Below are 56534 nucleotides of genomic sequence, written 5' to 3' on the forward strand. Positions count from 1 at the left end.
GATGATCACGTCGCGCCAGGACCACCATTTCTTCCGTAAGCAGCGCCTCGCCGACGAGGTCGCTGGCATACGCTGCCGAGCGCAAAGCGCCGAAAATGAAATCCACATCGCCCGCGCGCAGTTCGGTGGCCAGCAGGTCGAACGGGCTCTCGTTGGTGATGACCTGAATGCCCGGATGCTCGTCCATCAGCCGCACGATGGCTTCGGGCAAGATGCGTGTGCGGCCCAGGGGCAGGGCGCCGACATGCACCACGCCTTGCAAGGCACCCCGGATGGCAGTGATGTCGGTTTCGATATACCGCAGCTCGTTTAGCGCGCGGCGGATCGGGAACAGGATTTCATGGCTGGCACGGGTCGGCTGCAATCCGCGGGGCGTGCGCTCGAAGAGTGTTTGACCGCAACCACTTTCCAGCACTTTGAGGGTCGAGCTGATGGCAGGCTGGCTCAGGCCCAAGAGGCTGGCCACGGTCTGCATGTGGTGTGTTTCGCAGAGTTTGACGAACACTTGCAGGCGCCTGACCTGGAACAGATAGAGTGGCTCGACCACCTGTTTTTCCCCTGAACCCAATAGCTTCGGCACGGTTTCCAGTTCTGTCAGTACGCGCCGAGCCCGGGGCAATAAGCGTTCGCCAAAGTCGGTCAATCGCATACCGTTGGCGTGCCGCTCGAACAGCGGCACATTCAGCCGGGCCTCCAGTTCGGAAATCGCCCGGGTCACCACCGATTGAGCCCGATACAAGGCCACAGACGCCTTGGAAACGCTCCCATGATCGGCCACCCGGACGAAGGCCCGCACATGCATCAGGCTGGGAAGTTCACTGGATTCCATGGGGCTCAGGCTCTGCAGGTTGGCGGTTCAGCCGGACTATGCCTCTGGGCTAATGGAGTGGCAATAAAAAAAACGCATACCTCGAACACTCGAACGCATTACTCCGGTGGCGGGTCACGGTGCGATGCTCTTTCGAAACGCAGGAGGAGCACCCGCAATGATCGAGTCACCTAAAAACGCGCTGGTCGTCAGCGCACATTCTGCCGATTTCGTCTGGCGTGCCGGCGGTGCCATCGCGCTGCATGCGCAACAGGGCTACAACGTGCACATCGTCTGCCTGTCGTTCGGCGAGCGCGGCGAATCCGCCAAGCTGTGGCGCAAAGGCGAGATGAGCGAAGACACAGTCAAAGCTGCTCGTCGCGAAGAGGCCCAGGCCGCCGCCGATATTCTGGGCGCCAGCGTCGAGTTCTTCGACATCGGCGATTACCCGATGCGCGCCGACAAGGAAACCCTGTTCCGTTTGGCCGATGTATTTCGTCGAGTCCAGCCAGAATTCGTCCTCAGCCACTCGCTGAGAGATCCTTACAACTACGACCATCCGCTGGCCATGAACCTGACGCAAGAGGCACGCATCATCGCCCAGGCCGAAGGCTACAAACCGGGTGAGAAAATCGTCGGTGCGCCGCCGGTGTACAGCTTCGAACCGCATCAGCCCGAACAATGCGAATGGCGCCCTGATGTGCTGCTGGACATCAGCGATGTCTGGGACAAGAAGTACGCGGCCATCCAGTGCATGGCCGGCCAGGAACATCTGTGGGAGTACTACACCCGTGTTGCCCTGCAGCGCGGCGTGCAAGCCAAACGCAACGTTGGTATCACTTCCACCCGCAACATCGTTTACGGCGAGGGCTACCAGAGCATTTTCCCGCGGGTCACGGAGAACCTGGCATGAGTGAACTCATTGGAAAAACCGGCATCGTCGTGTGCAACATCCCCAGGGCCGAGGCTGCCCTGGTCGATGAGCTGAAGCGCTTCGGTGTAGCGACGATTCATGAAGCACAGGGACGCAAAGGTCTGCTGGCGTCTTCTATCACGCCAATTCAGCAGGGGACGGCCACTAGCGGCACGGCAGTCACTGTGTTGGTCGCGCCGGGCGATAACTGGATGTTCCATGTTGCCGTGGAGCAATGCCGCCCCGGCGATATCCTTGTGGTAGCCCCCAGTTCACCCTGCTCCGATGGCTACTTCGGCGATCTGTTGGCGACTTCACTCAAGGCCCACGGGGTGCGTGCTCTGGTGATTGACGCGGGCGTGCGTGACACCCACTCCCTACGCGAGATGGGGTTTCCGGTCTGGTCTCGGGCAATCAGTGCCCAGGGCACGATCAAGGAAACCCTCGGCTCGGTCAACCTGCCGCTGGTGTGTGGCGGTCAGTTGGTCCATCCGGGCGATGTGGTGGTAGCCGATGATGACGGTGTGGTCGTTGTGCGTCGCAGCGAAGTCCCGCAAGTCGTCGAAGCCAGCCGCGCACGCGCCGATCTGGAAGGGCAGAAAGCCCTGCGCCTGGCCAAGGGGGATTTGGGCCTCGACATTTACAACATGCGCTCGCGTCTGGCTGAAAAGGGTTTGCGCTATGTCGACAGTCTCGACGAGCTCGGAGACTGACATGGAGCAGACACGTATTCCCTGCCTGTTAATGCGCGGGGGCACCTCGAAAGGGGCCTACTTCCTTGCCAGCGACTTGCCTGAGCAACCGGCGCTTCGAGATCGGGTGTTGCTGGCGGTCATGGGCTCGCCGGACGAGCGTCAGATCGATGGCATTGGTGGCGGTGACTCGCTGACCAGCAAGGTCGCAATCATCAAACCTTCCGCGCGCACCGGGGCCGATATCGATTACCTGTTCGCGCAAGTTCTGGTCGAAGAACCGCGGGTCGATTACGGTCAGAACTGCGGCAATATCCTGGCCGGCGTAGGCCCGTTTGCCATAGAACGTGGACTGGTGACAGTGAAGGGCGATGTCACTCCTGTGCGGATTTTCATGGAAAACACCGGGCAGATCGCGGTGGCTCATGTACCCACGCCCAATGGCGTCGTCCGCTATTCGGGTGATACACGGATCGATGGGGTGCCAGGACATGCTGCGCCTTTGATCGTCGAGTTCGAGGATGTCGCCGGCTCCAGTTGCGGTGCGCTGCTGCCGACCGGCAACGCGCACGATATTTTCGATGGCGTCGAAGTGACCTGCGTCGACAACGGCATGCCGGTCGTTCTAATCCGTGCTGAAGAACTCGGCTGCAGCGGCTACGAGACCCCTGAACAACTGGATGCCGACAGGGAACTCAAGGCCCGACTTGAATCGATCCGCTTGCAAGCCGGACCACGCATGAATCTGGGCGATGTGAGCCAACGCAACGTGCCAAAAATGTGTTTGATTGCACGCGCACAAGCAGGTGGGGCACTCAGCACACGGACCTTTATTCCGCATCGTTGCCACACCAGCATCGGTGTATTCGGGGCTGTCAGTGTGGCGGCTGCCTGCTTGATCAAGGGAAGCGTAACGACGAACCTGGCCTGTGTCGGTGAGGGCGAAGTGAAACGGCTGTCGGTTGAGCATCCGACGGGCGAATTTACCGTGGAGCTGCATCTACAAGATGGTCAACTCACGGGTTGTGGGCTGATTCGCACGGCCCGGTTGCTGTTCGATGGAGTTGTGTGCGTGCCGAATAGTCTCTGGGGGTGATAAACCGCACTAAGGATGTTGAATGCTCTTCATGACTCGTTTGCCTTCGACGGTGTATACCAGACATATCAATGGCGCTATTCGTTTTTTTGCAAGCGACGCACGCCGCAGTAAAAAATGTGCACCTTGAGGTGCACATTTTTACTTACATAGCGCGATGTCCCGTAGCAGGCTCAGCGGGGTTGCGTGGCTTTCTTAATGCGAGCCTCGCTGGCCGAGAAGATCCAGAGCAACATCAACAATCATGTCTTCCTGCCCGCCGACCATGCGCCGCCTACCCAATTCGACCAGGATGTCCAGAGTCTTGAGGCCGTATTTGGCGGCAGCGACTTCGGCGTGGCGCAGGAAGCTGGAGTAAACCCCGGCATAACCCAGAGCCAGGGTTTCGCGATCGACCCGTACCGGACGATCCTGTAAGGGGCGGACGATGTCGTCGGCGGCGTCCATCAAGGTGTAGAGATCGGTGCCGTGATTCCAGCCCAGACGTTCGGCGGCGGCGATGAATACCTCCAGCGGCGCGTTGCCGGCGCCGGCGCCCATACCGGCCAGGCTCGCGTCAATACGATCGCAACCTTCCTCGACGGCCGTGATGGAGTTGGCCACCCCTAGGCTGAGGTTGTGGTGGGCGTGCATGCCGGTCTCGGTTTCCGATTTGAGCACGGCCTTGAAGGCACGGAATCGCTCGCGCACATCCTGCATGTTCATCGCGCCACCGGAGTCGGCCATGTACACGCAAGTTGCGCCATAGCTCTCCATTAGCTTGGCCTGCGCGGCTAATTGCTCGGGGCCGATCATGTGGCTCATCATCAGAAAGCCGACCGTATCCATGCCCAGCTCGCGGGCGTATTGGATGTGTTGTTTGGACACGTCCGCCTCGGTGCAGTGAGTGGCGATCCGCACCACCCGGGCACCGGCATCGTAGGCGGCCTTGAGGTCATGTACGGTGCCGATGCCGGGCAGTAGCAAGGTGGTGATCTTGGCGTGGCTGATGACATCGGCGGCGGCTTCGATCCACTCAAGGTCGGTGTGCGCGGCGAAGCCGTAGTTGAAGCTGGAGCCTTGCAGGCCGTCGCCATGGGCGACCTCGATCGAATCGACCCTGGCCTTGTCCAGGGCGCGGGCGATGTCCTGCACATTCTGCAACGAGTACTGGTGGCGAATCGCATGGCTGCCGTCACGCAGCGTGACATCGGAAATGTAGAGTTTTTTCGCGGGATTGAAGGTCATGGTTATCTCCTCAGGCGTTGAGCATCGACTGAGCCATGCGCTCGGCTGCGGCCAAAGCAGCGGAGGTCATGATGTCGAGGTTGCCGGCGTAGGCTGGCAGGTAATGGGCGGCGCCTTCGACTTCGAGGAACACCGAAGTCTTGAGACCGGAGAATTGACCAAGGCCCGGAATGTTTAGCGGTGCGTCTTCAGGTATGACATCGAACTGCACCTTCTGCTTCAGCCGATAGCCCGGCACATATGCTTCTACCGCAGCAGACATTTCTTCGATGGATGCCTCCACTTCAGCTTGGTCGGCCGCTTCAGACAGCACGAACACCGTATCGCGCATCATCAGCGGCGGCTCGGCCGGGTTCATGATGATGATCGCTTTGCCTTTGGCCGCGCCGCCAATAACCTCAATGGCCTTTGACGTGGTTTCGGTGAACTCGTCGATATTGGCGCGAGTACCCGGGCCGGCGGATTTGCTGGCAATAGATGCGATGATTTCGGCGTAATGCACTTTGGCCACACGCGACACCGCTGCGACCATCGGGATAGTCGCCTGACCGCCACAGGTGACCATGTTGACGTTGAGCTGACCGAGGTTCTGTTCCAGGTTCACTACCGGCACGCAATACGGGCCAATGGCGGCTGGAGTCAGGTCGATCAGGCGGATACCGGGTTTGGCCGCGCGCAGCAAAGCGTCGTTGTGTACATGGGCACCAGCGGAGGTGGCATCGAAGACGAAATCGATATCGGCGAATTGTGCCATCGCGATCAGTCCTTTTACCCCCTCATGGGTGGTGGCGACTCCCATGCGCTGAGCACGGGCGAGGCCATCGGAAGCCGGGTCGATTCCGACCATGACCGCCATTTCCAGGTGTTTGGCGTTGCGTAGGATCTTGATCATTAGATCGGTGCCAATATTGCCGGAGCCGATAATGGCGACCTTGAGTTTGGTATTGCTCATGGGTGCAATCTCACAGGCTGGCCGGGCCTTGTCGGCCCGGCGGAGAAAGGAAGTCGGGATTAGACGAAGCGGCAGCTGACTTCGCCAAGACGGGTAAGACGCAGGTGCAAGCTGTCCCCGGTTACCACGGGCGTCATCGGCCCAAGCGCCCCGGAAAGCAACACATCACCAGCCTGCAATGGGCGACCCATTAGCGCCATGGTGCGCGCGAGCCACAGGCACGCATCCACGGGATTACCCAAGCAGGCGGCGCCAATCCCGATCGACGCCGTCGCGCCGTTTTTCTCCAGCAGCATCCCTTCGAGCCTGAGGTCCAGCGAGGACAGTCGAGTAGGCTGCTTGCCCAATACATACAGGGCCGATGAGGCGTTGTCGGCCACTGTATCCACCAGCGAGATATTCCAGTTATCGATCGCCGAGTCGACGATTTCCAGTGCCGGGATCACGTATTCCACCGCCCGAAGCAATTCGGCCAGTGTGGTATCGAAGTTCGGAAGATCGCGACCCAGAACAAAGGCGATCTCACCTTCGGCTTTGGGCTGGATCAGTTGGCTGGTACGAATCTCGCCACCATCGACGATTTCCATGTCGGAGAACAACATGCCGAAATCCGGTTGATCGACTCCCAGTTGCTGCTGCACGGCAGCGGAGGTCAGGCCGATTTTGCGGCCCACTAGACGACGTCCCTGGGTCAGCGCCAGTTGGGTATTGATCTCTTGTACGGCATAGGCGCCGGTCAGAGAGTCGATGCCGAAGGTCTCCGAGATCCGGGCACAGGGCTGACGCTGCTCGCGGGCAACAGACAGGGCAGCTGCGGCGGATTGCAGCTGCGGCAAAGAAAACTGATTCATGCGCTTTTCCTCAAGATGGCAGGGGGGCTGGCTACGACTTCCAGTCCCGGGCTCCACTGCAACTGGAATTTGAGTTCGGCGATTGCGCGATCCAGGTCGCCGGACTCAACCATGGCGAAGGTGAATTTGTCTGGACGTACTACGGCAATAGCACCTGCGGAAAAACCCGAGCGCTTGAACCAGTCGACCATTTCGCCATGCACATCCTCGACCTCTACCAGCTCGCTGGTATTGGCACGCTCGACGTTTGCACCTTGTGGGCGAGTGCCGAACTCGAAGAGGGTGGCGTAATGAGTGCTCTGGGCATCGAGCATTTTCCGGGATGCTGCCGACAGATGTGCACGCGGATCCACGTTAAAGCCAATAAGAGCGAAATCTTCTCCCAGCAAGTCATCGAGCAGTACCCGTTTGCCCTTGAAGGTACGCACTTCGGGTTGCGGGATCATCCGGCCCTCGGGGGAGCGTCGGTGCTTGCGTGGCATCCCTAGATAGCTGTCGGCAACATACGTAGGGGCCGGTTTGAAGCGTCCTTCGCGAACGTAACGTCCTAGAAACGGCGTCACTAGAACAGTTTTCACCAGCAGGTTGCGCAGCCGGCTGGTAATCGGATTAGACATCGAGACAAAGTCTTTCATCTGCACTGAGATGTCGATCATCGCTTTGGCATGATAAAAACGTTCGGTTCCGTAGGTATCGAGCAAGCGGTCGCTGGCCCTGCCCTTGATGACGGCATCGAGTTTCCAGGCCAGATTGTAGGCATCGCGCACCCCGGAACTCATGCCCTGGCCCATGAACTGTGGCGTCATATGGGCGGCATCTCCGGCGATGAAAACCCGACCCTTGCGCCAATCCTTGGCGACCAGGGCGTTGAAGGTGTAAACCAGCTTGCGCTTGACCACGAATTTGTCCGGATCGACATAGCGACTGATCAGGTTTCGCACGACTTGTGGGTCTTCCATTTGCTCCTTGGTCTGACCGGGCATCAGCATGAACTCGAAGCGATGGAAGCGACCGGGTTGAGGGCAGCAGACGGTAGGGCAATCGGGGTCGCAGATAAAACTGAAGTAGGGCAGATGGCGCAGGGCATCTTCGCCTTCTTTCATCTCCAGATCGACCACCAACCAGGGTTCGGGAAAGTTCTTGCCGCTCATCCCGATACCTAGGGTTTCGCGTACAGTACTGCGGCCGCCGTCGGCGCCGATCAGGTAGCGGCCACGAATGGTTTGCGGGTTCGGGTCGACGGAGGTTTCGCTGCGTGCGTCGCTGGTATCGCTGAAGCGAAAGCTGCTGGTGGCTTGGTGGGTCACGGTGACGCCTTGGTCATCCTGTTCGAACTGTGTCAGTTCGCGGCCACGGGCAATCTGCACTTTCGGGTAGCGCTTCAGCAGATCGCTCAAGGTGGTTTCCAGCCACGGTTGGTATAGGAAGTTGATGATCGGCCAGCCATAAGGGCGATCAAGGCGCCAATACTGGCCTAGCACCTGGCCATTGGCGAGAACCCACTGGGCAGGGGTGTCGGCTTGCATGTTGACGGACAGCTCATCGGCAACCCCCGCGGCCTGCATCACACGCATGCATTCATCATCGGTGTAGACGGCTCGGGCGTTGCCGTAGAACGTCGGCTCGCGCTCCAGCACCAACACTGACAGGCCACGTTTGCCTAGCAGATGCGCCAGGGTCGCGCCGGTCGGGCCGAGGCCGGAAATGATCACATCGACGGTTTGCGTATTGTCATTTTTGTTATTCATAGCGATATCTCTCTTACAGCGGTGAATACTCGGGTTTGAGCAGCGAGCGCACACCGCGGACAAGATTGCCCAGATTGGTAGTGAACTTGTGCCAGGCACTGTTTTTTTCCGGACGATGACCCCAGAGGCTGATGCCCTGATAGGAGGTGGTTTGCCACTGCGCTTCATCCACCACTAAAGCATTCCAGCCCAGCTCCACTTCAAAGCCGCTGGGGCTCATCACGTAGAACGACTGCTCACGGTCATTGGGGTGTTCGCCGATTTCGTGTGCCATCTCGAAGCCCAACTTTCGGCAGCGTAAAAAGGCATCGGTGAGGTCGCCGACCGAGCTTGTCAGCATGCTCATGTGCTGGACGCGGGTACGAATTGGGTCCATGGGCAGGCCGCGCAGGCGAGCGATGGCGATGGAATGGTGACGCTCATTGACCCGGAAGAAATCGATGTCCAGCGTCAGCCCAGCGATGTGTTCGACGATGTGGTCGCTGACGCGGGCATCAAAAATTTCCTGCCAGAAACGGCGCATTTGTTGCGGCTTACGCGAGGTGATTGCTAGATGCCCCATGCCGGCATCACCGGTGATGAACCCGGCGTTGAGCATGTTCAGAGGCTGGTCGGCGACCAGCGGCTCCCAGAACAGTTCGACAGCCATGCGCTTGGGGCCGACCACCCGCCAAAACCGTTTCACCCCTCGTTGGGCTGCCTCGTCCGGATCGCTGACCCGGGCTTCCATGCCCAGGCGCTGCAAGCGTTGCAGGACTACGTCCAGGGTTGCCTGATCGCGCAGTTGCCAGCCCACGGCGATGAAGTCTTCCTGTACGCCGCGCTGGACGATGATCCGCCGTTGGTGGTTATCCATGCGAAACGCCAGAGTCTGCTCATCGGCGCAGGCCAAGTGTAAACCGATGCCCTGCTGCAGCAACGAGCGCCATTGTTCCAGGTGATTGGACTCTATTAACGCGTACCCCATGCTGCTGGCGCCGAAAATGTCCGGGGACTGTCTGTCAGCCATTGCTTGATTCTCCATGGCGATCGGTCAGCGCTTAGCGCGGCTGCCAAGAAACGCCGCGGTCACTGCGTTGAACTCGTCCGCGCGCTCCCACTGCACCCAGTGCCCGGTTTTGCTGAACAGATAGAGATTGCAGTCAGGTAGGCGGCTGCGCAGTGCTTCGCCGCCGCTCGGGCGATTGACCTTGTCTTCGCTACCCCAGAGCACCAGGGTTGGTACCTGGCAGCTCTTCAGGCGTGGATCGCGAGTGAAATCCCAGCGGCGAAAGTTGGGGATGCCCTGGGGCCGTCGCAGGGGGGGGGCGGCGACCACTTGTGGATCGATACTGGCTTGGTAGCGCTCCTGGATCATTGCATCGCTGACCTTGCTGCCGTCATAGACTAGGTATTCGCGGATGAAGCGGGTGATCTTGGCAAGGCTGGGGCCTTCGCCCGTGTAGTAATCCAATAGAAGTTTGAGGCCGGGAGTGGGTAGGCTGCGGGTGGTATTGACGCCGCCGGGGCCCATCAGCACCAACGCCGACACCCGACCTGGCGCATCCAGGGCCATGCGCAGGGCACAGGCGCCGCCCAATGAATTGCCAACCAGGTGAGCGCTGCTGATGTTCAGGCTGTCGAGCAGGCCGAGCATGGCCCCGGCCAAGTCGCCGAACGGGTCCTTGCGGTCCACACCTTTGGTGGATTGGCCGTAGCCAGGCATGTCGGCGACGATCACCCGAAACTGCTGGGCAAGCGCCTCAATATTTCGCGAATAATTAGACAGGCCGGAAGCTCCGGCCCCCCCACCGTGCAGCATCAGCAGTGGATGCCCGCTGCCCATCTCACTGATGAAAATCTGCCGACGACCCACTTGCACTGTTCGAGAGGTCAAGGCAGGAAGAGGTTCTTTATTGTTCATTGTCAGCTCCTGGCGTAAGGCACTTGGCCCAGGCAGTGGGTTCGTGCTTTTACCGGATGCTATCACCAAAGCTCAATAATGAACAATGGTGCTCAATTTATTTTTGAACGATGCTTGCCCTCGTCCTTTGGATGGACATGCTCGAAGGTGAGATGAAGGCAACCATTGAAATCAAGAACCGGCTGTCAGGCCTCTCTTAAGTGCAAAGGCCTGTCGCCAGGGGAGGGGGTCAAGCGGGGAGTGAGGGCAATGTCTGAATGGCAATAGCTTGTGCTTCTTCATCCGGTACGCCCAATGCCCGGAGAACGAACTCGGCCATATCGGAGCCAGCGTCTCGCCAGGTTTTGTGGCCTTGAAGCACTAGTATGGTGGCAGTCAGTACACTACCGCCAATCATGGCCATCACAGACGGCAATTGCTCCTGGCGGAAGCGGTATTTATCGGACATCAGGCCGCCGAGGACGTCCTGCATTGGCGGTCCGCTCCACATTTGCTGCAAGGTGGCGTTGCTGGCGGCATAGCGCACAATGAAGCTGCCCCAGTAAGGCTCCTCGTGAGCCCGACGAATATAAAAACGAATTCCATTGGCAAGACGTTGGGCGGGCTGCATGTCAGAGTTTGCACTTCTGGCCACCCTGTCATTCATCTCGGCACTGAGTTGACTGGCGACATCCTCGAACAACGACTCAATCGACGCCAGGTTGTTATAGATCGTATTGCGGGCGACGCCAGCGATCTGGGCGAGTTCACTGACATTGACTTCTTCGACGCTCTTCTCAACGAAAAGCCGAATGGCGGCCTCGTGGATGCGTTTTTGCACGGGACTGAGCTTCAAGGGATGAACTCCTGAAAGGAATGAGTAGTGTATTGAACAGTTTTGTTCAAAACAAAGCAATGGATGGTTTGAACATTATTGACAAAATTGAACGCACATGATCAATATTGATCTATTATGTGTTTTCTTCAAGTCGTGCCGAGCGCTAGGTTTTACTCAGGAACTCGGTCGTTCGGTTGAAACCCAGTCACGAGGGCTCAGGGCGTCATGACCTACATCCGGCTTTTTTCTACGACACGACACTGTCGTCGACGCGCTACTTCTTGACGGCGCTAAAGGAGTTGCAATGTCAGATTCTGGAGGATTCGCCTAGGCACAACTCTTGCGGCGTACGCTGAACCGCTACCGAACAGGCAATACCCAATTCATTTGAAGCCATGTTCATCAACTTGATCCGGAGCGGACCGTCCGGTGTCTCAAGAAAAAAATAGAGCCGTACACATGAAAATAAGAAAGCAGTTTTGCGCGTTGGGGTTGTGCCTCCCCTCCACCTCTCTGAGAGGGCTCGGTAATGAGTGAAATTCCCGTTCTGATCAGCGGTGGCGGTCCTGTGGGGCTAGTTTTAGCCATTTTTCTGAGCCGGCTCGGCATACGCTCGCTTTTGGTCAACGACCGCAAGCAAACAACTACTCATCCCAAGCTGGATGTCGTGAACTGTCGATCCATGGAGCTGTTCCGCCAAGTGGGTTTGGCGCAAAAAATCCGTGCTGCAGGAAATCCTGGCGACGCTAACCAGTTCTGCTCAATCGGTGCCAGTGCAAACGGGCCGTTCTACACCCTCTTGTCAAATCAACACCTGATGTATCAGCCCGTGACCATTGGGAAACGATTGATAAAGACATGTACTGACGGATCGTTGCCCTTGGAGCCGATGCAACGAATCGCCCAACTCCATTTGGAACCTGTGCTGCTCGCCGAAGCGCAAGCGGATCCCAACATAGAGGTTAGGTTTGGCTGGCGCCTGGTGGATTTTGAACAGGATGCGTCAGGCGTCAACGCAGTAATCGAGTCCATTGATGGTGGCACGCCAGAACACATCAAGGCGCAATACATTGCGGGCTGTGACGGCGCCAAAAGTCGGGTTCGCACCAAGCTTGGGATTCCTTACGACGGCACACCAAATCTAGTTGGCGAGCTATTTATTGTGCACTTTCGTTCCGACGAGCTGGCCAAGCTTTATCCGAATAACGAACCCTATTGGCACACATGGATTGCCCGTCCGGGATACAGCGGTCTTTTGGTATCGCCAGACGCCAGTCGCAATGACTATATCCTTCATCGCCCATTCGCTCCGCGTCCCGGTGAGACCCTTGAGGGGCTGATTGATCAGGCTCTGGGCACCAAAGTCGCATACGAGGTCGTGCAATCGGGACCATGGCGCCCTCAATTCCTTGTAGCCGAGCGCTTTGGCGAGGGTCGAGCCTTTATTGTCGGAGACGCCACACACCAATACATGCCCACTGGTGGCCTAGGCATGAATACGGGGGTTGCCGAGGCACACAACCTAGCTTGGAAATTGGCTGCGCGTCTTCAGGGTTGGGGCGGTGAAGTGTTATTGGCGAGCTACGAAGCAGAACGTTTGCCCATAGGACGACGCAATCGGGATCACGTCAAGATTAACGCAGCCAACGTCTTCGAAGTTCAATTCGGCAAGCCAGACTATTTATTGGAAGAGTCGGAGCGTGGGGAACAAGCACGCCTGCAACTGGTGCAGGCATTTGAAAAAAAGATTGGTCGCCTTTACGAATCGCTGGGCGTCGAAATCGGTTATATCTACCGCGACTCCCCGGTGATAGTTCGTGACGATGCTCCTCCCTCCCATGAAGACACACGTAATTATCTACCCACCACATGCAGTGGGGCGCGCTTACCCAGTGCCATGATGGGAGACGGCTCGGCAGTATTCGATCAACTGTCATACGATACCTTCTCATTACTGGCCTGCAATGCTGACCCTCAAGAGTATATTGGCCTTCTGACGGCTATGCGCGAAGTTGGCATGCCTGTCAAAGTTGTTGAAGTTAATGCTCCTCACTTGGATAAGTTGTTTGAGCGTAAATTCCTTCTTGTTCGTCCGGATCAACATGTGTGCTGGAGAGGAGATTCTATCCCAACCAACTGTAGCGCATTAGTCGATGTGGTGCGTGGAGTATAAGAATGAAAATCATCGAGAGTCTAAAATTATATTTCCTGCTCATAGCCTCTACTTTTCTTGTTTGGAGAGCCAGCAAGAAAAACTCGCGCATTCAGCAATTGCTTAGAGAAAAACCTTTTGTCTTTCAAATACGAACATCGGACGGGGCCTCTGCCTATCTGGAGTTGCGAAAAATGCAATTGAAAATGCATCTGGGGCAACACCCGATGCCGGATTTTTCTCAGTCTTGGAAGCGGACGAAAGATGCAGTGATAGTCATGTTGAGCCGGGATGAAACTGAGTTGCTTAGAGCGCTTGAGGATGGAAAATGCGAACTTAGAGGAAGCTTCTTGGTTGGTATGTGGCTCAACGAAGCGATCAAGCTGGCCCGCGGTTTCTAACCAGTGGGTTATTAATGAAAATAACGGAGGGTATAATGTCAACAGCAGTGGAAAGCTCCCAGGTCATCATCTACGGTGGCGGGATGGCTGGCGCTATTCTTGCGAAAGAGTTGTCCTCGTTAGCCGACGTGACCTTGGTCGATCCCAACGATTATTTTGAAGTCCCCATGGCTGTGCCTCGAAGTCTGGTACGCCCTGATTTTGCTGAAAAGGCCATTGTTCCTTTCAGGCAGGCATTGCCCGGTGTCAGGCATTTGCGCGGTATGCTCACGCAACTTAACGAGGAGGAGGGGCTGGTCACGCTTGGCTCCGGCAAGCAAATCAGTGTCTTGGGCAATGTTAGCGTGCTGGCTACTGGAAGTAGCTTCAGCAACTCCCTAATGCGTGCTTCCGATTCCACATCAGTGGAGCGCAAAGCGTTCTACTCACGCTATAGCCAACGCATCTCCTTGGCCAAAAATATATTGATCGTTGGCGGCGGGCCTATCGGAATAGAAGTGGCTGGTGAAATTAGTGAAAACTACCCGCAGAAGTCCATTACGGTGCTAGAGGAAGGAGCCCGAATATTGGCGGGGACAACAGAGACTGCCAGCAAGGTTGCAGCTTCAGTGTTGGCGAAGCGCGGGATAATTATTCTGATAGGGGAAAAGCTGGTTGAGTCGGAGAGTTCTCCGCGTGATGTGTTTTCCGACGCGGGAATAGCAGTAACCAGCTCCGGTCGCAAGATAGCCTACAACTTGATTATCTGGTGTGTAGGTGGCAAGCCCAATACAGACTATATGCGAGTTAACTTTAGTTCTGTCTTGAATGAAAAAGGTCAGATCAAAGTCACACAGAACCTTAGAGTTCGAGGTAATACTAATCTATTTGCTTTGGGTGATATTACCGATCTTGATGAAAATAAAATGGCATGGCACATCACGGCCCAGGTAAAAAATGCCGCGTTCAATGTTCAACAAGTACTGGCAGGCAGAACAAGCGATAGGAACCTGAAGCCCCATAAGGCTCAAACGGGTAATCCCATGATGGCGGTCACCTTAGGCAGTAAAATGGGAGTGCTCTATCTGCCTGTTCTCGGCGTCGTTAAATGCCCAGCCATTACTCGCACGGCCAAGGCAAGCCACATGCTGGTGCCAAAGTATCGCAAGATTTTTGGGGTGTAAGAGGTGTTCTTCTGTACTAAAAATCAAGTTGGAGTTCTTCTTTAAATGGAATGATGCTCGGTGGTTTGAACTTATCAAGCCTCCGTGAATTCGATGTTTTATATCTTGTTATCCCGATTCGGCAGTAAAGCCGAGTTGGCACAATCTTCGTCGCGATCAAATATCAGAGAACAAAAAATGAAAGCTCTGGAATCATCACCGCAACTGAGGACGCCACAACCTGCTCGCCATCCCGCGCCGACGGTTAAAGCGCAAGCGCTGACGCATCTTATCTTCGAACGACCCGACCTTGACCAGACGGCTCACTTTCTCACCGACTTCGGTCTGACCGTCTGCTGTCGCAACAGCGAAACCCTGTATATGCGGGCAACCGATGCCAATCCGTACTGCTATCGAGCGCATCGTGGGCAGAAGGCACGCTTCATCGGTTTCGGTATCAAGGTTCAGACGCGCCAGGACCTTGAGAGGCTTTCAAACACTCCGGGTGCCAGCGCTGTTGAGCAGGTCAATCATCCTGGGCAAGGGCAAGGCGTGCGCCTGACTGACCCGAACGGTTTCATTATCGAGGCGGTTTACGCCCAACAAGCCGCTGATATCTTGCCGCATCGTGAACCGTTGGAGTGGAACCTCGCCGATAAGGTCAGGCGGGTCAACGCAACACAGCGTAGCCCCGCCGGGCCGCCAGAGGTGATCAGGCTTGGACATCTGGTCATTGAGGTGGCGGATTACCAAGAGACTTGTGCCTGGTACACACGGCATTTGGGCTTGATTCCCAGCGACATCCAGGTACTGCCCGACGGCTCGCCGATCGTCAGCTTCATGCGCCTTGATCTGGGAAACACGCCGACGGATCACCACACATTGGCTATTGCCCAGGGTTTCATGGCGACCTACAGCCATAGCGCCTTCGAAGTAGTGGACGCCGATGCGGTAGGCATTGGGCAGAACTTTTTGCGTGAACGAGGGTGGGAGCACGCCTGGGGTATTGGCCGGCACATCCTCGGTAGCCAGATCTTCGACTACTGGCAAGATCGTTGGGGAGATAAGCACGAGCATTATTGCGACGGTGACGTGTTCACCGCGGAACATCCCACCGGCATTCACCTTGTCAGCCCTGCGGCGATGGCGCAGTGGGGGCAGCGCATGCCAAGGAGTTTTACTCGACCAAAAATGAATCTGACCAACTTACGGGAATTGATCCGCAATCTACGTCGCAGCCCTGATCTGACGTTGCGCAAACTCTTAACCCTGAAGCGCCTCTTTGGTTGAGCAAAGCATGGCGCGTCCTCGTATTCGTCTTCTGGACTCTCTTCGATCATCCCGTTTTGCTCAAGGCTGGCATTTGCTGACGGTGGATCGGGTACGAGTGAACTGACCCGCCTTGAGAAGTAATCACAGCCCTCTACACCCAATCCTATAGGTCACCCGAAATTCAAGGAGTCTCCGCTATGGCCGCAGTCCATATCGTTCGCTTTGCTTATCAAAATGAAACCCTTTGGGGCGTATTACGTCAGGAGAGAATCACCGTTATTCCTGGGACGTTCGATACGACTGGCGATTTCATTCGTGGAACCACAGTCAATGAGCTGGCAACGCTCAAGGGGCGCGAAATTGCCGCTGACGAGGTGAAGCTCCTTTCGCCGGTGACCCGCAATCAGCAGTTTGTTTGCCAAGGAGCCAACTATCGCCAGCACATGATCGAGTCTGGCATGGACCCGGATGTGAAGAACTTCAACATGATTTTCACCAAAGCTGCCAGCTGCATTGTGGCGGCCGACAGTGAGTTGATCAAACCGGTGGGTGTACGTTTTCTCGATTATGAGATCGAACTAGGGCTGATCCTGAAGCGCGAGATCATGAGCAAGGTCATGGTGAGCGACAGCAACCTGCACGAGTTCATCGCGGGCCTGGTGATCGTCAACGATTATTCGGCACGGGACGTGCAGATTCCGCAGATGCAGTTTTATAAAGGCAAAAGCTTTCGGACTTTCGGACCCGTGGGGCCTTATCTATGCCTGCTTGATGCCGAGCACATTGGCTATTTGAAACAGCTTCAATTGCACCTGACGGTTAATGGACAAATCCGGCAGAAAGATATCACTGCGAACCTGGTATATGGTCCGGCCGAGACACTTACTGAGCTGTCGGGTGTACATGATTTCTCCCCCGGCGATCTCATCGCTACCGGCACGCCGGCAGGCTGTGCACTGTCGATTCCATCGCCGGGCAAACAGCGAATTGCCGCGTTGCTCCCCGAGAGAATCAAGTGGAAGGCCTTCATGAAAACCCAGGAAGGACGTAGCCAATATCTAAAGGCTGGTGATGTGGTCGAGGCCCGCATTAGTAGTGCTGATGGGGTCATTGATCTTGGTGTGCAGCGCAATCGTGTCGTGGAGCAACGTTAATGGCAGTCAGGGATATACGGGATATCGAAGTGCTGGAGTCGATGCCCCTCGAACAGCGTCAGATGCCTGGCAGTACCTATGCGGCGCTGCAGCGGTGTGCCGTCGCGCACTCCCATGAACCAGCGCTGTCATTCTTTCTTGACGCAAAACACTACGGTCAAACACATGACTGGAGTTATCACGAGCTGCTGGCCGACATCACCCGTGCGGCGAATGCTTTCCATGCTCTAGGCATAGGGCCTGATGATGTTCTTGCCTTCCTTCTGCCTAACCTGCCGGAAACTCATTTCACCATCTGGGGCGGGGAGGCAGCAGGAATCGTCATGGCGATCAATCCACTGCTCGAAGCACAGCAGATCGCGGACCTGCTGCGCGCCGCTAAGGTAAAGGTAGTTGTTGTTCTCGCACCGACGCCGGGAAGCGATGTTTGGAGCAAGCTCTCCAGTCAGTTGGACCATCTGCCGAGTATTCAAGACATCGTCTGGGTCGGTATGGAGCCCTATGTCAGTGGCGTGGCGGCTTGTGCCTTGCGCTGGATGGCGTGGCGGGAGCGTCGGCGCCATAATGGCAGGCGGTTTCACAATTTGCGTACGTTGATGCGCCGTCAACTAAGCGACCGTTTGATCAGTGGCAGAAGCATCCAACCTGAGGACAAATCGTCCTATTTCTGTACGGGAGGGACAACCGGCTTGCCCAAGATCGCCATGAGAACCCATGGCGCGGAGGTTTTTAATGCCTGGGCAATGGCCGCTAACTTAAGCCCTCGCCAATCTGGACAGGTAATGTTCTGTGGATTGCCGCTGTTCCACGTCAACGGCCAACTGGTTACAGGGCTGATGCCCTGGACCCAGGGTGACCACGTCATCCTGGGCACCCCTCAAGGCTATCGCGGAGAGGGGGTGATTGCCCGATTCTGGGAGTTGGTCGAGTACTTCCAGATCAACTTCTTTTCCGGGGTGCCAACCATCTATTCGACCCTGCTCCAGCAACCAGTGAACGGGCGCGCCATTTCGTCGTTGGAGTATGCGCTTTGTGGCGCGGCTCCTATGCCAGTTGAACTGTTTCGTGAGTTCGAGTCGCGAATCGGCATACGAATCCTCGAAGGTTATGGTTTGACCGAGGGCGCTTGTGTTTCTTCAACCAATCCACCGGATGGTGATCGGCGTGTAGGCTCCATTGGCCTGAGGCTGGCCTATCAGGCTATGCGTGCAGTAACGCTTAATGACCAGGGACATTACATTCGGGATGCACTGACCAACGAGGTCGGTGTGATCGCCATTAGTGGGCCTAACGTTTTTGCCGGTTATTTGGAGCCACGCCAAAACGAAGGCATATGGATTGAAATTGGCGGCCAACGCTGGCTAAACACCGGTGACCTGGGGCGTCAGGACGCCGATGGTTACTTCTGGCTCACTGGGCGCAAGAAGGAGTTGATCATCCGCGGCGGTCACAACATCGATCCCAAGCAAATCGAAGAAGCCTTACAGGCGCATCCGGCCATCGCGCTTGTCGCTGCCGTAGGTAGTCCTGATGCGCATGCCGGGGAAGTGCCGGTGGTCTACGTGCAACTGAACAAGGGGCAGAATGTAGCGCCTGAGGCTCTGCTTACGTTCGTTACCGAAAACATCAGCGAACGAGCTGCAATACCTAAACGAATTGAAATCCTGGAATCCCTCCCGCTGACTCCTGTTGGCAAGATTTTTAAGCCGGCATTGCAGCAACTGGAGATTGTATATGTTGTGCGACAGGAAGCGACCCAGCTAGGGCTCATCGATGTTTCGGTAACGGTGGTTCAGGATGCACGTCGTGGGCTACTGGCGCAGATCCAGGCAGGAGCAGGTCAAACCGCGCTCGATAAAGCGTTAGGTCGTTACAGTTTTCCTCGCGAGTGGCATTAGTTCTGTTAGCGGCGGCCACGCGCATACGGGTTGACGGTTTGCCTACCCTATGACCACAGAATGTGTACCCGCAGTCTTCCTGCGACTCGGCGTCAATGATGAATTTCTTAGCCAAACACCTCCTATCTCTTGGGGGTTGGTTATGAATTGACAATTAACTTACAAGGCGTAACGTACACCTTGTAAGTTAACTGTTTCAACACGACGGCGACAACGAGGTCGAGCATGAAGTTAGGAATGTGCGAGGGACGAATTGTGGGCTATAGCGAGGCTGCCGAGGGCTGGCTGCCTGTTGGAAAATCAGATCAAAGCTTGCTTGAGTTGCTTGCGGACCCGGGCGCATTGGCAGCTGTGCGCCTTGAGCTGACGACGCCTCAAAGTGCAACTCAGAGTACGGGGCCGACGGGGCTACCTTTCAAGCCGGAATCGCTACGTGCTTTCGCTCTGTGGGAATCGCATATGGTGAACGGCGCCCGAAGCATGGTCCGACGATTTGCACCTATGCCTTTGCGCATTTTGATTGGCTGCTACGAGTCGATTACTAAATCAACGTTCCCTGCACTCAAACCTAAGCCTAATTACTACCAGTATCCGCAGTATTACATGAGCAATCATCGCTCAGTCGTGCCGGATAGTGCTCCAGTTGACTGGCCTTCATTTAGTGAGGTCATCGACTTTGAGTTAGAAATTGGCGTGGTGCTCGCGCACAAAGTCCACAACTGCAGCCCCGAAGATGGCACGGCAGCCATTGGTGGATTTGTGGTGATGAATGATTGGAGCGCACGCGACACACAGTGGTGCGACACGAGGAAAGGAACATTTGGAGGGGTGGTAAAAGCCAAAACCTTCGCGGGGGCCATGAGTTCTGTGTTGGTTACCGCTGACGAAATCCTCCCAAAGTGGAAGCTGTTGCGAGGCCGCGTCCTGGTAAACGGCAAAGTCTGGTGCGAGGGCAGTACTCAGAACCCGCTCTTTGATTTGGGAGAAATGGTGGCCTATGCATCCATGGGAGAGACACTCTATCCTGGCGATGTATTGTCTACCGGAACCCTCCCTGGATGTTGCGGTTTGGAACTGGGACGGTTCCCGCAGCCTGGCGACACCGTTCAACTTGAGATTGATGATCTTGGTGTACTTACCAACACCATCGGGGCAAAGAAATGATCGACCCTACTACATCATCGCCCCGCGTTGTCCTAATTACAGGATGTGATACAGGTATTGGTCGAGCGCTCGCACAAGCATTCAAGCTACAGGGGCTACTGGTCGTCGCTACCGGGCTTAGCCTGGAGAGTATGGGCGATCTTGCCGAAAAGGGCATACGTACTTTCCCCCTCGATGTTACTCAGAAAACAGATATGGACGCGCTTCTTGAGCAGCTCAGACTGGCCGAAATCACCGTGGACATACTGGTTAATAACGCAGGTTATGGCGCAATGGGCCCCGTGGTTGAAATGCTTATAAGCGACGCCAAGCATCAGTATGAAGTAAACGTGTTCGGCCTGTTGTCGGTAACCCAGGCTTTCGCGCAAAGCATGATCACCCGTCGACGCGGCACCATCGTTAATATTGGAAGTACGTCCGGGATACTCACCAGTCCATTCGCAGGAGTGTATTGCTCAACCAAGGCGGCAGTGCATGCGCTCAATGATGCGATGCGAATGGAGCTCGCCCCCTTTGGCATCGATGTAGTTCGAGTCGAGCCCAACCAGATTCGTACTACATTCGGCGACACTGCCGCTTCCGGTTTGTTGGCGCGTTTTCCTGCAGAATCGCACTACCTTTCTGTTAAAGATGCAGCCATCGCCCGGGCTCAGAGCTCTCAGACAGCAGACGCGATGTCAGCTGAGGAGTTTGCCACCCGAGTCGCGAATGCAATACTTGCACCCAAACCACCTGTGAGGCTGCGGCTAGGTCGTCAGCTCTGGCCATATACGCTTTTCAAACCGTTCCTGCCTTCGCGGATAATTGATCGGTTGTTGATGAAGCGCTTTGCTCTCAATCGTCTGGGCAGAGACTGACTACTAGGAAATAGGACATGAGTGCCAAAGATCTAAACGTCGATAGTGGGGCAAGTCGTGTGAAACGCAGCCGCTTGTCCAGAGACGCTCGTGGGAAGCAACTACTTGACATCGCCGAAAGACTCTTTGTGACTAATGGTTATGAAGTAACGACACTCGAAGACATTGTCCGCGAGGCGGGTGTAACACGCCCAGTAATCTACGAGCACTATGGTTCAAAAGAGGGTGTGTTCTTGGCCTGTGCGCATAGAGCTCGGACCCAGTTCGAAGATGCTCTAATGGCGGATCTTGAAGATCTGACGGATCGTGCGCCACTGGAGGTGCTCACTAGAGCTGGGGACGTTTTCTTTAGCATGCTTGAGAAGGACCCTAAGCGTTGGTCCTTACTCTTTGGATTTACCATGGCGGAAACTGGGCCTCTGGCGGATGGACTCACGAATTTGCGGCTAGGCACTATCGAGAAAATCGCAGAGGCGCTTAAACGGATTCCGGCCGATGTCAGCCCAGAGTCTGCGCTAGCCTGCGCTCATGCGCTATCTGGTGTTGGCGAACAGCTAGGGCGTTGGTGGCAGCGAAATCCCGGGATAACAAGAGAAAGGGTCCTTGAATACTACAGTAACTTCATCCTCGGCGGCCTTGAACGGGTGCTCCGGATAGAGCAGGAGTCGGTCGTAGGGGATGGCTCAGCTTACCTTACGCAAATGCAAAAATAAGAAGGTTACGTCGGAAATACTGTGCGCCGTTTGGACGGTTACGAGGGGGCGTAATTTTTCCTCAAAGCTCAGTTTCCATGCGAGCCAGCGATCCTCGCATCCACAGTTCATGTACATGGTCGCAGAAAAAAGACCAGAATTATGCGGTCTGGTCTCTTTCTTCAAAAAATTAATGCTTAGAGTCTTAGAATCGATAGGTTAGTTGTGTAGTAAATCCCTGCGCGGTGTTCTGATAGGTTGCGTTATACGCCGGGCGGAACCCCGAGCTGTCAGACTCTGATACCGACGCATTGGATTCTCGAACGTAACCGTAGGCAAAGTCTAACGTTATGTCATCTGTCGGTGAGTACCCAGCCCCGATCGTCAGGCTCTTACGATTTCCAGTAGGTATGCGAACATTTCGATTTTCATTTTTGGAGGGGGATGGGTCATAAGCGAAACCAGCTCGAAGCTGCCAGTGCTTGTCGAGTTGATATGCTCCGCCGATGGCTACAGACAAAGTGTCATGCCAATTCATTTCCTCGCTAATGCTGGAAAGTTGGGAGCCGACAGCATTCTCTGGCATTTCGCTTATTACGTTCAATGACTTAAGCCGGCTCCATCGTGTCCATAGTGCTCCGATGTATCCAGTCCACTGATCGTTAAAGTGATGCGTTAGGGATGTGTCTACTATCTCAGGAAGAGTTAAATCAAGGCTCGAATCATATTGCCCATTGATAGAGAATATATTAGGCGCGCCGGTGATTTTGGTTTTTCCGGTGAGGTGATATGTCACTTTCGAGTGGTAGGTCAGGCCCCAGGTGGTGGAATCTCCGAGATCAATAAGGGCGCCAATATTGTAGCCGACTGCATCATCGGTCCCACTTATTGATATTCGTGTTTCAGTTCCATTGTTAAAAGCTCCTGTGGCCAAATAATTTTGTAGCTTTCCGTCTATGCGGTTAAATGTGGGACCACCACCTATAGAGATTCTATCAGTAAGGCGGATCGCCAAGGTCGGCTGGATGGTGACGACGCTGGTTTTACTGTAGGAACCATAATAGCGACCCTGAAAGCTGGACTCGTAGTCGTTAACTAGACCTGCAGGCACATAGAAACCCAAGCCAAATGTGTATCGATCATCGATCGGAGTTGCGAAATAACCAAAAGGAATAGCGCCTATTGGGACAGAGTCCCCTTTGCTTGTGCCGCTAGCTTCAGAATTTACATCATGAATACTAATTTTCGCATCGATTAACGCAAAGCCGCCGCTTACCTCGGTGCGCTTTAATTTGCTTAGTCCTGCTGGGTTTCCATACACTGTGCTTGCATCCAGCGCGGATGATGCCCGCCCGGCGAAGGCGGTTCCCGCAGAACTTGCACTCTGCTCGTTCAGCGCTAGTCCATTGGCGTGAGCGTTGCTCATTGACAGCGCGGTCATCGCAGCAACAGTGATTTTTATAATCTCTTCTCTTGTGATATGTGAGTTTTTTAATGCGCGGATGGCTAAGACTTTGGGTGTGGTGCTGTCTTTTGTTTTTGTTGTCATGGCAATGTCTTCTATTTTGTTATTAGTATTGTTATAAATTTCAGGCGTAGCTGTATCGGTCGAGTGAACTCTCCATTTTTAATTTAATATGGGTTGGCGTTAGTTGGATGTGCAGCTTTCGCTGAATTTCCATAGCAGTGTTGCGAGCTCGTGACTCTCAGCCACGACGGATGGTTTTTGTTGTTTGTTATTTTCGTAGTACAGGCCGGTCTCATTAACTAGCTGCTCTGTAGTTGCACAGTGAAGTATTGTTTTTGCTCCTTCTTTCGGAGTTTTAAGCAAGAATTTCAGTAGCCAATGCAGCGGTCGGGGTAGCGTGCGCCAGACTTCAGTACCAATAATCCCGGGATGTACTGCATACGTGGTGACGCCGGTTCCTTTCAACCGCCTGGTAAGTTCCAAGACAAACAGCAAGTTCGCCAGTTTGGCGACGCTGTACTCCTTCAGGCCGCCAGCAGATGAGGTGGGTTGGCGAACGGCGGAAAAGTCTATTTCGCGAGCATGGCGATGTGCTTTGCTGGATACGACAACAATACGCGCAGGGGTGGACTCCTTCAGGCGTTCAAGTAGTAGGGTAGTCAGTAGAAAATGGCCTACATGACAGGTGCCGAAGGCGAGTTCGAAGCCGCTACGAGTTTGCCCTTTCTGCCCTGCAAGCCCTGCGTTATTGATTAACAAGTGCAGCTTGAGATTTCTGGCCAGAAAGTTCTCTGCACACCTTCTGACTGACGCCAGATCTGCCAAATCGAGCTCGAGGAACTCTACTTGGGCGTTACCGTCACTCGCTTCTCGAATCTCCTGCAGTACCGGCTCCGTGCGAGTCCTGGAGCGGCAGGCGAGGAATACTTGATAGCCCTGCAGTGCTAACGCGTGTGCCGTGGCCTTGCCAATCCCGGAATTTGCACCGGTGATCAAGGCCACTGCCTTTTCTCGATTGGAACTATTCATGAGCAGACATCCAGGAAGCCGGCGGTGTTTATCCCTATCTCGCGGGCACATTCGATAGGTTGCACGGAGACATTCCTCGTCGGTGCAGTAAGCGGCATTCAAACCGTGGATGTCGCCAATCCCTGACGACAGCAGCGTGGTGAACTTGGCGTGGTTGATCACATCCGCCACCATTCAATATTTTTGTGAGATCCACCATCGCCATGGGCATTTCGATGAAATAGAGTTTTTTGACGTTCATATCCCTGCACCCGAGACGTTGGTTAATCGACTGCGCCATACGTTCGGCGGTAGCCAGTGTGGCGGAGGTCATAAATCGGTTTGTCCATGTTCACTGCCTTGCTCCTAGATTTTATCGCTGGAACACTGTGGTTAATTTTATGCTACACGTGATTCATTGTGAACGCCAGTGTTCAAATTTGACCAGTTTAGTGATGGCGGACAGACGGTTCCAAGAGAGGGGCGGGATGGGCGATGACGGGGGAAGGGTGGTACACGACAACCTCTAGGTCTTACGCGACGATCAGCCATGAGGTTGGTACTCCGTCAGCCGTGTATGAGGGGGCCGCTCAGGGGGGGGCGGTCGCCTGCAAGGACGTTCTGGTGGATGGACTAGTCGCCTGACTCCATATTCTGTCGCTTTGTTCCGTATAGGGCTGGGCGTTGATTGCATAGCATTGCGCTCATTCCCACACAGAGGAGGAACAAGAATGCAGAGGTCACCAAATCCCCAGTTGCGCTCAGACAAACCGCTCTGGACTCCCTTAATGATTGGGCGGATGAGCGTTGGGGGCCGCTTGTTTAAGTCCGCAACTAGCGAAACACGCGCCACCCTCGATGGCTTTGTTACCGATGAGGTTATTAGTTTCTACGAGCCGATGGCTCGAGCAGGTACGCCACTTATTGTGACAGGTAACATGTTTGTTTCCTGGCAAGGACATTCGGCCGGTCGTCAAATGGGCATCGATCATGACGATAAGCTTCCGGGGCTGCGCCGCTTGAACGCGGCCGTGCGTGAAAACGGTAAGGGTAAAGTGAGGTTGATTGCCCAGCTCAACCATGGTGGCCGGCAAACGGTACGCCCGAATGCTGGCAATAATCTGGTGGTTTCAGCTTCAGCCGTGTTTGAACCTGTCTTGGGTACTGCGCCTCGCTCACTGACACGAGAGGAGCTGTGGGCGGTAGTAGATAGTTTTGCTTCGGCAGCGGTTCGTGCCCGCGAGGCAGGCTTCGACGGTATACAGGTGCACGCCGCTCACGGTTACCTATTGAGTCAGTTTTTGACTCCGCATACCAACAGGAGAACCGATGACTACGGCGGAAATCTTGGAAACCGCATGCGTCTTTTGCTTGAGGTCGTGCGGGAAATCAGGATCCGTGTCGGGATGGATTATCCCTTATTGGTCAAGCTGAATGGCACGGATTCGTTATGGCCTCGCCGGGGCACTTCAACCCAGGAGTTTATCCTCGTAGCGGTTGCTCTTGAGCAGGCAGGCGTAGATGCTTTAGAAATATCTCGATGCCACTATGAGTCCCTGCCGGGGATGTTGTCGGGGCAGTACAAGGGTTTCGTCCGCACACAAATAAGTGATGGATCTGGTCGAGAATTTTCACCACTACGCAAACGACTGGGCTGGTGGCTGGGGCCGTCTATCGACTGGTTCAACGAACTGATCGCACCTCGCGGCGAGGGTTACAATCTGCCCCAAGCGCAGCTTATCAAGGAGGCGTTAAGAATTCCTGTGATCACGGTCGGTGGCTTCGTTACTCGCGAAGCAATGGAGGCTTCGCTACTTGAAAATCGCACTGACGCGGTTTCTTGCGCCCGAGCATTGATCGCGGATCCCTATCTTTTTCAGCATCTCTACCAACCTGATCCTCTCGCCCCAGTATGCAAGTTCTGCAACCAGTGCATTGCCCGACTCGGAGCTCATCCTGTTGACTGCTATAGCGAGCGTATCGGTCAGCGGCGACGGGAGATGCTAGCTCGAACTAGCCAATGGATTTTCTGAACTGACCGGGGGCCTTTCCGGCCCATTTAGTGAACGCTTTGGAGAAGCCATTGCGGTCTGCAAACCCAAGCTTGGTGGCGATGGTGTCTATATCCAGAGCTGGTGTGGCAAGCATCAACCTCGCCAGTTGGAAATGTGCGGCAGCGCGGATGCTATTGAACGAGTTTCCCGCCTCATGCAGCCTGCGTTGCAGGCTGCGAGGTTCAGTACCCAAGCGCGCGCAGACTTCGGACATGCTCAATGTCGGTGAATACAGAATCATGGTCTCAATGATTCTTCCCAAACTATTGCGGGCTTGTAGTCTGCGAAGGCGGCTTTCCAAGAGTAACAATGATTGAGCGTGCAGCATTGGAGAAGGGCTGCGTCGCGATCGATCTAATTCATTCAGGGGAAGGCTAATCCGATTGCACTCGACTCCAAATACGGGTTCGACACCAAACTGCTTCGCATAATCTTTCAATGGAAGCAGTGGCTGATGACGGAAGGATAGCCCTACATTGATTGGACTGTTGGCGACCTCGCGTAACAGGCGTACTGCTGCGACGAAGACGGTTTCAATGTAGCCAGGGTTGTCCAAGCGATTTCCATTGTGAAGGAGTTCCACCATCAGGTGCAGATGGTGATCGTCCATGTCCTGCCATCCTACGGTGTCTGGTTGAATCAGATAAGGTAACTGAGGAATGAGGGTTAGGGCATCACGAAGCGTTACACAGGTTGCCAGAAAGACTTCTACTTCCGGCGCTCGGTCGAACAGGAACAGCTCGCCGACAATGAAAGGGTAATGTGCGCTAGCTGAAAGCCGAGTCCCGGAGTCATAAAGGAGACGCAAGCTGTGAGCATCCCACAGAGTTTCTGAATGCGCCCGCTCAGAGGCTGCTATTCCGATCTCCTGGAGCTGCTTGTCTATATCAAATCCACAACGTGAGGCCACCTTGGCAAGGCGGGCCAGATCATGGGTGTTGACGTACTGCATGGTGCACCAGGTATCCGTTGGCATTGTCGGCGTCGGACTTATTGTGACGCGAAAATCCGTAGAGCCGGACTCGTCGCTTTATTAAGGTGTTCAAAGTTGAGCATATATGTTCTGTAGTTGCAACGGTGATCCATGTCGTATCTGACGAGGGGGCTACGTTACCGAAGCCCATCGTGCAAGGAGATCATCATCACCTCCGATGAAGGAAATTCGATATTCAGGTGCCCTTGCGCTGTGCGAAGGTTTTTTTTGATCGATCACGATCATGAGGAGGCAACGGTGCGTCCAGGACATCAGGCTCTGAATTCTTACCCACCCAGGAATAGACCATGCAAGAAGTCACTACGGGTTGCTATCCAGTCTGGTTACGCTCTGACCTCCCTCGGGAATATGCGCTGGCATATTGGCGCGGTCCGCACGGCCAAATCGCGAACAAGAATCCGGCCATTGATGAGTATCTACAGCACCACTTTTCCCTGACTGACCATGGCTTCTGGTCTGTCCCTGATGGGATAGGAGGGGCTGTGCCTTCAGATTGGCGCATGGATGGCATGACAGAAGTGCGGGTCAACAGCATATGGCGGGGGCTATACGTCCGATTGTTCTGCATGAAAGCAAACGTGCATGATGAAGAGAACGTGTTCGATCGAGTGTTGGCGAAAAACTCTAAAGGTAAGGGAAGTATCTGGTGGACCGGGCGCTACCAGCCGGATGTTGGATTTCGTTGTGCGGTATTTCTGCGTGCGCGCAGTGGGACTCACGGGCAGTTACGAGATTTCCTTCAGCATCGATTGGGGCCTGCGCTGCTGCAAGCGGGGGCACAGGAACTGCGCGCGCATGTGTTCATGAGTGGCTCGCGATACACCTGGTGGACTCCAGGGGTATGTCACGACGAGCCAGCTAACCGACGTTATGACGCCATGATTCTAATTGGAGCAAATAGTCGTGAAGCGCTCATTCAGTTGCTGAATTCCGAGGTGGTGTTAGATACGCACGAGGATCAGAAGCGTCATTGTGTAGCCATCCATGCCTATTCCGTCGACCGAACCTATCCGCTGACGGTGGATGGTAAGCCGCAACCGCAGACCTGGGATTGAATCCATGACACGATTGTATTTATCCAATCAGAAAGTGTTGTAATTATCCGTGCCGGTTCGGGTACCGGTTGTACTTGCACATTATGGTTTGCGTGGGCCGGACGTCCTCTGGCTCTTTCCAAACAGTTACCCGACCTGATCAAGAGGTTTGAAGATCGCCTACTGACTGATTGCTATCTGTGGCGCGACCATCTCATGACCTTGCTGGAATCCCTCTAAACTCGATGATTTTCGTCGATAGGCCGTAGAAGGTATTCCGAAGCATGATCTAGAATGATTCAATTCTTTTGCTCTTGATATCCTCCAAATATAAGTCCAGAATCGAGTCCATTCCTATTCTAGGAATAACAAAAAAACCTTAGATTTCAATGAGTCGGACGCCAGATGCGAGTCTCGTTTCCCGCTCCAAGATTCACAAAAAACGCCACTCAATGAGTGGCGTTTTTTTGTGCGTGACATTTACGTTCGGCGTTGAAAAGAGAGGCTTCGGCCCCGACTCTCACCGATACCTGAGTCCGAAACGCCAACCCCCGTGCCAAGGACTACACCCGGCCAGACTACAACGGCCTCGTCCTTTTCGTGAATACGAAAGGCGCCAAGTGCTGGCACTTCCGCTTTTCCTGGGCGGATAAGCAACCCGTATTTCTCTCGGTACGTATCCTGAAATTAGCTTAGGAGATGCTCGTACTCTGCGTGATGTTGCGAGGGCACTGGTCGCTAGGGACATCGATCCGCGTGTCCATCGGCAGCTGGAGCGTAATGCTAGGCGCCTGGCCGCGGAAAATGCCTAAGAAGCGGTTGTTCAGCATTGAAAGTGGTACGCAAAGTTGAGCATCGTGTTTCTGGTCGTGGGTCTCGATAGTCCGGTCGGACCCAGAACCTCGCGCTTCAATTGGCCGCCGAGTCGGCTGGCAGCGAGGGTGCTCAGGTTGCGATGTGGAGGCGGGCGCCTTACCTTCGCTGTTCATGGCCAGTTAAGCCGTTGGGTCAGGTCGGTGATCAGTCGTTGGGCAGATGCAGTTGCACTTCCATGGCGTCATGAAGGAGTCTGACGACCTCGATCACATCGTCATTTGCCACACGATAGAACACGATATGGCGTGGGCTTTTGACCGTCCCATGGGGGTGTTTGGCCTGCTGGCGTGAATAGATGAGGTGATAGCTGCGAAGGCCCGGTGCAAGCTCATCGCGGTCGTGGCTGCCAATGCGAAAAGGCGTGTCGGCAATCGCTTGCAGCGCCGCGAGGATCAGTGCCTGGTAGCGCTGGCGTGCTTGATCGCCAAACTGCATTTGGGAGAGCCTGAGGATGTCGACAATGTCGGCGCGCGCCGCGTTGGAAATCCGATACGGCGGCATGCTCAGTGTTTCTCGCTCGCGGGGAGGGTGGCCTCCAGGCTCAAGCCCTCGAGGTAGTGCTCCAGATCCCCTTCGTTCAACTGAGTGAAACGCCCGTGCTCAAGATCCATGATGCCGATCGAGGTCGCCTGGCGCAGGGCCTCAATTTTGGCGGTGTCTTCGGCGACGCGCTGTTCCAATAGACGCAAACCTTCTCGCATCACTTCGCTGGCATTCTGATAACGGCCGGACTGCACCAGGTCATGGATAACCTGTTCCTGGTGAGGGGTGAGCACAACGTTTCGCGTCGCCATGGTCGGCTCCAGTTCAGGGCAAACAGGTATTTTCGATTATTGGCATATTATGCCATTGCGCTTGCGAATGCATAACTGTGGGTTTGTATCTGACGAACTGTGTCGTACGGCGTCATCCTTCACGCCGAACAGCGCGTGATGGTTCCGGACTGCATGTGCACAGAGTCCAAAAAAGGGTGTTGTAGGCGGGACGTCGGGGGGACAGCTTGATTAGTGTGGGCCTTGGGCCCTCAGGTTGGCCAAGCCCTGTTTGATGTGTCCGGCGTTCTCACCGATCGTGTGAAGGGCGCCGCGGACGTTGTCGCCAGCCGCGGCATGGCCTTGGCTCTCAACCAATAAGGTCAGCTCCATTAGCGTAGCCTCCAGGACGAGTTGGTTGTGATGCAGTCGTTCAAGAACATCAGGGAGAGAGTATTCAGGGGAAGGCATCGCATCGACTCCATTCGAGGGAGTAGGGAGCTTAGCAGCGGGAATGGCTGACAACAAAAAGCCCGCAAATGGCGGGCTCTCTGTATGGGGTCAAATCCTTTTGTCCGTTCAATCTGCGCTCCGTTCTGTGAGCACTTCGTGAAAAGCATGTCGCTGGAACGAAAGAAACCGGCGCTTAGCCGGGCTCTCTGTCGATAGGGCCAAATCCTTTTGGCTGTCCGCATTGTGCTTGGTGGGTGTGACGAAGGCATGACAGGGCGGATACGAAAGCGCGGGCAAAAGCCCGCCTCATCGGCCACGACAGCGAACCCCCTGACCACGTTAATGCTGCACGATCCAGCGGTAAAAGCGTCCTCAGAAGCTTTGTTATGATCCCTTTCTCTGCCATCTGCAGCTGTGTGGCCTGTATCACCAGAGCGCCGGACCGCCGGAGCACACTGGATGACGATGCTTATCACCCAGTGTGTCGTCTTTTACAGAATGTTCAGCGGGTAGCTGATGATCACTCGATGCTCATCGCTGTCCCGTTGTGTGGACACTTCGGTGCGCAGTGAGGCGTGGCGAAGGGCAACGTTCAGGTCCTTCAGCGGCCCCTGCTGAATGACATAGCTCACCGTCAGGTTGCGCTCCCACTCGCTTTTGTCGCCTGTGGGGGTACGGATGTTCGAGCCGCTTTCGTACATGCCAAGGAAACTCAAACCCGGAACCCCGACCCTGGCGAAATCATATCCGTAGCGAACCTGCCAGGTGGTTTCTCCGGCGCGCTGGAATTTTCCGATCATCGACTCCGTCATGAAATAGGCGGTGGAGCCGTCACCTTGGTTCAACCAGACCGCGTCGCTGTCGCCGCTGACTTGCTGCAGGCCGGCGGCGAAGGTGTGGCCGTTCAGCAGGTAGGTGAATTGCGCGCTGCTCAGGCGACTGTCGACCTTGCCTTTGGTCACACCGTTGCCGTAGTAGCCAAAGGTGTAGAAATCCGGGTCATGGCCGTTGGCTCCATCGGAGCGGTTGTCGAAGTGACGCAAGTCGGTACGCAGGGTGCCGGGGCCGACCTGCCAGTCGTATTTGAGACCGAGGAAGTTCTGTTTGTAGAAGTCCTGCAAGTTGCCGTAGTAGTACTGCAAGGTCAGGTCTTTGGTCGCTTTGTAGTCCACGCCGCCGTAATAGAACTTGTTGACGAATTCGCCCGTCTGCGGGTTGTTTGCACCGGGAATGGACATGCCCATCTGGTTGCTTGAACCGCGGCCTTTGACATGCTCCAACTGGCCGAGGGTGAAGGTGACGTTCTCCAGGTCCTTGGACTGGAGCTGCCCGCCATTGAAGGTTTGTTGCAGCATGCGGTCGGTGGACATCACCACCGGCAACATCGGTACCAGCGTGCCGTACTTCAGTTCGGTGTTAGAGAACTTTGCCTTGGCCGTCAGGCCCAGGCTGCCGAACTCATCCACGGCGCGCCCGTCGCTGTCGGTCGGGAAGATGTTGCCGTTGAAGTTTTTGCTTTCGGGGTTGTAGTGCCGGCCCTTGCCGGAGTCCAGCCGAATACCGTACATGCCAATGGCGTCCACACCAAACCCCACCGTACCTTGGGTGTATCCGGACTGAAAGTTGGCGATGAAACCCTGGCCCCATTCCTGTGTGTAATTGGGGGCGGCCGCGCCGCTGCGGTTGTCGGCATTACTGAAAAAGTTGCGGGCCAGCACACTGAGCTTGCTGTCTTCTACCAGGCCGGCGGCGTAACCCTGTTGAGCGATGATCAGGCCGCAAATGCCGGCCACTACTTTAGGTGCGCGATTGAAAAGCTCCATCGGAGTCATCCCCATGAGTTGTCGAATGTTGTGAGAGGCAGTCAAAAGCGGCAGTAAAGTTTTTATTGTTTTTCAGGAGCAGCGGTGGCCGGCAAGACGTGCAGTCTCACGGGCGGCAGGCGGTACAGGATGAACAGCGCGAGCACGCCGAGGCCGGCGCAAAGCAGCAGGCCAACGCCCACCGACTGAGCCAACGCATCGCGTGCAAGGCTCAGCCATTGCGGGTGTTCGAGCAGGGCGGCATCGGGGCGCAGAAGGACCTGCGGGTCGGCGTACAAGGCCAGTCCATCAGCGTGCCCTTTGGCGATAAAAAGACGTTGCAGGTTGGCGCTGTAAAGCAAGTTGACCAGCACACCCATCGAAGCGGTTCCCAGCAGCCCACCCACCAGGCGCAACGATTGGGTCAGTGCGGTGGCGATCCCGAGGAACTGACGCTCGGCAAGGGTCTGGGTGAAGACCGTCAGGTTGAGCAGGATGAAGCCCAGGCCAAGACCTGCCAGCAGGATCAAGCCGAGCAACGCATTGAACGAAGCACCGCGTCCGGCGATGGCCAAGCCGAGGCATGCCAGCAGCAACGCGACAAAACCGCACAGCGGCAACAGGTTTGGATTACGCAAACGGGTGACGATGCGACTGTTGACGATGGCGCCCAGGGTGATGCTCAGCGCGAGTGGCGTAATCAACAGGCCGGCATCCTGCGGTGAGTAGCCATAGCTGCCTTGCAGCAATAAAGGCAGATAGAACAACAACGTAAACATGATCGCCCCGGCGGCCATCGACAGCAGAAATAGCAGGCGCATGCTCGGCAACCCGAGTAAAGCCGCCGGCAGCAGTGCGTGCTGGCAGCGTCGCTCCCAGCGCCATAAGGCCAGGGTTGCTCCGACGCAGCTGACTCCCAGCGCCGCACTCAGCATCAGACTGGAATGCCCCAACCACTCGACGAACAATTGCAGGCTGCCCAGTGCCATGGCGATCAACAACGCGCCGGGCCAGTCGAGGCTGATTTTCGCCCGTTGTTGCGGGCGGTAATAAGGCAGGTAGCGCCAAGCGAAAAACAGCGCCAGAAAACCCAACGGCAGATTGATGTAGAACACCGAGCGCCAACCGTAGGCGCCTGTCAGATAACCACCTAAACCCGGACCTATGGCATTGACCACGCTGAACAGGGCACTCAGCAGCATCTGCCAGCGCAGGCGTTGTCGGGTCTCAGGAAACAGTTCCGGAATGCAGGCGAACGCCGTGCCTATCAACATGCCTCCACCGACACCCTGCAAGGCGCGACCGATCACCAGCAACAGCATGTCTGTGGCCACGGCGCAGGCCAGCGACGCCAAGGTGAAGATGAGGGTGGCGGCGATCACAAAGGGCTTGCGCCCGTAGTAATCCCCCAACCGGCCGAAGATCGGGATGGTGACGATGGAGGCCAGCATGTAGCCGGTTGCGACCCAAGCGTAAAGCTCAAAGCCCTTGAGCTCGGCGACGATGCTGGGCAAGGCGTTACCGATCACCGTCTGGTCGAGTGCCGAGAGCATCAGCACCAGCGAGATGCCAAGCATCGCAAGCAAAGCCTGCCTGAAGCTCAGGGGAGGGAGGGTCGCCGCCGTCATCATCTGTTCCTCAGCTCAACGCCGCAACGGCAGCGGCAATCCGTGAGCAACCTTCGTCGAGGGTCTTGATGTCGGTGGCGATCGACATCCGGAAGAACGGCGCCAACCCGTACGCGGTACCGGCCACCACTGCCACACCCTGGCTTTCCAACAGGTACATGACCACGTCGTAATCGGTGTCCAGGCGTTTGGCTTGAATCGTCGATTTACCCAGCAAACCCGCGCAGTTCACATAGAGATAAAACGCCCCATCGGGTTTGCGGCAACTCAAACCGTCGATGGCGTTGAGTAGGTCCAGGCAACGATCACGGCGTTGCTGATACACCGCCACGCTTTCCTTGACGAAGGTCTGGTCGCCGTTGAGCGCTTCGATCGCTGCAGACTGGCTGATCGAGCAGGCATTGCTGGTCGATTGCGATTGCAGAGTTGCCATCGCGCTGATCAAATCGGCCGGGCCGGCGGCGTAGCCGATCCGCCAGCCCGTCATGGCATAAGTCTTGGATACGCCGTTGACTACCACGGTGCGTGCGGTCAGCGCCGGTTCGATGGCGAGGATGTGCGGGTTGTCCAGGCCTTCATAGCGGATGTGTTCGTAGATGTCGTCGGTCATCAGCAACACCTGCGGATAGTCGAGCAGCACATCTGCCAGGGCGCGCAGTTCGGCGGCGCTGTAGCTGGCACCGGTCGGGTTGCTCGGCGAATTGAGCAGCAGCCAGCGAGTGCGTTCGGTGATTGCGCCGCGCAATTGAGCCGGGGTCAGCTTGAAAGCGTTTTCTTCCGGGCAGGCGAGGGTTACGGGTTCACCTTCGCAGGCCAGCACCATGTCGGGGTACGACACCCAGTACGGCGCCGGAATCAGCACTTCATCGCCCGCGCCGAGGGTGGCGGCGAGGGCATTGAAAATCGCACTCTTCGCCCCGCTGGTGACCAGGATCTGATTCGCACCGTAGGTCAGGCCGTTTTCCCGTGTCAGCTTGTCGACAATCGCTTGGCGCAGCTCCGGGGTCCCGGCATTTTGCGTGTAACGCGTCTCGCCGCGTTCGATGGCGGCGTTGGCCGCTTGTCGAATGTGCACGGGTGTATCGAAGTCCGGCTCGCCGACAACCAGATTGATGATGGACTTGCCTTGTCGGCGCAGTTCGTTCGCACGGTCAGAAGCGGCGCTGCTGGGCGATGGTTTGATACGTTGCACACGGGCGGCGATGCGGGAGGCGGTCACGTGTCGTTCCTCGTTGATGACGTTGACGAGGCCCTACAGTACGAGTCGCTTCCCGCACCGCCATAAGACGAGATCGTTCTGGTCGGATAGGCATCACTTATGGCTGGAACTGAACAGCCCTCGCACCAAGGTAGTGCGTTCAAGCCTGTCTGCCCGTGGCGGGTGTCATTCACGGTCACTGCGATCCAGCCATAGCAAAGGCTTATGGTTGGGCCCTGCCGTTAACCCCGCGCGCGAGGTTTTGCCTCTGGCCTGGCTCTTGCTAAAGCCTGAGGGTTGTCTCCCTTTTTCGAGCAAGAGCACCGCCACCGTGAACCTGCGCCGTTTAAAGTATTTTGTGAAACTCGTCGATATTGGCAGCATGACCCAGGCCGCTGACGTGCTGCATGTCGCGCAACCGGCACTCAGCCAACAACTGGCCACGCTGGAAGCGGAGCTGCAGCAGCAATTGCTGATTCGGACCAAACGTGGCGTCACCCCGACCGAGGCGGGGAAGGTGCTCTACGGCCATGCGCAAATCATCTTGCGCCAGTGTGAACAGGCGCAAAGTGACATCAATGCCACGGGGCATGCCTTGTCCGGGCAGGTGTCGGTTGGCTTGGCGCCGGGCACCGCAGCGTCGACGCTTTCCTTACCGCTGTTACGTCGGGTGCGCGAGCGACATCCAGGCATTCTGCTGTACCTCAATGAAAACTTCGGCACCACCTTGAGCGAGTTGATCATGAATGGCCGGATGGACATGGCCGTGCTCTATGGCGGGCGTGAAGTCCATGGCTTGAGCTTCGTCTCGCTGCTGCGCGAGCACCTCTATCTGGTGAGTGCCGATCCTGCTGTCAGCGCTCTCGACGAGATCCCTCTGGCCGAACTGGCGGACATGGACATGCTCCTGCCTCGTCCCTACAACGTCATGCGTCGGCTGGTGGATGAAGCCTTCCTGCGCATCGGCCTGAGTGCGCGGGTGGTGGCTGAAATCGAATCGTCGATCACCCTGACCGCTGCGGTCGCCGAGCACTTCGGTTCGACGATCCTGCCCGAGTCCTCGGCGCGGGTGATGGTCGCCGCCACCTCGATGCACATGTGTCGCATTGTCGAGCCCGAGGTCGAGGCGCCACTGGCGCTGTGTCTGTCCGGTCACCTACCGCTGTCGGTGCCCGCGCAGGCGGTCAAGGCGATCCTGCTGGAACTGGTCGCCGAGATGCGCGGCAGCCTGATTTGAGCGGTCATAAGGACGGCTTATCACCCCAAAGCCAAAGCGTCTTGGTCGTCGCTGGGCAGCATCGCTACATTGACCCCATCCACTCAGACACGCTCGACAGGTAGGGGCCCACGCATGGATTCAGAACGCATCAAGGGGTTGATCGATTTGCTCGCCGAATCCGATCTGCTCGAACTGAGCCTGACCGAAGGCGACAGTACGATTCGTCTTTTCAAGCAGGCCGGGAAGATCGTGACGACCGAGTCGATGGCTGAGCCTTCGCCGACAACGACTGCGGATTTGCCTACGTCAGACACTCCGGCGATGGCCGCTACCGAGATCAAGGCCAGCCTGTATGGCGTGCTGCATCTGACGCCTGCGGCAGGGGAAGCCCCCTTTGTCGCGGTCGGTGATCAGGTCGAAGCAGGGCAAACCCTGGCGGTCCTCGAAGCGATGAAAATGTTCCACCCGGTTAAGGCCAAAACCGCCGGGCGAATCAGCGCGATCCTCGCCCAGAGTGGCGCCGAAGTCGAAGCCGGCCAGTCGCTGTTCCGTCTCTGCTGATCCCACGCTCTTACGTTTTCAGGTGAATTTAATGTTCGACAAAGTGCTGATCGCCAATCGTGGCGAAATCGCCCTGCGCATTCAGCGTGCCTGCCATGGCCTGGGGTTGCAGACCGTAGTGGTGCACTCCGATGCTGATCGCCACGCGCAGTATGTGCAAAACGCTGGTCAGGCCCTGTGCATCGGGCCGGCGTCACCCGGCCAGAGTTATTTGGACCAGACGGCGCTGCTGTTCGCGGCCAAGGTCAGCGGCGCGCAGGCGATCCATCCGGGTTACGGTTTTCTGTCGGAGAACGCTGGATTTGCCGAGCGCATTGAAGCGGCCGGCCTGACTTTTATCGGCCCGAGCACAGCGTGCATTCGGACCATGGGCGACAAGGTTGCCGCCAAGCGTGCGATGCGCGAAGCCGGTGTGCCGTGCGTGCCGGGGCCGGACTCGGTGATGCCCACAGACGATGCAAGCATCCAGGCCATCGCGCGTGAAATCGGTTACCCGGTGATCGTCAAGGCAGCCGGCGGTGGCGGTGGACGCGGCATGCGCGTGGTGAAAGAAGAGAGCGAACTGCTGGATGCCATCGCACTGACCCGTGAAGAGGCGCGGCTGGCTTTCGGTAATCCAGAACTCTACATCGAGAAGTTTCTCGGCCATCCACGGCATGTGGAAATCCAGGTGTTGTGCGATGCCCATGGCCACGCGATCTGGCTCGGCTGCCGCGATTGCTCCTTGCAACGTCGGCACCAGAAAGTCCTGGAAGAAGCGCCGGCACCTGGCATTGATCCCGAGCTTATCGCCAAGGTCGGCGAACGCTGTGCGGAGGCTTGCCGACAGATCGGCTATCGCGGCGTCGGTACTTTCGAATTTCTGTATGAGGACGGCGAGTTCTTCTTCATCGAGATGAACACGCGGCTGCAGGTCGAGCACCCGGTGACGGAGATGACGACTGGCATCGATATCGTCCAGCAGCAACTGCGCATGGCCCGAGGCGACGTGCTAGAGCTGCGCCAGCAGGACGTGCAGCTCAACGGTCATTCACTGGAATGCCGGATCAACGCCGAAGACCCAATCACGTTCATGCCGACACCGGGGTTGATTCAGCGCTGGGAAGTCCCGGGTGGCTTTGGTGTGCGGGTCGACTCTCACGTCACCACCGGGTATCGGGTGCCGCCGTACTACGACTCGATGGTGGCCAAGGTCATCACCCATGGCGCGACCCGCGATGAAGCCATGGCCCGGATGCGCCTGGCCCTGAGCGAACTGTGCGTGGAAGGCATCTCGACCAATATCCCCTTGCACCGCGACATTCTCGACGACCCGGACTTCTGCGCCGGTGGCGTGGACATTCATCACCTGGAGCGCTGGCTGCAACAACGGAGTCCGACATGAGTACTGCATCTGTATCGCCGCGTCCGCACATCAGCCTGCTGGGGTCCACGGCTTTATTGTTCGAAGCCCCCGGCGAGCTGGATCTGGCGCCGCAACAACGCATTTGGAGCCTGGCCTTGCAGGCCGGGCAATGGGCCGACATACACGAAGCGGTCCCCGGCATGAACAACCTGATGCTGACCTTTATCAAGCCGCCGCGCGATCTCAATGAGCTGTGCGAGCGATTGCTTGAGGCCTGGGAGCAGAGCCAACCGCTGCCACTCGAAGGGCGCATCGTCGAGTTGCCGGTGGTGTACGGCGGTGAATTCGGTCCGCACATGAGTGATGTGGTGGCGCACACCGGACTGGATATCGACACCATTGCCAACCTGCATTGCGAGCCGCTGTACCCGGTGTATGCGTTGGGCAGCCATCCCGGCTATTGCTATCTCGGTGGCATGGACGCACGTCTGGCCACGCCACGGCGCCAGGTGCCGGTGATCAGTATTGCCGCCGGCTCCGTGTCGATCGGCGGGGTGCAGACCGGTGTCTCCGCATCGGCCGGTCCCAGTGGCTGGAACACTATCGGCAGGACCGAAATGTCGTTTTTCGACCCGACCCAAAACCCTCCGGCCATGCTGCGGCCCGGCGATATGTTGCGCTTGCGCATCGAGAGGATCATTCGATGATCGAGATTTTATCGGCCACCGCCCTGGCCACAGTGCAGGACTTCGGCCGCTTCGGCAGCCTCGGTTACGGCGTCGGGACTTCCGGCGCGATGGACCATTTGGCGCTGGCGTTGGGCAATCTGCTGCTGGGTAATTCCAAGGGGGCGGCGGCCATCGAAATTCCGCTGTTTCCATTCGAGGTGCGTTTTGTTCAGGACTGCGCCTTCGCGGTGACCGGTGCGGCTTGCGAAGCCACCCTCGACGGTCAGCCATTGTTGCCATTCTGGGTAGCGCAGGCTCGGGAAGGCCAGGTGCTGAGCCTCGGCTATCCAACCTCCGGCAGTCGCGCTTATCTGTGTCTGGCCGGCGGTGTCGACGTGCCGCAGGTGCTCGGCTCGCGCAGCACGCAATTACGCGGTGAGTTCGGCGGCTTGCAGGGGCGGGCGTTGCAGCAGGGTGACCAGGTCTCGGCGTTGCGTCCCGGCATGAGCGCGCTGCCCACGGATTTTGGGGTTGTGTCACCCAGTCAGGCCTTGCCATTGCAACGCGATGGATTGCCCGCGATGCGGGTACTTCCGGCGGCCGAATACGAGTGTTTTCTGGATGAATCCCGGGCGGCATTCTGGTCCGGCGAGTGGAAGGTCACGACCCAGAGCAACCGTTACGGCTACCGGCTCGAAGGCGCGCCGATCTTGCCCAAGGCGCCGATGGAAGTTCGCTCCCACGGCATCGTCCCCGGTGTGATTCAGGTGCCTCACGGCGGGCAACCGATCATTCAGATGCGCGACGCTCAACCCAGTGGCGGTTACCCGAAATTCGGCACGGTGATTGAGGCCGACCTCTGGCGCCTGGGCCAGGCGCCGATCGGCAGCAAGGTGCGCTTTATCGAGTGCAGTTACGCCGAAGCTGTCGCAGCCCTGGAAGACAATTCGCGCTATCTCGCGGAGGTCGGCCGCTTGGTTGACCTTCACGGGCTGGCCTCGCGTTAAGGACATTCAGACATGACAAATCAGGAAATCCGCCAGTTGGCGGTGTGGCTCAAGGAGACTCACCTGGCTGGCGCGGAAATTCGTCGTCCGGGGCTGCATCTGGTGCTCAAACGTAGCGTCGACGAAGTCGCGGAACCGGTTCAAATCGCCACGCCAGAGACATTAAAGGCACCGGAGGAGCAGCTGTTAAAGACTCCAGGTCTGGGCCGGTTGCTGCTTAAGCACCCGCAACAGAGCGAGGTGCTGGTATCGGTCGGCAGTCGAGTGGAGCGAGGGCAACTGGTCGCTTTGCTGCAAGTTGGCGATCTGCTGTTGCCGGTCCGCAGCGAGAAGGCCGGACGGCTGGCGGCGGTATTGACGGTGTGTGGCACGACGGTGGGCTTTGGCGAGGCGTTCATGCGCCTGGACGCGGCATGAGCGGGCGAGGAAAGAAGCAATGAAAATTGATTTGAACGCTGATCTGGGTGAAGGCTTCGGCCCTTGGCGCATGGGCGAGGATGAAGCGTTGATGAGTCTTATCTCATCGGCCAATGTGGCATGCGGCTTCCATGCCGGTGATCCGCTGATCATGGACAACACCGTGCGCCTGGCCAAGGTCGGTGACATCGATCTGGGCGCCCATGTCGGCTTCCCCGACTTGATGGGCTTCGGTCGACGGCAGATGAACATCGAGCTCAAGGAACTGGCGACCTATGTGGTTTACCAGCTCGGCGCGCTGGCCGGAATGGCGGCGGTCAATGGCCACCGTATGACGCACATGAGCTTTCACGGCGCGCTGGGGAACATGGTCGCGGCCGACTCGGCACTGGCGGAGCCATTGGTGTGTGCGGTGGCGGCGTTCGACCCGACGCTGATTATCAGTTCATCGAGCAGTCGTGCCATCGAAAACGCCGCGGACAAATGTGGGCTGCGGGTCGCCACGACGTTTCTGGCCGACCGCGCCTACGACGATGACTGCCTGCTGGTGCCGCGCAAGGTCCCGGGGTCGGTGGTCAAGGAGCCGGCGGCCGTGTTGCAAAGGGTTCGGCAGTTGCTGGAGGAGGGCACCGTGACCAGTCTCAATGGCAAGCGCATTGCGGTGCCGGCGCACTCGATCCTGTTGCACGGCGACACGCCTGGTGCTGTCGATCTAGCCCGCACCATCCGTCGTGAAATCGAGCTGGCGGGTGGCTGTATCACGCCGATTTCGCAGCTGTTGGCGTAACGGTTGCACGGTCATAAGCAGGGCTTATTGCCACACAGTCATTCCGTCTTGGTCCACGGCTTCAGGGCTGGATAGAGTCGAAGTCATCGCGATCACCGAGTGATCCGCACACGTAATACGAGGACAACTTCATGTCATTTTCAGATTACAAAACCGCGCTGGTGACCGGCGCTTCTTCCGGAATTGGCGCCGCCGTCGTCGAGCGCCTGTGCCAGGAAGGCGTGCAGGTGCATGCCTTGGCTCGCAGCGCTGACAAGCTCGAAGAGCTGGCCGCGAAAACCGGCTGCATCGCACACGCCATCGACGTCACCGACCTGGCCGGGTTGACCCGTCTGTTTGAAACCCAGCAGTTCGACATTTTGGTGAACAACGCCGGGGTCGATAAACCGGGTTCGATTCTTAAGGCTGACGCCGAAGGCATCGACTTGCTGATCGACGTCAACCTGCGGGCGGTGCTGCACCTGGCGCGCCTGGCGTTGCCGGGGATGGTCGGGCGTGACTGCGGCCACATCATCAACATCAGTTCGATTGCTGCGGCGTACAACTTCGGTGGCAACTCCACGTACCACGCGACGAAAGCCGCCGTGAGCATGCTCTCGCGGCAGTTACGTATCGATGCCTTCGGCAAGCGGGTCCGGGTGACCGAGATCTGTCCGGGGAGAGTGGCTACTGACATCTTCGCCCACGTTCACGGCGACTCCGAAGAAACCTACAAGCGCTTCGTCGAAGGTTTCGAGCTGCCCCAGGCCAAGGACATCGCCGACGCCATCGCGTTTGCCATCGCCGCACCGATAGCGGTCAACGTCGGGCACATGGAAATCACCCCGACCTTGCAAGTGCCCGGTGGTCTTTCCACGGCTCGCCCGCAGGATTACCAGGGCTGAGCGTTTCCCTGCGAAGCACGCACCAGAAGAACGGATCAATCCGTCACGCGGTACCCACGTCATGGCTCGCCAGACGCTTTTTATTTCTGCCCTAGCCCAATGCCCGTAGGGATTGACCATGAAGCATGACTTCGATTTGGCCGCGGTTCTGCAAGGCGAATATGCCGAGCTGATCGTCAAGGGCATCGAAATAACTCTACAACTGGCGCTGTTCGCCTGGCTGCTGGCGATGGCCCTGGCTCTGTTGCTGGTGACCGTGCGCCTGACCGGTAACAAGCTCGCTGATCGTCTGGTGGCGGGCTACGTGTCTTACCATCGCAACGTTCCGACGCTGGTGCAGTTGATGCTCTGGTACTTCGGTGTGCCGACCTTGCTGAGCGAATCCACGCAACTCTGGCTGGCGAACTACAGCACCGAATACCTGTTCTCGGTGATTGCGCTGGGGCTGTGTCAGGCGGCGTATTTCTGTGAAGACATCCGCAGTGGCCTGCGCGCCATACCGGCGGGGCAGACCGAAGCCTCCCGGGCGCTGGGGTTGGGGTATGTACGTTCGATGCGCTATGTGATCCTGCCGCAGGGCGTGCGTAATTGCCTGCCGTCGCTGATCAACCACACCGTGCTGTTGTTCAAGAACACCAGCCTGGCGATGGCCATCGGCGTGGTCGAGCTGACCTACGCCACCCGCGAAGTCGAGAACTACACCTTCCGCACGTTCGAGTCCTACCTGGTCGCCACGGTGTTCTACCTGGTCTTTTCACTGCTGTTGATGGGGCTCGGCGCGCTGTTGGCGCGACGCTTCAACAAAGCGCTGGCGAGGTAGACGGCGATGTTCGATCTTTTCTCGATTGTGCAGCAGAACTGGACCCTGTTTCTGATCGGCCAGTACCCGCACGGCCCTCTGGGCGGGTTGGCGAGTACGTTGATTCTGGCGGCATTGGCGCTGTTGCTGGCGTTCCCTTTCGGCTTGCTGCTGGCGTTGGCTCGGGTGTCGCCGTGGACCGGACTGCGCTGGGCTGCCACGGTCTGGGTGTATGTGCTGCGGGGCATCCCGCTGCTGATGGTGATTTTCTGGACCTACTTCCTGGTGCCGTTGTTGATCGGTCACAACATCACCGGGTTCGTCACGATGCTGTGCACCTTGGTGATCTACCAGAGTGCCTACCTGTGCGAAATCATTCGCGGTGGCATCCAGGCGTTGCCGGCGGGTCAGTACGAAGCCTCCCGCGCACTGGGCCTCGGTTACTTGCGCACGACAATTTGGGTGATCTTGCCGCAAGCGTTATACAACGCGCTGCCCAGCCTGATCAGCCAGTTCATCTCGATCATCAAGGAAACCTCCCTGGGCTATGTGATCAACGTCCAGGAAGTCACCTTCGCCGCCAACCAGGTCAACAACCAGTTGCTGACCAAGCCGTTTCAGGTGTTTTTCATCCTGGCGATCATCTACTACCTGCTCTGTTTCGGCCTGACCCATCTGACCGGCTGGGTGGAACGCCGTATCGCTCGCAAACGTCTGGGCAACGGCGGCACGGCCGTGGCTGCCGACCCCTTGCTGGCCATTGATAATTGAAGAGGGTTGCATCCATGCATCCAATGATCATGTTTTCGAACATCAACAAATGGTACGGCGAGTACCACGCACTGACTGACATCACCGCCGAAGTGAAACCCGGTGAAGTGGTGGTGTTGTGCGGCCCGTCCGGCTCCGGAAAATCGACGCTGATCCGCACGGTCAATCGCCTGGAAGACATCCAGAAAGGCCAGATCCTGTTCGACGGCCAGGATGTTCACGGCACTGACGCTCACATCAATCGACTGCGCAGCCGGGTGGGTTTCGTGTTCCAGAGCTTCAATCTTTTTCCGCACCTGTCGGTGCTGGAAAACATCACCCTGGCGCCCAGCAAAATCCGCAGCCTGAAAGGCTCGGCCGTCAAGCAGCAAGCCATGCAATTGCTGGATCGGGTTGGCCTGGCCCACAAGGCCGGGGCCTATCCGGCGCAGTTGTCCGGCGGTCAGCAGCAACGGGTGGCGATTGCCCGGGCGCTGGCGATGGAGCCGCCAGTGATGTTGTTCGATGAACCCACCAGTGCCCTTGACCCGGAAATGGTCGGTGAAGTGCTGAGTGTGATGAAAGGCTTGGCCAAGGAGGGCATGACCATGATGTGCGTGACCCACGAGATGAATTTTGCTCGTGAAGTTGCTGACACCATCTGGTTCATGGACGCGGGACAGATTCTGGAAAAGAGCACGCCCGAAAGCTTCTTCAATCAGCCCGCGCACCCGCGAGCACAACGATTTATTGCCGATCTGCGCGCCCACTGAGCCGCAGCGGTTTTGCTCCCTCTGCCATCCGACTTTTCAATCCCAGGAGTTTTTCCATGCGTATGAAGCCTCTGTTTGTCACGCTGGCGTTAGGTCCTTTGGCTGTTGCGGTCGCGCAGGCCGATCAATTGAGCGACATCATGGCCAAGAAATCACTGAGCTGTGGGGTGTACGCCGACGTGCCGCCATTTTCCGCCCCGGACCCGAAAACCCGTGAGCTGGTGGGTATGGACGTCGACCTGTGCAAGGCCCTGGCCAAGACCATGGGCGTTGCATTGGAGCTCAAACCGCTGTCTGTCGAAGCACGTATTCCTGAAGTGAAAATGGGCCGCGTCGATATGATCTTCGCCAACCTGGCCTACACCAAAACCCGGGCTGAACAGATCCAGTTCAGCGATCCGTACTACATCGCCAAGGAAACCCTGGTGGTGCGTGCCGCCAACGCTGAGCAGCCGAAAAGCTTCTTCAAGGACAAACGCATCAGTTCCACCAAAGGCTCCACGTCCGAGCAGTCGATCAGAATGGCCGGGGCCACGCCGGTGACATTCCAGGACACCGGCTCGGCCTACATGGCCTTGCAACAGAACAAGGTCGTGGGTCTGGTAACCAACACCATGACGGCCTTGAAGTTGGTCAATCAAGCCAAGGCTAGTGGTGTCGAATTGGCACTCGCCAAGGAACCGATGGCGCTCGAACCGATTGGCGCGGGCATGCGCAGGGATGAGCCGGCGTTCCTCGCCAAGGTCAACGAATCGTTGGCGACGATGGAAAAAGCCGGGGAGATCGACGGGATCTGGGATCGCTGGATCGGCCCAAATACCGAGTACAAAATGGTTCGTGAGGACAAAGTACAGAGCCTCAATGACTTGAAGTTCGATCCCCTGCCTTAGATCTCATACACCGCGGTGGACGGGTTTTTCGAGACCCGTTTTGCGCTCTCTCGGCAGCGGGCTGTTTCCCGCACGGCGTCAGTTGACCCGCTGCAAGAGGGAGGCGGTGCAGCCTCGTCCCATTCAAGGGTTAAGGAAGTCCTGATAGTTGGCCTTGGTAATCAGCTGATAGGGAATGGTCAACTGTGCCGTATAGGGTTCTTTCCTGATCATCTTCAGTGCAAGGTCGATCGACCCGATGGCCTGGCCTTTGTTGTCCTGGTAAACGGTCACCAGCAGTTGATCCTTCTTGATCGCGTCCAGGCCAGCGGGCCCGCCGTCGCTGCCACCGACCAGGATGTCCTTGCCTGAGTGCATGCCTGCCTGGTTGATGGCCATCGCCGCGCCGATCGCCATTTCATCGGCGTTGGCGGCCACGGCATCGATTTTCTTGCCCGAGACGATCCAGTTGTTCATCAGGTCCATGGCCTTGCTGCGCTGCCACTCGGCGCTTTGTTCTTCAACCACGTGGATATCCGGATAGCTTTTGAGCACTTCCTTCACCCCTTGAGTGCGGTTGTGGGTGGCGTTGTTGGAGAGCAGACCGAGCATGATCGCCAGATTGCCTTTGCCACCCATTTTTTCCGCCAGGTAGCGCATTTGCATTTCGCCGGCCTTGATCTCGTCCGAGCCCACGTAGCCGACGCCCGGCGGCAGTTCGGCCTGATCGGGGCGGCGGTTGACGTAGACCAGCGGCACGTGGGCACCTTGCGCGTCGGCCGTCATCTTTTGCGTGGCGGCGGTGTCCACCGGGTTGACGATGATCGCGTCCATGCCCTGGGCAGTGAAGTTCTGCACTTGGTTGAGCTGGCGCACCACATCGCCTTGGGCGTCTTCGAATTGCAGAGTCACCCCCGGCAGATCCTTGGCGTGGGCGGCCATGTAGTCGCGCATCTGCGCCAGGAATACATCGTCTACCTGGGCGATGCTGACGCCGATGCGGATATCGGCGAGTGCCAAGGGGGTGAAGAGGGCGGCGAAGAGGTAGGTCAGGAGTCGTTTTTTCATGGTTTCAGTCCGGTTTTGTTGTTGTTTTTGAACACGTTTGAAATTGGCTCATGCCTGGCGCTTGGCGCTCATCTGCGTTACGCGCTCGGCAAAGGTCGCGTAGGTCCAGCGTTCCGTCAGCGCTTGCAGCATGAGTTGCTGCCCGGTCTGCGGGGCCAGGCCATGCAGGGGCGGATCGGTGTCCAGGTTGGTGGGAAAGGCGTAGCCGTCGGCGGTGCAGGCAATCACAGCGTTCAGCTCTTGCGCGTCCAGTACCTGATCCGCCAGCCGCTGCAGCAGGCAGGGGTAGAGCGCCAACATCATGCGTTCGCGGTCCACGGTTTCCATGGGCTTGCCGAATGCCGAGGAGATTTGCAACAGGTTGGCCATGCGCTGGCGATCCGGCGTGTGATTGGCGCCGGCAGCGTGAAACAGCGCCGGGTTGAAGAACAGCAGGTCGCCCTTGTTCAACGGCAGCTGTACGGCGTGATGCTGGAAGTAGTCGATGAATTCGGCGCGGCGCCAGGCCAGGTAACCCAGCGCGTATTGCTGGGAAAACGGCAACAGCAGGGTCGGTCCGGATTCCAGCGGCATATCGGAGTGGGCCACGGCCCCTTGCAATGTCAGGTACTGCGACAGCGCATGCAGGGGCAACGGGAAGCGCTCGACCACGTCCTCTGTCTGGAAACCCAAGTGATAGTCACGATGGGGCTGTTGCGCCTGGCCGCCCGGGTGCACCACGTTGACCTGTGCCGTGACTTGAAAGCCGGGGCCCAACCAGGCCTCGGCAATCAGCCCCAACAGCGGGTTGGCGTAGTACTCGACAAAAGACGACGGCGATTGCAGCGCTGCCTTTTGCAACGAATTCCAGATGCGCCCGTTGCTGCCGGCCTTGGCGAAGTGATCGGCGGTGAGGCCCTGGGCGGCTTCCTTGGCGAAGATCGCTTCGAACACCTGACTGTGGCGATCGACCACGCCCAGGTCTGCATAGCCCTGGCGTACAACCATGACCCCGGGGCCGTCGCGAAACAGTCGGTGCAACTCGCTCTGCACCTCTACGCGATTGTCATCGCGCAAGGTCTGCGCGTGATAGATCGGCACATTGTTTTGTACGTCGCTGCAGTGGGCATAGTCCTCGGCTTTGACCTGTTGTTCGCAGAGTCTGGCGAAGTCATGCAACTGCACTGAATCGGCACCCACAAACGCTGACAGCGGCTGATTCATAGCGCGTCTCCCGTCAGGCTCAGCGGGTTGGCGGGCCGTGGGGCGGTGTCGTCGCCGCAGCCGATCACGCCTTGTTCCAGGTCGATGACGGTGCCGGTCATCATTCCCGATTCGCGCGACAGCAGGAACGCAATGCTCTGCGCCACTTCCTCGGGTTTGAGCAGGCGACCAAAAGGTTGCGCGCGCTCGACAGTCGCCAGCCAGCCATCCTCGGCACCATGGTAGCGGCGCTGGATCTCGTCTTCATGGGGCGTGTCCATCCAGCCGATGTTCAGGCCGTTTACCCGGATGCGGTTGTGCAGGGCGCTGAAGGCCACGTTTTTGGTCAGGATCGCCAGGGCACCCTTGGACGCCGAGTAAGCGGTCAGATACGCCGGCCCACCGTGGCTGACGATGCTTTGGATGTTGACGATGGCGCCTTCCACGCCTTGGCTGATCATCAGTTTCAGCGCTTCTTGCATGAGGAAGAACGGTGCTCGCACGTTGACCGCGAACAGGCGATCGAACAGTTCAGGGGAGGTGTCGAGGATGGTGCCGCGGTCCGACATGCCGGCGCAGTTGACTAGTCCATGGAGGGTGCCGAAGCGGGTGCAGGCGGCGTCGATCACTGCACGGCAATCCTCGACTCGCTCCAGGTCGGCCTCGACGAAAAGTGCCTGGCAATCGAGTTCCGCCAACTGGCGCACCTGGGCCTGGCCCTGGTCTGCGCGGCGCCCGCAAATGATCAGGCCGGCGGCGCCCCGGCGCGCCAGAGTGTGGGCGACCGCTGCACCGAGGCCTTGGGTGCTACCGGTGACGACAAAGTACTGGCCACGGAACGAGGTAGTGAGGTCGGTTTGAGGCATGGGGTTCTCCTGGCTTCTTGTTGTTATGAGCGTTGTAGTCCTGGCGCCGGCTCGACGCCTGGCGAAACTGAGACTAGCATTGGCAAAACCTCAGTAACGCCCAAAAAGACCTCAAGAAAACCTCAGGCTTAAAACAATGCTCGAACGTGCCAAACACTTTTCCATCAAGCAGATCGCCACCCAGGCGGGCGTCAGCAAGGCGACGGTCGATCGCGTACTGCACCAGCGCGGCAGCGTGCATTACCAGACCCACCGCCGCATCGAGCAGGCTCTGAACGAATTGGAGGCTCAGGAAAAGAATGGCCTGGCGGCGGGGCGTACGTTTCATGTCGATGTGATCATGCACACGCCGCAACGCTTCAGTGCGGCGGTGCAGGCGGCTATGACCGCGCAATTGAGCAGTCTGGCGCCGTTTCGTATCGCACCGAGGTTTCACTTGTTTGAAGAAATCGAGCCACAGGCGATGCACGACCAGTTACTGCGCTGCGCAAGCACCGGCAGTCAGGGCGTGGTGCTCAAGGCCGCCGACGAGCCGGCGGTAAACCTGGCGATCAAGCAATTGGCCGCCGCTGGTATTCCGGTAGTCACGCTGGTCACGGACCTGCCGCACAGCGAGCGCATCGGCTATGTCGGTATGGACAACCGCACGGCCGGGCAGACCGCCGCCTACTTGCTGTCGCGGTGGCTGGCGCCACAGCCGCAGGACGTCGCCGTGGTCATCGGCAGCGAGCTGTTTCGCGGTGAAGAAGAGCGGGAGATGGGCTTTCGCATGTGGTTGCGCAGCCGTGCCGCCCATTTGCGGGTGCTGGACATCAGCGGTGGCTACGGGGTTTACGAGCGCACCTTTGAGCGCGTGATCGAGGCGCTAAAACTGCACCCCGACCTCAAGGCGGTCTACAGCGTGGGCGGGGGCAACCGGGCGATTGTCGACGCGTTCGCCGCACTGGATCGCCCGCTTGAGGTGTTCATCGGTCACGACCTCGACGAGGAAAACCGGCAACTGCTGGCCGAGGAAAAAATCGCCGCGATCATCGATCACAATCTGCAGATCGATGCTCGCCACGTGTTCCTGCATATCCTGCAATTTCATCGCCTGTGGAAGGCCGGGCCGATTGCATCTTCACAAGTGCAGATCGTCACGCCGTTCAATCTGCCTTGCTGACTCATCCTGTTTACGCCGGGCGAACGCCTTCGTACGCATCTTGCAGCAGCTGCCGGATGGCCTTTGCTTCAATCGGTCTAGGATTCCAGTAGGGGTTGGACAAGGCAATGTCCGTCGCTCGATCGAGGTCGGCCTCGGTCAAGCCCAGGTCCTTCAGCCGGGTCGGTGCGCCCAGTGAGCTGGACAGGTCGAACAGTGCCGCCGCCGGGCTGCAATCCTCAACGTTCAACGCGCGGCAAATGCGCGACAAGGCCGGAGCGGCAGACTGGTTGTAGGCAATAGCATGTGGCAGCACGATGGTATGGGTCTGAGCATGGGGCAAGTTGAAGCTGCCGCCCAGGGTGTGGCAAAGCTTGTGATGCAACGCCATGCCGACGTTGCCGAGCACGGTACCGCAGAGCCAGGCGCCATACAGGCAGTCATCGCGGGCGTCGAGATCGCTTGGGTTGTGACGGATGGTTTTCATGCCGGCGGCGAGCGCCCGAATGCCTTCCTCGGCCATCAGCGACATCACCGGATTGCCGTCCTGGGCATACAAACCTTCGGCGGCGTGGGCAATGGCGTTCATGCCGCTGGTGATGGACATGTCGACGGGCAGGCTGACGGTCAGCTCCGAGTCGTAGATCACGGTTTTTGGAAGTACGCGCGGATCTTTGCCGGTGCGTTTGAGGCCGTTTTCGGTCAAGCCGAATACTGGCGTCATCTCAGAGCCGGCATAGGTGGTCGGGATCGCCAGGATAGGCAGCCCGGAATCCATCGCAATGGCCTTGCCGAGACCTGTGGTTGAGCCACCGCCAATCGCCACCGCGCAATCGGCGCCCAGCTTGCGTGCCAGCTCGCGTGCTTCACGGGCGGTTTCGATAGGCACGTGCATAACGGCCTTGTCGAAAATCTCCGCTGCGCGGCTGCCAAGTAACTGGGCGATATTTTCGGCTTGGGCGCGTTGTTCTGGTGTGCAGAGGACTAGCGCCCGCTTGGCGCCCAGTCGATCGATTTCCGCTTCCAGCTGTTGCAGCGAACCCTGGCCGAAGATGACGCGCGACGGTTGACCGTTATAAATAAAGGGGGACGTGGACATACGTCTATTCTCCGCAAACAGGTAGGGATGATGAACGGGTGGCGATAGGGGTCGGTTGATAGGCAAACAATTGCCAATTCATTCCTGTCCTCAGCCAGACATTTAACGTTCGGTTCTGAATTGTTTTAGCCTCGCCATGGGAAGTGATATCGGCGACCATTTCGCCAAAGACCATGGCGGTGTCTCCTGATTGATGGACTTTATGAACAACGTGTTGAATCCGGTGATAGATAGAAAGTCCATCACGCAAGTTCTTCATAAAGCTGTCGCGGTTATCCACTTTGCCACTGGAGTGGACATAACTGAGTTCGGGATGAAGTAGACACTGAATGTTCTCCAGGTCATTACTTTGCATCGCTTGATAACGTTGTTCTTCCAGCGCTGAAATCAACGCAGTGATGGACGGCTCGTTGCTCATGGGGCCCTCGAGATTGGCATTGATAATGGGATCGACGCCTAAGCCTTCGCCAGGAAGAAATCGAATTCCAGGGTATAAAAGGGATCGCTGCTGACAGTCCCGTCGGGAGTCTCGCCGGGAGGTTGTTGAGCCCAGTGGGTAATCAGCGAAGAACGCACGCCAAACACGGTATCGGAATCAAGGTAGGGATCACCTTCGCGGAAAACCTGGGTGACCAACCGTTTGTAACCGGGGGCACTGATCACGAACTCCAGGTGCGCCGGGCGCCAGGCATGGCGATTGAGCGCCGTGAGCATCGTGCCGACAGGGCCGTCATGGAGTACGCGGTGGCTTTGCGGCACAACAGTGGAAAAAAAGTATCGGCCAAGCGGGTCGGCTTGTAGCAAGGCACGCTCGGTTTCGCTTGCCACAGGATTATTCAAGTCGCCACCTGCCTGGCTGACCTGAAGGGTAGCGGACGGCACCGGATTGCCTTTGGCGTCGCGAATGGTGCCCCGCATGTACCCTTTGGCGCCGTGGAGCCCGGCACTGATGTCGGCGCCCAGGTCATACACCGTGGAATTGTGAATCTGTGGCACGTCGAAGGCTGTCGCCTCAGTGCAACCCGACGGCTTCCTGTCGTTCTGAGCCAGCACCAGGGTCGACAGGCCCAACGTGTGTGACAGCAGCACAAACTCTTGGCGATCGGACGAGCAGGCTTTGCCCACTTGTTCGAGAAAATCAACGCCGCTTCGCCACTCTTCTTCCGTCAGTTTGATGTCGCGAGCGAAGGCATGAAGATGTTGTACGAGGCTGGTCATTACCTCGCACAAGCGCGCATCAGCGGTGCTGCTATTACGCGCCAATACGGCTTGTGTAATGGTCGCTTCGTCCAGATTTCGCATCTTGACTCCTTGATTTTCTTAAGCGCAAGCACGCTCGGTGATTGGCGAGATACGTCTTGGGCCGCTCTTTTCAGGTCATAGCGCTGCACGTTATAGTTCCGCACAGCGTTGAAAAAGTCCGCCTGCGAAATTCTTTATTTCATATATGAAAAAATAAAAACGGAGCACTGAATGGATCGGCTGACCGAACTGGAACTTTTTGTAACGACGGCGGAAGTCGGCACCCTGACCAAAGCGGCGGAAATACTCGGGCTGTCGAATGCCGCTGCAAGCCGGCACCTGGTGGCGTTGGAACAACGGCTCAATGTCAGATTGATTGACCGCAACACGCGGCGCCTGGCTCTGACCAACTCCGGTCATCAATTTTATGCGAGCTGCAAGAGCCTGCTCGGCGAGTTGAAGGAAGCCGAGGCTTCGCTCAGCGAATCGCTGGTGCAGCCAGTCGGCACCCTGACGATTACCTCTTCAATCTCGTTTTGCATGCTGCATATCGCGCCGCTGATCCCGGCGTTTCGCAAGAAGTACCCGCATATCACCGTCAAAGTGCTGGGTGAAAACCGCTATTACGACATTATCGACAGCGAAATTGATTTGGCCATCAGGACCAAGGAATACGAGGCGGATTCCAACATCACCATTCGCCGCCTCGCCGAAACGCGTCGGGTGCTAGCCGCTTCACCCGGTTACCTGCAGCGCAAGGGCACGCCGCAGACCATTGACGATCTGGCCAATCACGATCTGTTGATCTACAGCCACGCCAACCAGCCCCGGGTCATGCGCTTTACCAAAGGCGATGAAGAACGCGTGGTGAAGGTCGACCCGATCCTGGAAACCAATGACGGCCAGATTGTCCGCGCCGCGGCCCTGGCCCATGGCGGCATCCTGGTGCAACCGAAGTACATCATCAATGCCGACCTGGTGGCGGGGCGCCTGATCCCGGTGCTGGATGATTGGGACTTGCCGCGCCTGACCATCAACATGGCTTTTCAAAGCCGTCGTTACATGCCGACCAAGCTGCGCGTATTCATCGATTTTCTGCTCGCGGATTTTGCCGAGCACGAGTACGAACGCTACTGGACGCGTTAACGCAGTTTCTCGCTGGACGGAATACACATTTATTTTTTTGATGGTATTCAGTGCGGCAAGTGCAAACTATGCTCCGTTCCGCTTGATCGGTTGAACTTCTCTTGTTCAAAGAGAAGTTGCTCCCTCCGTTTGAATAGTGCTCAACAACACGACAATAAAGGCGTCTGCGTTCGCCTGCGCGTTTAAAAACAAATCTAATAATAAGGAAACGTTAAGCCCATGAAAAACTTTGCCAAGTGCACGGTTGCGGTCAGCTTTTGCCTGCTGGTTCCCAATTTATCAAATGCCGCCAATGAAGCCTTTTCCAGTGATTCGCGCTGGATGACCGGTGACTGGAATGGCGTGCGCAGTGACTGGCTGGACAAGGGATTTGATATCGAACTGGGTTACACCGGGGAAATGGCCGCCAACGTACGCGGCGGTTATGACAAAGATCATACGGCGCGCTGGACCGAGCAATATGCGCTGGGCTTCAAGGCCGACCTGCAAAAAATCCTCGGTTGGGAAAATTCGCAGTTCCAGTTCACCGTCACCGAGCGTGACGGGCGCAACCTGACCAACGACCGCATCGCCGATCCTCGAGTGGGAGGTTACTCCTCGAGCCAGGAAGTTTATGGCCGTGGGCAAACCTGGCGCCTGACGCAAATGTGGCTCAGTAAAGGCTGGCTGGACGGGGCGCTGGACCTGAAATTTGGCCGCTTCGATGAAGGCTCGGACTTCAACAGCTTCCCGTGCGACTTTCAGAGTACGCCGTTCTGCGGCGCCCAGGCGGCGAACTGGATTGGCGACATTTGGTACAACTGGCCTGTCAGCCAATGGGCTCTGCGCGCACGCTACCAATTCGCTCCTGAGTGGTATGCACAGATCGGGGTCTTCGAGCAGAACCCTTCGTATCTGGAAACTGGCAACGGCTTCAAGCTCAGTGGCAGTGGAGCCAAAGGCGCGCTGATACCGGTTGAGCTGGTCTGGAGCCCCACGGTCAACTCGCTACCCGGAGAATATCGGCTGGGCTATTACAAGAGCACGGCCAACGCCGATGACGTACTGGAAGATCGCAATGGCAACCCCCAGCCCGCCACCGGCGATCAGTTCAAACAGCACTCCAGCCGTCACGGTTACTGGTTTGTCGCCCAGCAGCAATTGACCGCTCGCGACGGCGACAGCCAGCGTGGACTTTCGGTGTTTGCCAACTTCACCGCGCACGACAAGGCCACCAGCCGGGTCGATCATTTCATTCAGGCGGGCATCGTCTACAAGGGGCCGTTCGATGGCCGGCCAAAAGATGATCTGGGCGTGGGCATCGCGCAGGTCCACACCAACTCGGACTACCGCCAGCGTGCCCGTTTGCAGAATGAACAGAACGGCATTGCCGATTACGAGGATCCCGCCTATCTGCCCCTGCAGTACAACGAAGTGAGCAGCGAGATCTATTACGGGTTCCACGTCACCAACTGGCTCACCGTACGGCCCAACCTGCAGTACGTGAAGTATCCCGGTGGTGTGCGTGAAATCGATGCAGCGGTGATCGCCGGTCTCAAGGTCCAGGCGAAGTTCTAGCCCGGTAATGCCCTGCCACGATCAATGGACCAAGAACCGTGGCGGGGGCTGACTACAGTTTTCCACTCAGCGGAAAACACATTTGCCGTAGAGGCATTTTTTTTCCGTTTCAATGGCAGTAGTCTCAATTCCACTGAGCGTACAAATAATTTCAATAAAGGTTGACCTCATGTCCAACAATCAAAATGCCCCTTGTGCTTCGTCAAAGATTCTTTGGCGTATCGCAGCTATCACCACCATGGGATCGCTGGGATTTGGTTACGACACCGGAGTGATCTCCGGGGCGCTGCCGTTCATGACGCTGGATGCCAGCCAGGGTGGCCTTGGCCTGACGCCCATGACGGAAGGGCTGGTGGCTTCTTCGCTGATTTTTGGTGGCGCTTTCGGCGCTTTGTTCGCCGGTCAATTATCCGACCGCTATGGCCGCCTCGGTGTACTCAAGGCCCTGGCCATACTGTTTGCGCTGGGGGCGTTGGGTACCGCAGTAGCTCCTGATATATGGACCATGGTCATCACCCGCTTCATTCTGGGTATCGCGGTTGGCGGTGCGTCATCGACCGTTCCGGTGTTGATCGCCGAGTTGGCGGCACCCAAACACCGCGGTCGGTTGGTGTGTCAGAGCGAGTTGATGATCGTCTCTGGACAGTGCCTGGCCTACATCACCAGCGCCGGCCTGGCGCACCTGTTCGACAGTCCGTTCATCTGGCGCTACATGCTCGCCATTGCGCTGATCCCGGCGGTGCTGCTGTACGTTGGAATGCATTTTGTGCCGACCTCGCCACGTTGGCTGGTCAGCAAAGGTCGTATCGCAGAAGCCAAGACGACCTTGGCCGGCATCCGTGATACCCAGCGCGAGGCGGACCGCGAGCTGAAGGAAATCATTGCCCAGTGCAACGTCGAACGGCACCAAAGCGGTGTGCTCGGCAAGCTCAACGAACCCTGGTTGCTCAAGCTGCTGGCCATTGGTATTGGCCTGGGATTCGTTATCCAGTTCACCGGCGTCAATGCGTTCATGTATTACACGCCGATGATTCTCAAAGAGACTGGCATGGGTACTAATGCCGCGCTCGTCGCAACCATCGGTAATGGCGTGGTGTCGGTGATTGCCACCTTGATTGGCATGTGGGTGATCAACCGCATGGGCCGGCGCTCGATGCTGCTGCTGGGGCTGACCGTGGTGGTGCTGGCGCAAATCTTCCTCGGTGTCGTGCTCAACTTCATGCCGCATTCGCTCGTGCAAAGTTACCTGGCGCTGTCCGGCGTGCTGGTGTTCCTGTTCTTCATGCAAATGTGCATCGGCCCGGTGTATTGGCTGTTGATGTCAGAGCTGTTTCCGACCCACGCCCGGGGCTTGATGAATGGCATTTCAGTGAGCGTATTCTGGATTTTCAATGCCATCGTCGCCTTCGTCTTCCCGGTCCTGCTGAGTGTGATGGGCGGCATGACCTTCTTCCTGTTCGCGGTGGTGAACATCGGCTCGATCATCTTCTGCACGTTGTGGTTGCCGGAGACCAAGGGCCTGACTCTCGAAGAGATCGAACAGCAGATGAAGCAGCGCTTCAGCGGGCGCAGTAAATGGTCTGTTGTCGACGTCAAAGCGTATTGAGAACTGCCATTGCGGAGGCCGGCGCCCAACCTTAAAAGCCGGCCGGCCTTCAAGAATAACGATCAAGGATCTCGAATCATGACTGCTCACCTGGACACCGACATCGCCATTGGCGGCCTTTTCGAAGAGGAACATTCCGCCGAAATCGTCAATGCCCGAATCTCTGCCGACGCCAACCCGCGCCTGGCAGAAGTCATGGCGGTACTGACCCGGCATTTGCATGCAGCCATCAAGGAAATCGAGCCGACTCACGAGGAGTGGTTCAAGGCCATCGAGTTCCTGACTCAGACCGGCCAGATTTGCACCGACTGGCGTCAGGAATACATCCTGCTGTCTGATGTGCTGGGTGCGACCATGTTGGTCGATGCGATCAACCATCGCCGGCCCAAGGGCGCCACGCCCAATACCATTCTCGGCCCGTTCTACGTGGCCAATGCGCCGCACTACGAAAACGGCGAGAACATCTGCCTGGACGGCAAGGGTGAACCGACGCTGGTCAGCGGTCGGGTGCTGGATACAGACGGCCAACCGATTGTCGGCGC

The 56534-nt window shown here is 57.2% G+C and carries 55 protein-coding genes (2 of these 55 running past the window's edge); 32 read left to right on the top strand and 23 right to left on the bottom strand.

Annotated features, from left to right (window positions below; translation table 11 throughout):
- A protein-coding gene (locus ACZ9IM_RS11995) for a LysR family transcriptional regulator (protein ID WP_476223992.1) crosses the window boundary here: on the bottom strand, window positions 1-829 show its 5' portion. 377 nt of this gene lie to the left of the window's left edge; only the first 829 of its 1206 coding nucleotides appear in the window; its start codon is at window positions 827-829; the stop codon falls past the left edge of the window.
- A gap of 157 nt (window positions 830-986) precedes the next feature.
- Between ACZ9IM_RS11995 and galB the strand changes: the two genes are divergently transcribed.
- From galB to ACZ9IM_RS12010, 3 genes are read left to right on the top strand one after another with little or no spacing between them, the layout of a single operon-like run.
- On the top strand, window positions 987-1721 hold the full coding sequence (gene galB, locus ACZ9IM_RS12000; RefSeq protein ID WP_476223993.1) for a 4-oxalmesaconate hydratase: 735 nt from the start codon (window positions 987-989) through the stop codon (window positions 1719-1721).
- Window positions 1718-2434, top strand: coding sequence for a 4-carboxy-4-hydroxy-2-oxoadipate aldolase/oxaloacetate decarboxylase (locus ACZ9IM_RS12005; RefSeq protein WP_476223994.1), 717 nt, complete (start codon window positions 1718-1720; stop codon window positions 2432-2434). Before galB ends, ACZ9IM_RS12005 begins: the two co-directional genes overlap by 4 nt.
- A gap of 1 nt (window position 2435) precedes the next feature.
- Window positions 2436-3509, top strand: coding sequence for a 4-oxalomesaconate tautomerase (locus ACZ9IM_RS12010; protein ID WP_476223995.1), 1074 nt, complete (start codon window positions 2436-2438; stop codon window positions 3507-3509).
- A gap of 195 nt (window positions 3510-3704) precedes the next feature.
- Here the strand turns inward: ACZ9IM_RS12010 and dmpG are convergent, their stop codons facing one another.
- The 7 genes from dmpG to ACZ9IM_RS12045 form a co-directional block, all read right to left on the bottom strand.
- On the bottom strand, window positions 3705-4736 hold the full coding sequence (gene dmpG, locus ACZ9IM_RS12015) for a 4-hydroxy-2-oxovalerate aldolase (protein WP_476223996.1): 1032 nt from the start codon (window positions 4734-4736) through the stop codon (window positions 3705-3707).
- 10 nt (window positions 4737-4746) lie between these two features.
- Window positions 4747-5688, bottom strand: a complete 942-nt coding sequence (locus ACZ9IM_RS12020; protein WP_476223997.1) for an acetaldehyde dehydrogenase (acetylating) — start codon at window positions 5686-5688, stop codon at window positions 4747-4749.
- 59 nt (window positions 5689-5747) lie between these two features.
- On the bottom strand, window positions 5748-6539 hold the full coding sequence (locus ACZ9IM_RS12025) for a 2-keto-4-pentenoate hydratase (protein ID WP_476223998.1): 792 nt from the start codon (window positions 6537-6539) through the stop codon (window positions 5748-5750).
- On the bottom strand, window positions 6536-8287 hold the full coding sequence (gene mhpA, locus ACZ9IM_RS12030; protein WP_476223999.1) for a bifunctional 3-(3-hydroxy-phenyl)propionate/3-hydroxycinnamic acid hydroxylase MhpA: 1752 nt from the start codon (window positions 8285-8287) through the stop codon (window positions 6536-6538). Before mhpA ends, ACZ9IM_RS12025 begins: the two co-directional genes overlap by 4 nt.
- Window positions 8288-8300: 13 nt before the next feature.
- Window positions 8301-9296 (bottom strand): VOC family protein, encoded by a 996-nt coding sequence (locus ACZ9IM_RS12035; RefSeq protein WP_476224000.1) that lies wholly within the window; start codon window positions 9294-9296, stop codon window positions 8301-8303.
- Window positions 9297-9320: 24 nt separating this feature from the next.
- Window positions 9321-10190, bottom strand: a complete 870-nt coding sequence (locus ACZ9IM_RS12040) for an alpha/beta fold hydrolase (RefSeq protein WP_476224001.1) — start codon at window positions 10188-10190, stop codon at window positions 9321-9323.
- Between the two features lie 229 nt (window positions 10191-10419).
- Complete coding sequence (locus ACZ9IM_RS12045; RefSeq protein WP_476224002.1) at window positions 10420-11025, bottom strand: TetR/AcrR family transcriptional regulator; 606 nt, start codon at window positions 11023-11025, stop codon at window positions 10420-10422.
- 511 nt (window positions 11026-11536) lie between these two features.
- On the opposite strand from ACZ9IM_RS12045, the gene ACZ9IM_RS12050 reads away from it, so the two are divergent.
- The 9 genes from ACZ9IM_RS12050 (at window position 11537) to ACZ9IM_RS12090 (ending at window position 21760) form a co-directional block, all read left to right on the top strand.
- The gene (locus tag ACZ9IM_RS12050; RefSeq protein ID WP_476224003.1) at window positions 11537-13180 is read left to right on the top strand and encodes an FAD-dependent monooxygenase; all 1644 of its coding nucleotides are present in this window, start codon (window positions 11537-11539) and stop codon (window positions 13178-13180) included.
- Between the two features lie 2 nt (window positions 13181-13182).
- Complete coding sequence (locus ACZ9IM_RS12055; protein ID WP_476224004.1) at window positions 13183-13560, top strand: hypothetical protein; 378 nt, start codon at window positions 13183-13185, stop codon at window positions 13558-13560.
- Window positions 13561-13595: 35 nt separating this feature from the next.
- The gene (locus tag ACZ9IM_RS12060; RefSeq protein ID WP_476224005.1) at window positions 13596-14723 is read left to right on the top strand and encodes an NAD(P)/FAD-dependent oxidoreductase; all 1128 of its coding nucleotides are present in this window, start codon (window positions 13596-13598) and stop codon (window positions 14721-14723) included.
- Window positions 14724-14900: 177 nt separating this feature from the next.
- On the top strand, window positions 14901-15992 hold the full coding sequence (locus ACZ9IM_RS12065; protein ID WP_476224063.1) for a VOC family protein: 1092 nt from the start codon (window positions 14901-14903) through the stop codon (window positions 15990-15992).
- A 179-nt stretch (window positions 15993-16171) separates the two neighbouring features.
- Window positions 16172-17128, top strand: a complete 957-nt coding sequence (locus tag ACZ9IM_RS12070; protein WP_476224006.1) for a fumarylacetoacetate hydrolase family protein — start codon at window positions 16172-16174, stop codon at window positions 17126-17128.
- Window positions 17128-19026: an acyl-CoA synthetase gene (locus ACZ9IM_RS12075; RefSeq protein ID WP_476224007.1), complete on the top strand. Its 1899-nt coding sequence runs from the start codon at window positions 17128-17130 to the stop codon at window positions 19024-19026. Before ACZ9IM_RS12070 ends, ACZ9IM_RS12075 begins: the two co-directional genes overlap by 1 nt.
- A 225-nt stretch (window positions 19027-19251) precedes the next feature.
- A complete protein-coding gene (locus tag ACZ9IM_RS12080) occupies window positions 19252-20190 on the top strand; it encodes a fumarylacetoacetate hydrolase family protein (RefSeq protein WP_476224008.1) in 939 nt (312 codons plus the stop codon).
- A complete protein-coding gene (locus ACZ9IM_RS12085; protein WP_476224009.1) occupies window positions 20187-21047 on the top strand; it encodes an SDR family NAD(P)-dependent oxidoreductase in 861 nt (286 codons plus the stop codon). The genes ACZ9IM_RS12080 and ACZ9IM_RS12085 overlap by 4 nt, the downstream gene beginning before the upstream one ends.
- A gap of 17 nt (window positions 21048-21064) precedes the next feature.
- Window positions 21065-21760 carry a TetR/AcrR family transcriptional regulator gene (locus tag ACZ9IM_RS12090; protein WP_476224010.1) on the top strand — a complete coding sequence of 232 codons (696 nt, stop codon included), beginning with the start codon at window positions 21065-21067 and terminating at the stop codon, window positions 21758-21760.
- A gap of 184 nt (window positions 21761-21944) precedes the next feature.
- Here the strand turns inward: ACZ9IM_RS12090 and ACZ9IM_RS12095 are convergent, their stop codons facing one another.
- Window positions 21945-23180, bottom strand: coding sequence for an OmpP1/FadL family transporter (locus ACZ9IM_RS12095; RefSeq protein ID WP_476224064.1), 1236 nt, complete (start codon window positions 23178-23180; stop codon window positions 21945-21947).
- A gap of 207 nt (window positions 23181-23387) precedes the next feature.
- Window positions 23388-24236 carry an SDR family oxidoreductase gene (locus ACZ9IM_RS12100; RefSeq protein ID WP_476224011.1) on the bottom strand — a complete coding sequence of 283 codons (849 nt, stop codon included), beginning with the start codon at window positions 24234-24236 and terminating at the stop codon, window positions 23388-23390.
- A 710-nt stretch (window positions 24237-24946) separates the two neighbouring features.
- Between ACZ9IM_RS12100 and ACZ9IM_RS12105 the strand changes: the two genes are divergently transcribed.
- Window positions 24947-26248 (top strand): NADH:flavin oxidoreductase, encoded by a 1302-nt coding sequence (locus tag ACZ9IM_RS12105; RefSeq protein ID WP_476224012.1) that lies wholly within the window; start codon window positions 24947-24949, stop codon window positions 26246-26248.
- On the opposite strand, the gene ACZ9IM_RS12110 is transcribed toward ACZ9IM_RS12105, so the two are convergent.
- The gene (locus tag ACZ9IM_RS12110; protein ID WP_476224013.1) at window positions 26229-27221 is read right to left on the bottom strand and encodes a helix-turn-helix domain-containing protein; all 993 of its coding nucleotides are present in this window, start codon (window positions 27219-27221) and stop codon (window positions 26229-26231) included. The genes ACZ9IM_RS12105 and ACZ9IM_RS12110 overlap by 20 nt on opposite strands.
- Before the next feature lie 329 nt (window positions 27222-27550).
- Here ACZ9IM_RS12110 and ACZ9IM_RS12115 point away from each other — a divergent pair, with 329 nt between their 5' ends.
- Window positions 27551-28318, top strand: coding sequence for a hypothetical protein (locus ACZ9IM_RS12115; RefSeq protein WP_476224014.1), 768 nt, complete (start codon window positions 27551-27553; stop codon window positions 28316-28318).
- A 689-nt stretch (window positions 28319-29007) separates the two neighbouring features.
- Window positions 29008-29109, top strand: a complete 102-nt coding sequence (locus ACZ9IM_RS12120) for a hypothetical protein (RefSeq protein ID WP_476224066.1) — start codon at window positions 29008-29010, stop codon at window positions 29107-29109.
- 208 nt (window positions 29110-29317) lie between these two features.
- Here ACZ9IM_RS12120 and ACZ9IM_RS12125 read toward each other — a convergent pair whose 3' ends face one another.
- From ACZ9IM_RS12125 to ACZ9IM_RS12150, 6 genes are all read right to left on the bottom strand, one after another.
- The gene (locus ACZ9IM_RS12125) at window positions 29318-29674 is read right to left on the bottom strand and encodes a type II toxin-antitoxin system RelE/ParE family toxin (protein WP_476224015.1); all 357 of its coding nucleotides are present in this window, start codon (window positions 29672-29674) and stop codon (window positions 29318-29320) included.
- 2 nt (window positions 29675-29676) lie between these two features.
- Window positions 29677-29967 (bottom strand): type II toxin-antitoxin system ParD family antitoxin, encoded by a 291-nt coding sequence (locus ACZ9IM_RS12130; protein WP_092221617.1) that lies wholly within the window; start codon window positions 29965-29967, stop codon window positions 29677-29679.
- A gap of 210 nt (window positions 29968-30177) precedes the next feature.
- Complete coding sequence (locus ACZ9IM_RS12135; RefSeq protein ID WP_476224016.1) at window positions 30178-30396, bottom strand: hypothetical protein; 219 nt, start codon at window positions 30394-30396, stop codon at window positions 30178-30180.
- 473 nt (window positions 30397-30869) lie between these two features.
- Window positions 30870-32201, bottom strand: coding sequence for an OprD family porin (locus ACZ9IM_RS12140; protein ID WP_476224017.1), 1332 nt, complete (start codon window positions 32199-32201; stop codon window positions 30870-30872).
- A gap of 62 nt (window positions 32202-32263) precedes the next feature.
- The gene (locus tag ACZ9IM_RS12145; RefSeq protein ID WP_476224018.1) at window positions 32264-33808 is read right to left on the bottom strand and encodes an MFS transporter; all 1545 of its coding nucleotides are present in this window, start codon (window positions 33806-33808) and stop codon (window positions 32264-32266) included.
- 10 nt (window positions 33809-33818) lie between these two features.
- Window positions 33819-35027 (bottom strand): aspartate transaminase, encoded by a 1209-nt coding sequence (locus ACZ9IM_RS12150; RefSeq protein ID WP_476224019.1) that lies wholly within the window; start codon window positions 35025-35027, stop codon window positions 33819-33821.
- Between the two features lie 310 nt (window positions 35028-35337).
- On the opposite strand from ACZ9IM_RS12150, the gene nac reads away from it, so the two are divergent.
- The 12 genes from nac to ACZ9IM_RS12210 all read left to right on the top strand — a co-directional run bounded on the left by nac (window position 35338) and on the right by ACZ9IM_RS12210 (window position 45106).
- Window positions 35338-36243 (top strand): nitrogen assimilation transcriptional regulator NAC, encoded by a 906-nt coding sequence (nac, locus tag ACZ9IM_RS12155; RefSeq protein WP_476224020.1) that lies wholly within the window; start codon window positions 35338-35340, stop codon window positions 36241-36243.
- Between the two features lie 114 nt (window positions 36244-36357).
- On the top strand, window positions 36358-36786 hold the full coding sequence (locus ACZ9IM_RS12160; RefSeq protein WP_476224021.1) for an acetyl-CoA carboxylase biotin carboxyl carrier protein: 429 nt from the start codon (window positions 36358-36360) through the stop codon (window positions 36784-36786).
- 31 nt (window positions 36787-36817) lie between these two features.
- Entirely contained in the window at window positions 36818-38170 is a 1353-nt protein-coding gene (gene accC / locus ACZ9IM_RS12165) for an acetyl-CoA carboxylase biotin carboxylase subunit (RefSeq protein ID WP_476224022.1), read from the top strand.
- Window positions 38167-38838 carry a 5-oxoprolinase subunit PxpB gene (gene pxpB, locus ACZ9IM_RS12170; RefSeq protein ID WP_476224023.1) on the top strand — a complete coding sequence of 224 codons (672 nt, stop codon included), beginning with the start codon at window positions 38167-38169 and terminating at the stop codon, window positions 38836-38838. Before accC ends, pxpB begins: the two co-directional genes overlap by 4 nt.
- On the top strand, window positions 38835-39806 hold the full coding sequence (locus ACZ9IM_RS12175) for a 5-oxoprolinase subunit C family protein (RefSeq protein WP_008073766.1): 972 nt from the start codon (window positions 38835-38837) through the stop codon (window positions 39804-39806). The genes pxpB and ACZ9IM_RS12175 overlap by 4 nt, the downstream gene beginning before the upstream one ends.
- A 12-nt stretch (window positions 39807-39818) precedes the next feature.
- Window positions 39819-40223 (top strand): acetyl-CoA carboxylase biotin carboxyl carrier protein, encoded by a 405-nt coding sequence (locus ACZ9IM_RS12180; protein WP_008073767.1) that lies wholly within the window; start codon window positions 39819-39821, stop codon window positions 40221-40223.
- 19 nt (window positions 40224-40242) lie between these two features.
- Window positions 40243-41010, top strand: a complete 768-nt coding sequence (locus ACZ9IM_RS12185; RefSeq protein ID WP_476224024.1) for a LamB/YcsF family protein — start codon at window positions 40243-40245, stop codon at window positions 41008-41010.
- A gap of 131 nt (window positions 41011-41141) precedes the next feature.
- On the top strand, window positions 41142-41894 hold the full coding sequence (locus ACZ9IM_RS12190; protein ID WP_476224025.1) for an SDR family oxidoreductase: 753 nt from the start codon (window positions 41142-41144) through the stop codon (window positions 41892-41894).
- A gap of 118 nt (window positions 41895-42012) precedes the next feature.
- Window positions 42013-42714, top strand: a complete 702-nt coding sequence (locus ACZ9IM_RS12195; protein WP_008073770.1) for an amino acid ABC transporter permease — start codon at window positions 42013-42015, stop codon at window positions 42712-42714.
- Window positions 42715-42720: 6 nt separating this feature from the next.
- Window positions 42721-43464 carry an amino acid ABC transporter permease gene (locus ACZ9IM_RS12200; RefSeq protein ID WP_476224026.1) on the top strand — a complete coding sequence of 248 codons (744 nt, stop codon included), beginning with the start codon at window positions 42721-42723 and terminating at the stop codon, window positions 43462-43464.
- A 23-nt stretch (window positions 43465-43487) separates the two neighbouring features.
- Window positions 43488-44216 (top strand): amino acid ABC transporter ATP-binding protein, encoded by a 729-nt coding sequence (locus ACZ9IM_RS12205; RefSeq protein ID WP_476224067.1) that lies wholly within the window; start codon window positions 43488-43490, stop codon window positions 44214-44216.
- A 56-nt stretch (window positions 44217-44272) separates the two neighbouring features.
- Window positions 44273-45106, top strand: a complete 834-nt coding sequence (locus ACZ9IM_RS12210) for an ABC transporter substrate-binding protein (RefSeq protein WP_476224027.1) — start codon at window positions 44273-44275, stop codon at window positions 45104-45106.
- Between the two features lie 123 nt (window positions 45107-45229).
- Here the strand turns inward: ACZ9IM_RS12210 and ACZ9IM_RS12215 are convergent, their stop codons facing one another.
- The 3 genes from ACZ9IM_RS12215 to ACZ9IM_RS12225 are packed head-to-tail and all read right to left on the bottom strand — an operon-like array spanning window position 45230 to window position 48201.
- Window positions 45230-46153 (bottom strand): sugar ABC transporter substrate-binding protein, encoded by a 924-nt coding sequence (locus tag ACZ9IM_RS12215; RefSeq protein WP_476224028.1) that lies wholly within the window; start codon window positions 46151-46153, stop codon window positions 45230-45232.
- Between the two features lie 48 nt (window positions 46154-46201).
- Window positions 46202-47356: a phytanoyl-CoA dioxygenase family protein gene (locus ACZ9IM_RS12220; RefSeq protein WP_476224029.1), complete on the bottom strand. Its 1155-nt coding sequence runs from the start codon at window positions 47354-47356 to the stop codon at window positions 46202-46204.
- Window positions 47353-48201 (bottom strand): SDR family oxidoreductase, encoded by an 849-nt coding sequence (locus ACZ9IM_RS12225; protein ID WP_476224030.1) that lies wholly within the window; start codon window positions 48199-48201, stop codon window positions 47353-47355. The genes ACZ9IM_RS12220 and ACZ9IM_RS12225 overlap by 4 nt, the downstream gene beginning before the upstream one ends.
- Window positions 48202-48337: 136 nt before the next feature.
- On the opposite strand from ACZ9IM_RS12225, the gene ACZ9IM_RS12230 reads away from it, so the two are divergent.
- Window positions 48338-49363 (top strand): LacI family DNA-binding transcriptional regulator, encoded by a 1026-nt coding sequence (locus tag ACZ9IM_RS12230; RefSeq protein ID WP_476224031.1) that lies wholly within the window; start codon window positions 48338-48340, stop codon window positions 49361-49363.
- Window positions 49364-49373: 10 nt separating this feature from the next.
- Here the strand turns inward: ACZ9IM_RS12230 and ACZ9IM_RS12235 are convergent, their stop codons facing one another.
- The 3 genes from ACZ9IM_RS12235 to ACZ9IM_RS12245 are packed head-to-tail and all read right to left on the bottom strand — an operon-like array spanning window position 49374 to window position 51743.
- Window positions 49374-50441: a maleylacetate reductase gene (locus ACZ9IM_RS12235; protein WP_476224032.1), complete on the bottom strand. Its 1068-nt coding sequence runs from the start codon at window positions 50439-50441 to the stop codon at window positions 49374-49376.
- 4 nt (window positions 50442-50445) lie between these two features.
- Window positions 50446-50859, bottom strand: a complete 414-nt coding sequence (locus ACZ9IM_RS12240) for a nuclear transport factor 2 family protein (protein WP_476224033.1) — start codon at window positions 50857-50859, stop codon at window positions 50446-50448.
- Between the two features lie 38 nt (window positions 50860-50897).
- A complete protein-coding gene (locus ACZ9IM_RS12245; RefSeq protein ID WP_476224034.1) occupies window positions 50898-51743 on the bottom strand; it encodes a dioxygenase in 846 nt (281 codons plus the stop codon).
- A 171-nt stretch (window positions 51744-51914) separates the two neighbouring features.
- On the opposite strand from ACZ9IM_RS12245, the gene ACZ9IM_RS12250 reads away from it, so the two are divergent.
- From ACZ9IM_RS12250 to ACZ9IM_RS12265, 4 genes are all read left to right on the top strand, one after another.
- On the top strand, window positions 51915-52829 hold the full coding sequence (locus tag ACZ9IM_RS12250) for a LysR family transcriptional regulator (RefSeq protein WP_476224035.1): 915 nt from the start codon (window positions 51915-51917) through the stop codon (window positions 52827-52829).
- A 219-nt stretch (window positions 52830-53048) separates the two neighbouring features.
- Entirely contained in the window at window positions 53049-54386 is a 1338-nt protein-coding gene (locus tag ACZ9IM_RS12255; RefSeq protein WP_476224036.1) for a carbohydrate porin, read from the top strand.
- Window positions 54387-54531: 145 nt separating this feature from the next.
- Window positions 54532-55992: a sugar porter family MFS transporter gene (locus ACZ9IM_RS12260; protein WP_476224068.1), complete on the top strand. Its 1461-nt coding sequence runs from the start codon at window positions 54532-54534 to the stop codon at window positions 55990-55992.
- Window positions 55993-56070: 78 nt separating this feature from the next.
- On the top strand, window positions 56071-56534 hold the 5' portion of the coding sequence (locus ACZ9IM_RS12265) for an intradiol ring-cleavage dioxygenase (RefSeq protein ID WP_476224037.1). 433 nt of this gene lie beyond the right edge of the window; only the first 464 of its 897 coding nucleotides appear in the window; the start codon lies at window positions 56071-56073; its stop codon lies off the right edge, out of view.

It is taken from the genome of Pseudomonas sp. TE12508 (genome assembly GCF_056279485.1).

Coding starts and splice junctions, on each gene's coding strand:
- galB (WP_476223993.1), top strand. CDS start 987: ATGATCGAGTCACCTAAAAACGCGCTGGTCGTCAGCGCACATTCTGCC.
- ACZ9IM_RS12005 (WP_476223994.1), top strand. CDS start 1,718: ATGAGTGAACTCATTGGAAAAACCGGCATCGTCGTGTGCAACATCCCC.
- ACZ9IM_RS12010 (WP_476223995.1), top strand. CDS start 2,436: ATGGAGCAGACACGTATTCCCTGCCTGTTAATGCGCGGGGGCACCTCG.
- dmpG (WP_476223996.1), bottom strand. CDS start 4,736: ATGACCTTCAATCCCGCGAAAAAACTCTACATTTCCGATGTCACGCTG.
- ACZ9IM_RS12020 (WP_476223997.1), bottom strand. CDS start 5,688: ATGAGCAATACCAAACTCAAGGTCGCCATTATCGGCTCCGGCAATATT.
- ACZ9IM_RS12025 (WP_476223998.1), bottom strand. CDS start 6,539: ATGAATCAGTTTTCTTTGCCGCAGCTGCAATCCGCCGCAGCTGCCCTG.
- mhpA (WP_476223999.1), bottom strand. CDS start 8,287: ATGAATAACAAAAATGACAATACGCAAACCGTCGATGTGATCATTTCC.
- ACZ9IM_RS12035 (WP_476224000.1), bottom strand. CDS start 9,296: ATGGCTGACAGACAGTCCCCGGACATTTTCGGCGCCAGCAGCATGGGG.
- ACZ9IM_RS12040 (WP_476224001.1), bottom strand. CDS start 10,190: ATGAACAATAAAGAACCTCTTCCTGCCTTGACCTCTCGAACAGTGCAA.
- ACZ9IM_RS12050 (WP_476224003.1), top strand. CDS start 11,537: ATGAGTGAAATTCCCGTTCTGATCAGCGGTGGCGGTCCTGTGGGGCTA.
- ACZ9IM_RS12055 (WP_476224004.1), top strand. CDS start 13,183: ATGAAAATCATCGAGAGTCTAAAATTATATTTCCTGCTCATAGCCTCT.
- ACZ9IM_RS12060 (WP_476224005.1), top strand. CDS start 13,596: ATGTCAACAGCAGTGGAAAGCTCCCAGGTCATCATCTACGGTGGCGGG.
- ACZ9IM_RS12065 (WP_476224063.1), top strand. CDS start 14,901: ATGAAAGCTCTGGAATCATCACCGCAACTGAGGACGCCACAACCTGCT.
- ACZ9IM_RS12070 (WP_476224006.1), top strand. CDS start 16,172: ATGGCCGCAGTCCATATCGTTCGCTTTGCTTATCAAAATGAAACCCTT.
- ACZ9IM_RS12075 (WP_476224007.1), top strand. CDS start 17,128: ATGGCAGTCAGGGATATACGGGATATCGAAGTGCTGGAGTCGATGCCC.
- ACZ9IM_RS12080 (WP_476224008.1), top strand. CDS start 19,252: ATGAAGTTAGGAATGTGCGAGGGACGAATTGTGGGCTATAGCGAGGCT.
- ACZ9IM_RS12085 (WP_476224009.1), top strand. CDS start 20,187: ATGATCGACCCTACTACATCATCGCCCCGCGTTGTCCTAATTACAGGA.
- ACZ9IM_RS12090 (WP_476224010.1), top strand. CDS start 21,065: ATGAGTGCCAAAGATCTAAACGTCGATAGTGGGGCAAGTCGTGTGAAA.
- ACZ9IM_RS12095 (WP_476224064.1), bottom strand. CDS start 23,180: ATGACCGCGCTGTCAATGAGCAACGCTCACGCCAATGGACTAGCGCTG.
- ACZ9IM_RS12100 (WP_476224011.1), bottom strand. CDS start 24,236: ATGAATAGTTCCAATCGAGAAAAGGCAGTGGCCTTGATCACCGGTGCA.
- ACZ9IM_RS12105 (WP_476224012.1), top strand. CDS start 24,947: ATGCAGAGGTCACCAAATCCCCAGTTGCGCTCAGACAAACCGCTCTGG.
- ACZ9IM_RS12110 (WP_476224013.1), bottom strand. CDS start 27,221: ATGCAGTACGTCAACACCCATGATCTGGCCCGCCTTGCCAAGGTGGCC.
- ACZ9IM_RS12115 (WP_476224014.1), top strand. CDS start 27,551: ATGCAAGAAGTCACTACGGGTTGCTATCCAGTCTGGTTACGCTCTGAC.
- ACZ9IM_RS12125 (WP_476224015.1), bottom strand. CDS start 29,674: ATGCCGCCGTATCGGATTTCCAACGCGGCGCGCGCCGACATTGTCGAC.
- ACZ9IM_RS12130 (WP_092221617.1), bottom strand. CDS start 29,967: ATGGCGACGCGAAACGTTGTGCTCACCCCTCACCAGGAACAGGTTATC.
- ACZ9IM_RS12135 (WP_476224016.1), bottom strand. CDS start 30,396: ATGCCTTCCCCTGAATACTCTCTCCCTGATGTTCTTGAACGACTGCAT.
- ACZ9IM_RS12140 (WP_476224017.1), bottom strand. CDS start 32,201: ATGGAGCTTTTCAATCGCGCACCTAAAGTAGTGGCCGGCATTTGCGGC.
- ACZ9IM_RS12145 (WP_476224018.1), bottom strand. CDS start 33,808: ATGACGGCGGCGACCCTCCCTCCCCTGAGCTTCAGGCAGGCTTTGCTT.
- ACZ9IM_RS12160 (WP_476224021.1), top strand. CDS start 36,358: ATGGATTCAGAACGCATCAAGGGGTTGATCGATTTGCTCGCCGAATCC.
- accC (WP_476224022.1), top strand. CDS start 36,818: ATGTTCGACAAAGTGCTGATCGCCAATCGTGGCGAAATCGCCCTGCGC.
- pxpB (WP_476224023.1), top strand. CDS start 38,167: ATGAGTACTGCATCTGTATCGCCGCGTCCGCACATCAGCCTGCTGGGG.
- ACZ9IM_RS12175 (WP_008073766.1), top strand. CDS start 38,835: ATGATCGAGATTTTATCGGCCACCGCCCTGGCCACAGTGCAGGACTTC.
- ACZ9IM_RS12180 (WP_008073767.1), top strand. CDS start 39,819: ATGACAAATCAGGAAATCCGCCAGTTGGCGGTGTGGCTCAAGGAGACT.
- ACZ9IM_RS12185 (WP_476224024.1), top strand. CDS start 40,243: ATGAAAATTGATTTGAACGCTGATCTGGGTGAAGGCTTCGGCCCTTGG.
- ACZ9IM_RS12190 (WP_476224025.1), top strand. CDS start 41,142: ATGTCATTTTCAGATTACAAAACCGCGCTGGTGACCGGCGCTTCTTCC.
- ACZ9IM_RS12195 (WP_008073770.1), top strand. CDS start 42,013: ATGAAGCATGACTTCGATTTGGCCGCGGTTCTGCAAGGCGAATATGCC.
- ACZ9IM_RS12200 (WP_476224026.1), top strand. CDS start 42,721: ATGTTCGATCTTTTCTCGATTGTGCAGCAGAACTGGACCCTGTTTCTG.
- ACZ9IM_RS12205 (WP_476224067.1), top strand. CDS start 43,488: ATGATCATGTTTTCGAACATCAACAAATGGTACGGCGAGTACCACGCA.
- ACZ9IM_RS12210 (WP_476224027.1), top strand. CDS start 44,273: ATGCGTATGAAGCCTCTGTTTGTCACGCTGGCGTTAGGTCCTTTGGCT.
- ACZ9IM_RS12215 (WP_476224028.1), bottom strand. CDS start 46,153: ATGAAAAAACGACTCCTGACCTACCTCTTCGCCGCCCTCTTCACCCCC.
- ACZ9IM_RS12220 (WP_476224029.1), bottom strand. CDS start 47,356: ATGAATCAGCCGCTGTCAGCGTTTGTGGGTGCCGATTCAGTGCAGTTG.
- ACZ9IM_RS12225 (WP_476224030.1), bottom strand. CDS start 48,201: ATGCCTCAAACCGACCTCACTACCTCGTTCCGTGGCCAGTACTTTGTC.
- ACZ9IM_RS12230 (WP_476224031.1), top strand. CDS start 48,338: ATGCTCGAACGTGCCAAACACTTTTCCATCAAGCAGATCGCCACCCAG.
- ACZ9IM_RS12235 (WP_476224032.1), bottom strand. CDS start 50,441: ATGTCCACGTCCCCCTTTATTTATAACGGTCAACCGTCGCGCGTCATC.
- ACZ9IM_RS12240 (WP_476224033.1), bottom strand. CDS start 50,859: ATGAGCAACGAGCCGTCCATCACTGCGTTGATTTCAGCGCTGGAAGAA.
- ACZ9IM_RS12245 (WP_476224034.1), bottom strand. CDS start 51,743: ATGCGAAATCTGGACGAAGCGACCATTACACAAGCCGTATTGGCGCGT.
- ACZ9IM_RS12250 (WP_476224035.1), top strand. CDS start 51,915: ATGGATCGGCTGACCGAACTGGAACTTTTTGTAACGACGGCGGAAGTC.
- ACZ9IM_RS12255 (WP_476224036.1), top strand. CDS start 53,049: ATGAAAAACTTTGCCAAGTGCACGGTTGCGGTCAGCTTTTGCCTGCTG.